Raw genomic sequence first — 57,671 nt, 5'->3', positions numbered from 1 at the left:
AAAATTCATTGCGATCGAAGATATGTGCTGGAATTTCAAAATTGTCAGCGCGCTGAATAACGTAAGCATCAGGATTGTTGGATAGGATCAGTGCAACCTCAGCTTCATCTGAGTACTTGAAATGTTCCATTATTTTTTGAGCATTGGATCCTGAACCTGAAGCAAAAATGGCAATTCGTTTTTTCACGATTAATGAGTGTTAATAGATTTGATCGATTTAAAAATTAGTCCAAACTTACGCATTTTTTGTAAAAAAACTAAAATATTGACGAATAGAACCGCATTTTTAAGTATAATTGGTTAAAATTAATTGAATATTCATTGTCAGTTTAAAATTCTTTAACATGAAGTTACTTTGTTCGCTATTTCTTGCCTTTGGATTTTTCCTTTTTCAACCTTTGTTTGCCCAGGCGCCAAAAACGATACCCACATTTACATTCGATGAAGTGTATCAATCCGGTAAGTTCAGTTCGGACAAGTTACCTAAGACAGGCTATATTGTCCTTGATTTTTATGATCCTGGCTGTGGCCATTGTCAAAAAATGGGGGCGGGTATCGCACAGAATATACAGAAGCTCAAAAACGTTACTTTTTACTTTATCTCGATGAACGATAAAGCCTATGTGGATGGATTTATTAATATGCATGCTAAAGCACTGAAAGGGGCCGCTAACGTGAAGTTTTTGTTTGATAGTGGAACACAGTTTATTGAAAAATTTAACCCGAGTAATTATCCGTCCCTTTATATTTATGATGCAAAAACCCGAACATTGGTACAGCATCTTGATGGTGAAGACGATGTGAAAAAATTGCTGAAAGCAGTAGGGGTTTCGAATTAAACGATTATTGTTCCCAAAAGTAAAAGCCCCGTTCATGAGCGGGGCTTTTACTTTTGGGGAACACCAGGTGTTAATCTTCCTGTTTATTGATAAAGACAAATTTTCCGTCGAAGACATCCAGTCGTATGATGGAATCGCGGCTGACTTTGCCGGATAAGATTTCTTTGGAAAGTTCATTCAGGATACGTTTCTGAATGACGCGTTTCAACGGTCTGGCGCCATAGATCGGATCGTAACCGAGTTGTGCCAACCAGTCCATGGCTTCGTCTGAGGCCGTGATAAAGATATTCTGTTCGGCCAGTTGTTTTTGAACATGCGCAAATTGAAGTCTCACAATATCAGCGATTTCATCTCTGCTCAATGGTGTGAACATAATCACCTCGTCAATACGGTTCAGAAACTCTGGACGGATCGACTGTTTAAGCAGCTCAAATACCTCGGTACGTGTTTTTGCAATGATCTCCTCTTTATTGTCATCATCTAAATGACTAAAATTCTCCTGGATGATGTGTGAACCAGTATTCGAGGTCATGATAATGATCGTGTTCTTAAAGTTGACCGTACGGCCTTTATTGTCCGTCAGATGACCATCATCCAGTACCTGCAATAGGATATTAAATACATCTGGATGTGCTTTTTCGATTTCATCCAGCAATACCACCGAATAAGGATGTCTTCGTACAGCCTCTGTGAGCTGACCGCCTTCATCATAACCGACATATCCTGGAGGCGCACCGATCAAACGGGATACAGCATGTCTTTCCTGGTATTCGGACATGTCGATACGCACCATGGACTGTTCGTCATCGAAGAGGAATTCGGCCAGCGCTTTAGCGAGTTCGGTTTTTCCGACTCCGGTTGTGCCGAGGAAAATGAATGAACCAATCGGACGTTTTGCATCATTCAGTCCAGCTCTAGAACGACGAATAGCATCAGAAATCGCCTCAATGGCTTCGTCTTGACCAGCAACCCGTTTGTGAAGCTCTTCTTCCAGATTCAGGAGTTTTTCACGTTCAGACTGAATCATTTTGCTGACAGGGATGCCAGTCCATTTGGCAACGACATCAGCAATATCCTCCGAAGTAACTTCTTCCTTGAGCATGCGTTTGCTTTCCTGTTTCTCAGCCAGTTCAGCTTTCAATTTTTCCACTTTTTCCTGTGCCTCTTTAATCCGTCCGTAACGTAATTCTGCTACTTTGCCGTAATCACCCGAACGTTCAGCCTGTTCGGCTTCAAGCTTATAGTTTTCAATGTTTTCAATTTCCTGGTTTACATTGTCAACTAAGCTTTTCTCCTCTTGCCAAGAAGCCCGTAGGGTATCGCGTTCAGCGGATAGGTTGGCAATGCTTTCTGAAAGTTCCTGTACCTTCTTGTCGTCATTTTCACGTTTCAATGCTTCGCGTTCAATCTCCAGTTGCATGATACGACGCTCCAGTTCATCGACCGCTTCGGGTACGGAGTCCATCTCTAGACGTAATTTAGAAGCTGCTTCGTCAATCAAATCAATAGCTTTGTCTGGTAAAAAGCGATCTGCAATATAACGTTGTGACAGTTCTACTGCGGCAATGATAGATTCATCGAGGATACGTACCTTATGGTGTGTTTCATAACGTTCTTTCAATCCCCGAAGAATGGATATTGCATCCTGGGTGTCCGGTTCTTCCACCATGACTTTTTGGAATCTACGTTCCAAAGCTTTATCTTTTTCGAAGTATTTTTGATATTCATTGAGTGTAGTAGCACCGATGGCACGTAGCTCACCTCTGGCCAGGGCAGGTTTTAAGATGTTTGCGGCATCCATTGCACCTTCACCGCCACCAGCACCGACCAAGGTATGGATTTCATCTATGAATAGAATGATCTCCCCATTGGAATCGGTTACTTCTTTGACAACCGCTTTTAGACGTTCCTCAAATTCACCTTTGTATTTGGCTCCGGCCACGAGGGCACCCATATCCAAAGAAAAAACAATTTTGGATTTGAGGTTCTCCGGTGCATCGCCTTTGATAATCCGGTAGGCAATTCCTTCAGCAATAGCTGTTTTACCGACCCCGGGTTCACCAACGAGGATAGGGTTGTTTTTGGTGCGTCGTGAAAGGATTTGCATGACACGTCTAATTTCCTCGTCCCGACCGATGACCGGATCAAGCTTGCCGGACTCAGCATATTCGTTTAGATTACGGGCGTATTTGCCCAATGCATTATAGGTCGCCTCCGCATTTTGATCGGTCACCCGGCTGTTGCCACGTAGTTCTTTAATAGCAGTCTTTAAATCTTTCTCGGTCACCCCCTGCGACTTTAATAGGGTGGATGTTTTGTCCGAAGTGGCCAATATACCCAATAGCAAGTGCTCAACAGATACAAATTCATCGTTGAATTCTTTGAGGTAACCTTGCGCTTTTTGTAGCGCATTGTTGGCATCACTGCTCAGATAGATATTGCTGCCGCTTACTTTTGGGAAGCGCTCGATTTGCTTATCCAGCTCAGTGCCAAGGTAAGTGACATTGACGTTCAATTTTTTTAAGAGGTGGCTGACAACATTTTCATCCACAGTCAGTAATGCTTTTAATATATGTGCTGTCTCGATGGCCTGTTGTTGATTACCAGCGGCAATCTCTGAAGCTTTTTGTATAGCCTCTTGGGCTTTGATCGTGTAATTGTTAAAGTTCATATTGTATCGCTTAATTAAAGTTTTGTTGCTGTGCTTCATCTATAACAATTGAAATGCCATTCGGGTTTTATGCGCTGTTTCGGAAAAAATGACATTAATATTTATTGAATCATGACAAATTTTCATGATGTAAAAATAATGCGGTTGATTTCTAATTATTTGGCGTGCCGAGGGCAAAAATTATAACGGCGGACTTGCATTTTTGATTTAGGCTTTCGATATTTGCAGCATCTTAAAACAGACAATCGTTTTAAAATTGAAAAGAAGTTAACGCCTCTTTAGCTCAGCTGGTAGAGCAACTGACTTGTAATCAGTAGGTCATTGGTTCGATCCCGATAAGAGGCTCTTCGAGTACTACTCATCAAACTTCTTTAAAAAGCCTCTTTAGCTCAGCTGGTAGAGCAACTGACTTGTAATCAGTAGGTCATTGGTTCGATCCCGATAAGAGGCTCTTTGAGCGACACTCATTAAAATTCATTTAAAAGGCCTCTTTAGCTCAGCTGGTAGAGCAACTGACTTGTAATCAGTAGGTCATTGGTTCGATCCCGATAAGAGGCTCAAAAAATCCCCAAGAATTATCTTGGGGATTTTTTGTTTTTAATCCAGACTTAGTTTGGCAGCTATTGCTATTTTTTTCGGTATATCGGTATTGTCCATTTTTTGATTAAACTGTTCAGCGCCCACGCCAATGGCGTAGACGGGCGCATAGGCTGCCGAATGGTTGTTGGAAGCCCAGGCAATTGAGCCCATGCGGTTTAGTATGGCAATACTTAAAGCGGCGATTTTGTCATCATTTGCATACAAACTTTTGGCGGTTTCATTTTGATGCTCCACAAAGCTTCGTTGAAAGGCTTCTTTCAACTTTTTGTCGTCATCTGCGTTCACTTTTACCTGATTATACAGACCTGTATGTGTCGAAAGTAAGTTTTTCAAATCATCCCAAGAAGCATTTGCGTTGCCTTTGCGCAGATTACCGATTTCATTTGACAGTTCGGCATGTGATAGTTTTTGGTTGGCCAGCAATTTCGTTTTTAATGTCGAGCTACCGTTGCCGATTCCCAATCCGCCTGTTTCGTGGTCTGCTGTCACGACAATAAGCGTTTCATTGGGATGTTGCTTATAGAATTCAAAGACTAGTTCCGCAGCGGAATTAAAGTCTAGCACCTCCTGGATGGTGGTAGCTGCATCATTGGCGTGGCAGGCCCAGTCTATTTTTCCACCTTCAACCATTAAAAAGAACCCATTTTTATTGTTCAGTTCCAGGGACTGTATAGCCGCGGCAGTAATGTCGGCGAGCTTTAGGTCGTTGGGCTTTTGATCTATGGCATATTTTAAGGCATCAGTCGCTGTTCCATCTGTGTTCATGAGGATAATTTTATCGGATTTGCGCGGGTATTGCATATAGGCATCTTTTCCCTTCAAAATCCGATATCCTGCTTTTTCGAATAGTGGAAAAAGGGAAGGTGCCGGCTTTTTGTCAAAGCTTGTTTCAGGTTTTAGGAAATTGGATCCGCCAAAGAAGTCAAAATTGGAACTGATAATTTCTTTTCCAATTTCGTAGTACATATCGCGGTCAGGCTGATGGGCATAAAACGAAGCCGGCGTAGCATGGTCTATACTCACACTTGTGATGATACCGACTTTCTTTCCTTTTTCCTTGGCTGCATAAGCGATACTTTTGTACGCTACTGTTCCGGTGCTGTCCATACCGATAACACCATTTTTAGTCTTTTTGCCTACGGCAAGTGCGGTACCGCCGGCTCCGGAATCGGTAACGCCATTGGACAGGGAATGCGTGGAAGCAAAGCCCACATGGGGGAATCGGGTAAACACGAGCGGTATGGTACTGTTTTTTTGCTGGATTTCGGCACGGTGTATTTCCGTCAGGTTGACTTGATTGAGGCCCATTCCATCTCCGATCAGGTAAAAGATATATTTCGCTTCTTGGCTAAAAGCCGGAAATACCTGGATAAATGCAAAGAGGAGGAGGAATAAAAAGTGTTTTTTCATTAGCGTGATAAATAATAATAAATGTCCGCAAATTAACAAGTAAGCATTAGCTAATTGTTAATTCATTATTATCTATGCTCTTTATACAACCTTTGATGCGTTGCTGTTACTCTGCTATTTTCGATAATTGTTTGATGTCTTTTACAGAGATGATGTTGACGGGATCTTGACAGCTGCGGATAGCCTGCAGCATCGCCATAGCTACGCGGGCAACAGGAAGTGCTTCATACGTCTTGAATAGGCCAATACGGTTAAATGCCTTTAATGCATTTATGCCAATCTTTTCACCTAAACGGTCCGTGTTTGGACGGATCAAACCGCCGGGTTGCACAATAATAAGCTTGCCAAAATCAAGAGCCTTAACATGTTGTTCTAGACTTCCTTTCATTCGATTGTAGAAAATTTTCGATCCAGCATCAGCATTAACTGCCGACAGCAATACAAAACAGGGGATTTCATTTTTCTTGGCAAGAGCTGCAAATTGCAGATTGAGGTCATGATCCACTTTCCATTGGGCATCTTTGCTACCCGCATCTTTGGCTGTTGTGCCCAGACAGGAAATAGCGACATCACCCCGAATATGCTGTTCAAATTCCTGTAGCTTATTGAAGTCCACAATGATCTGCTGTAATTTGGGCTGCTCTTCAAATGTCTTGCGACGTAGGAGGACGATAACTTCAGTGAATTCCGCTGAGTTCAATAAATCTTGCACAAGTATTCTTCCGGTTGCACCGGAACCGCCGATTAAGACTGCTCTCATGTTGTTTGTTTTTTTGTGTTCCACACCAAATGATTTACAGGTCAATCCTGTTGATCATCATTACTTTATTGCTATTGTTAAGCCTGGGGCTTATACCTTAAACTTAATCTTTATAGTTTGGCTTTCCGGGAGTGAAGCGTACAATGGATTGATCCAGTCGCAGGGTATCGGCCACAGTGATCAGGTCTTCCTCAACAATAAAGTTTTGATCAATAGATGTTTTTATTGTTGTAAAATCTTCTTGATCGGCGTCTTGAAAATAGAGGAGGGATTGAATGGTTGATACCGCTACGAGTTCGAGCAATTCATCTTCACCTTCATAGCCAACATAGAAAAAATCTGCCATAATTATGCAATTTGCTTTCATACGAATATACCTTATTTAATCTTAAATCAGCTATTTTAGATCGAAAAACTTAGTGACGGAGTTCATATTTTAATAATTGCCGAATTTTAATTTTCTTGATGAGGAGGTTTATTTCCCTCGTAAAAATGCCTTATATTTGAGGTAAGCGTTTGGTATAAATGTTAACAATAAGATTATATAAAGATGGATAAAGAGCAGATACAAAATTGGTTGGATAATGGATACGATATACTGCATCATGGGAGACCGGTTAAAGTTGAGGGCGATTTGTGGGATTATATAGATGGATTGGGAAGTTATGAAAACGTGTACGTGTTGCGGGAATTGATTTATTGGACGGAAGATGAGCTGGCAAATATCGGAAAGTAACAGCGGGGTCCTGAATCCATCGTTGTTGCCATAGATTCAAGACCAGGTGCGCAAGCTTTTGTTAAAGGATAATATTGCGTTTAAAAGCGCAACCCAATTCGATGAGTGAATCCGTTTTTGCGATGCCGGGAATATTGTCAATTTTTTCATACAGCAACTGGCGCATATGCTCATGGTTTTTGGCGATAATCTTAATGTATAAGGTGTAGTTTCCTGTGATGTAATAACATTCTGTTACCTCAGGAATCTTTTTCAATTCAGCGATAATACGGCTTGAATCATGATCTTTTTCGAGACTTAAGCCCGTAAAAGCCCCCCAATCATAGCCTAATTTTTTTTCATTCAATACAGGTTTTATGCCTGTTAATATGCCCTGTTCCATGAGGCGATTGATACGTTGGTGGATCATGGTGTTGGATACGCCCAATGCAGTAGCGATTGCGGAATAGGCCATCCGTCCATCTGCATCTAGGTATTTTAAAATCTGAAGGTCAAATTCATCTATGCCATTCATTGTTATGTAGGTTTAAAAGTTAATTTTAATATTTTGAAGCTAATTTAGTGTTAAATTTTATTATTTTATCGTAAAAATAGTAAAAATTGTATATTTGTTATTATTTGAAATAAAATCCAAATTATGAGTATGGTATCTACAAGAGGAAATGGCGCGGCATTTATTGCTAAGGAAGAAAAATATGGAGCGCACAACTATCACCCTTTACCGGTTGTGTTGGAGCGTGCAGCAGGTGTTATGGTTCAAGATGTTGACGGTAAGTCTTACTTTGATTTTCTGTCGGCTTATTCTGCAGTCAATCAGGGACATTGCCATCCGCGGATCATTGCTGCATTGACGGACCAAGCCCAAAAGTTGACCTTGACCTCACGTGCTTTCTATAACAATAAATTAGGGGATTTTGAGGAAATGATCTGCAAGCTATTCGGATTCGATAAAGCGTTGGTCATGAACTCTGGTGTGGAGGCGGTTGAGACAGCCATGAAGCTCTGCCGTAAGTGGGCCTACCAGGTGAAGGGTATTGCACAGAATCAGGCTAAAATAGTTTTTGCCAAAGATAATTTTCATGGGCGTACCATTTCAGTGATATCTGCTTCAAATGATACGACCGCGACCAATGATTTTGGTCCTTTTGTGGAAGGGGTTGCTTTGGTGCCTTATAATAATATTGAGGCGCTGGAAGAATTGTTCAGACAGGATAAAAATATTGCCGGATTTATTGTGGAGCCCATTCAGGGTGAAGCAGGTATTGTGGTTCCCGATGCAGATTATTTGGAACGTGTACGTCAATTGTGTACGACCTATAATGTACTCTTTATTGCGGATGAAATCCAGACAGGTATCGCAAGAACCGGAAGTATGTTGGCTTCTTATGCCATTGACGATGCGGACAGTGCTAGTAAGCCGGATGTATTGATATTGGGTAAGGCCCTATCTGGAGGCGTATTGCCGGTGTCAGCGGTGTTGGCTGACGATGCTATTATGTTATGCATCAAGCCGGGGGAGCATGGTTCTACCTATGGCGGCAATCCTTTGGCCTGCGCAGTCGCTATGGAGGCATTACAGGTTGTGCTGGATGAAGGTCTGATCAGGAATGCACGTCAAATGGGCGATCTATTTTTGGAAGGATTACGGAAGATTGCAGCTAAATTGGACATCATCACCGAGATTAGGGGTAAAGGACTGTTGACCGCCATTGTAATCAATGCCAGTGAAGAAAGTGACTTGGCCTGGAAAATCTGTCTTGAGTTTAAGGAGAATGGCTTGCTGGCAAAACCTACCCATGGCAACAAGATTCGTTTGGCCCCACCACTGGTTATTACCGAAAGCCAGATTAACAGCTGTCTGGAGATAATCGAGCGATCGTTGACTAATGTGACTGCACGATGAAGAAAATGATTGAATTGATCAAAAATAGGTCGGATATCGGTGCGGGGACCAGAGGTTCTGATTTAGGAATTGATGCTATTGAGATTGCGGCGATCAATAAAGGTAGTCAGTATTTTATCAATTATCCTTTTGTGGATGTGCCTACCCGAAATAGTTCCATTTATCAAAATGATAATCATCCTTTCGGTAAGCATATTCAGCAGATTTACGAGCAATGCAAACAAGTAGCTTCCACTGTGGAGGACAGTCTGTCTGCTGGTAATTTCCCGGTGGTATTTTCGGGCGACCATTCTTCGGCAATGGGCACAATCAGTGGGATCAAGTCGGCTTATCCAGATAAAAAATTAGGGGTGATCTGGATTGACGCCCATGCAGATATTCATTCACCATATACAACCCCTTCTGGTAATATGCATGGTATGCCCCTTGCTGCGATGCTGAATGAAGATAATTTGTCCTGTAAAATCAATGAAATTGATCAATCAACGCAGGAATTCTGGAATAAGCTGAAACGTATTGCCGGACCGGCCGAGAAGATACAGCGTTCGAATTTAATCTATTTTGGCGTTCGAGATACCGAGGAGCCTGAGGATCTGCTGATTGAGCTTTTAGGTATAAAAAATTACCGCGTCGAAGAAATTCGTCAACGGGGCATTGAAGACTGTGTGGCTGAGGCATTAGCCAATTTGAAGGACTGCGATATGATTTATATCTCTTTTGATGTGGACAGTATGGATAGTGAATTGATTTCGGACGGTACAGGGACACCTGTTCCCAAGGGTTTTATGCCAAAGGAAATCGTGTTGATATTGGAAGAAATCATCCGTTCGGAAAAAGTAACCTGTCTGGAGATTGTCGAAGTAAATCCGCTGCTGGACAATAAAGGAAATAAGATGGCTGAGGTCGCTTTTGATATTTTAGAACGGATAACGCCTTTGATTGAGCTTAAATCTGGGTATTGATCGGTAGCACGACTTTGTTGCGATTGATCTTGGCTTAGGTTAGCCGCTATGCCAGCTGTATTTTAACTGCAATTAAACAAAATGTTCTGTAGTGTACCTGTATTAATATTTAATAAATCAACAGGTGCCAAGGGGTGTTCGATGCTAAGATCGAACACCCCTTATTTTTTTTCTGTTTTCAGGGTTAGCTTCCTGACAGTAGCTATGGAAAAGTTCTATTCTCAGGCAATTCGCTTCCACATGGTCAGGCCATTTCCTGTTTATGGAAGGGACTTCGTTGCTAGTAACCTACGTCCAACATGGCCCATTAAAAGTTATTTCCTTACTGTTTCTTTGGTATTATACCAAAGAAACAGTAAGGAAATAGCAAAGATTATGCAAGCCTGTTCCCTAGGAAGTCCGAAGAAATGGCCTAGAAACGGTAAAGAATAAGCAGAGAAATACCAACGAAAAAGTATGCTTTTTCTCCTGTTGAGCTTGTGATGTAGATTGTCCTTTGCGGCATATTAAGTTTAATCGGATTTAATATTTTCTTAACATGTTTCCGCTTAAATTTGCCTAGCGATTATTTACTGCAAAAATGAGGATCTCTTATAACATTATATTTTCGGTTGTCATTCTGATACAACTTTTTTTCTCACAGCTGACTACGGCGCAAGTTGATTCATTTAAGGAGATTCGGGTAATAAGTCAAAACTATCCGGATTCAGCGATTACCTTAGTCAAAAAACGTTATGCGAAAGCCGTCAATGACCGTGATCTACTACTGCAGGGAAATTGCTTACAGGCGATCGGTTGGTTGTGTGTCAATCAGGGACATTATGCTCAGGCCCAAGATTATTATTTTCAGGCAGACCGTATCTATACGCAGCTCCATGCGAAACAGGCGCTGGGATCCAACTGGACTGATATTGGCGAGCTCAATATTTTTAATAAGCAACATCATGTCGCGAAAGAATACTTTAACAAGGCTTTGTACGCATTTAAAAGTGAAAATGACCGAAATGGCGAAGCTTCAGTCTTGGGAAATATCGGCCATCTTTTTGAAAAAGAGGGAAATTATGATTCAGCCTTTGTCTATCAAAAGCAGGCTTTGACGATTTACCGTGAACAGGCGAACCGCAACGGTGAAGCCAAGATTCATGAAAACCTGGGCAGTATCTACGAGGATCTGGGCAAATATGACAGCGCCTATGCACATTTTGAAAAGGCGAGTAATTTGTATCAGGAAACGCAGGACAATTATGGAAACATTGTGGTCATGAATAACATGGGGGATATCTTTCGAAAAACAAATAAATATTCCGAAAGTATTCGGCTAACCCAGCTCGCTTTCCGCTTGGCTGAAAACCTTGGAGATGTCTATCAGATGGCATCAACGACAAAAGATCTCAGTAAAACATACGCCTTAAGCGGGCAGATAGATAGTGCCTATTTCTATGCAGAGCGGAGCAGAAAACTCGTGTTGGAACTTTATAGTGTGGATGGGGCCCGTCATACCGCTTTCTTTCAGGCACTGTATGACATGAACCAAAAGGCGGAGGAAATAGAAAAACTACAGACCAACAAACGGATGAATTCCATCTTGCTGCTGGGCACAATCCTCGTACTGATCTTATTGAGCATACTTTCTTATGTGCTCTATAGCCGGCAAAAAATAAAGATCAAAACACAGATCGCAGAATCACGCAAACAGGAAGCGGAGCGCGAATTGGCTGAAATAGCGCTCAAAAACCAGCTGCTAGAAGACAAGCAACTCAAACAGGAACTGACCCTGAAAGAAAAAGAACTTACATCGCATACGCTTAACCTTATCCGTAGCAATCAATTTCTGGAAGAACTACGGGAAGAACTGAAGACCTTGGTCAAGGATGAACGAAGGGATCAGAAGAAACCGATGCAGCGCTTAGTGCAGCAGATCGGTGAACATATTACACAAGGTATCCATTGGAAAGAATTCATGGGCACCTTCGAGCGTGTGCATCATAGTTTTTTTGAAAAGCTTATCAAGCTGTTTCCCGATCTTACCGCCGCCGATATGCGCCTGATCGCGTTGCTAAAAATTAATCTCAACAATACCGATATCGCAATTCTTTTGGGGATCTCCCAGGACAGCCTTCGGGTAGCCAGACACCGGTTAAGGAAAAAACTAAAATTGGAACAGGGTGAGGATCTCGCAGGATATCTTCTCCGCATTTCATGATTTCTTAACATAAGGGTAATCGAACTTTAATGGCGTTTATTGTAGGTGTAAGTGGCTTTATTTCAATTATTTATTTTTTATTGTTTCCCTGTTGTCTAGTCTTGTTTTTGGTTTGTTTCTTTCTTGTAACGCCAAAGATTTTGTGAATCTGTTGCAGGCATTCATATTTGCAGCAACAATCAAAGATTCATAATAATCTATTAAAAATGAAAAACGTTTTAACGGTATTGCTTGCCTCCAGTATTTCGATCAGCGCCGCTTATGCGACGAAGATCAAGGGGAAAGTTCTGGATGGACAAACAGGGGAAGCCATTGTCGGTGCTACCGTGTTCCTCGAACAAAGTGGTTTGTCAACCAAGACGCAACTGGATGGTTCATTTGAATTCAAAGGTCTATCCGCAGGTATAGATAAAGTACATATCCGACATGTGGCCTATGCGGAACTCGTCAGGGAGATTGAGATAAAAAAAGAAGATACCCCTCATTTTAAGTTTCAGCTTACCTCAAGTGAGCAGACGTTAATGGAGGTAACGATCAAGGGACAGCGCAACGGTGGTGATGACGATCCGAGTGCCCGCCGACTGGAAAAAAATGCTTCACAGGTCATGAATGTGGTATCGGCCAGGGCAATTGAAATCTCTCCAGATATTACGGTGGCAAACGTTGTGCAGCGTGTTTCGGGCGTTTCAATCGAACGCAATTCAAATGGCGAGGGCCAGTATGCGATTTTAAGGGGAATGGACAAACGTTATAATACGACTTTGGTCAATGGTGTGAAAGTACCCAGTCCGGACAATAAATACCGCTATGTACCGCTGGACTTATTCCCGTCCGATATGTTGGAACGATTAGAAGTCTATAAATCGCTGACACCAAATATGGAAGCAGATGCCATCGGCGGTGTCGTGAATATGGTGATGAAATCCGCACCGAGCAAACTCTTCTTTCAGGCGAATCTGGCTACAGGTTATAGTCAACGGTATTTTAATCAGGATTTTGGTGGTTTCTCCAGTAGCGCTGTGTCGTCAAAGTCGCCTTATGAGCTACATGGAAAAAATTACAATGCCACTGCCGCTGATTTTGATCGGGGCACATTGAACTATACGTTTAAGAAACCTACACCAGATCTTATTGGTAATTTGACGGTTGGGAGCCGTTACTTGAATGATAGGTTGGGTGTAATATTGGGGTTGAGCTACCAAAATCTTTACCGTGGCAGTCATTCCATTTTTTACAAATCTTCGGTCAATAACACCAATCCGAATGCGATCATCTCCGAAAAGGATGATCGGCAATATGATGAGCAGCAACAGCGCCTGGGGGTGCATAACAAGATAGACTACCGATTGAATGCCAATCATCGGCTGAGTTTTTACCAGATGTTTGTGAATCTGAATAATCTACAATTGCGCGATGCGGTCAATACAATTTATAATGGACAGTATGATCCGAGTATCGGCAATTCTGAACTGACGTATGTGACCCGGACCAGAAAGACCGAACAGCAGATTTACAATGGTAATCTACAGGGTGATCATCATTTTCTGGATAACCGCTTGAACTTCCGCTGGTCCGGTGTGCTGTCATCCGCCCGCAATGAATTGCCGCAGAATACGACAATTAGTTTGGATGGTATCGAAGAGAATTTTCAACGCAGACGGACTTCCTTGGTCAATAGGTCTCCGGTGACTTATCGCTGGGAGCGGAATACGGATGATGACCGTGCCGGATATTGGGATCTTGCGTATAGGGTGCCGTTGGCGGCGAATAAACTGGAGCTGTCGACCGGTGGGTTGTATCGTGACAAACAGCGGAGCAGTTTCTATAACAATTACAATCTATCTCCAATTGCCAGTGAAGCGAAGTACCAATATGGCGTGGATTTTCAGGACTATACGGATTTGAATCTCACGGTAAGCAATCCGACGGGTGCCGTACGGAATCCGCTGACCTACGATGCCAGCGAGAAAACCACCGCTGCCTATGGGATGTTCAACTATGAGAATGACAAAATTCAAATGATCGGTGGTATACGGATGGAGTACTCTAAGCAAGGTTATAAATTGTTGTTTCCGGATGGTGAAGAAAGACCGGAGGGCTCCCGGACCTATACCGAATGGTTGCCTAGTTTGACCATGAAATATCACCTGGATAGTAAGCAGCAGTTTCATGGGGCATATTATCGAGCATTAAACCGCCCGGGTTTCTATGAGGTTGTGCCATCGCGGGTATTAAATGAAGAATTCTGGGAACGCGGAAATGCGGATTTGAAACATGCACTTGCGGATAATTTTGACTTACGTTATGAGTTATTTCCGGAGCCTTCATCGCAATTTCTTGCCGGGCTATTCTATAAGAGGATTAAAAATCCGATCGAATATACCTTTCAGCCTGATGAAATTCGGGGGCAGGATGTGTACTATATGCCGGGTAATTTTGGAACGGCCAACAATTTCGGTGTAGAGTTGGATTTTATTAAATACATTCAAAAATTCGGTGTTAAAGCCAATTATACCTATACTCATTCACGGATCACCACACCGAAAAAATCTCGTATCATCAATGAGGTCACACAGGATCTGGATCCAATCCTCGTGGATCAGACCCGGCCTCTTCATGGGCAGGCAGCCCATATTGCCAATCTATCTTTGCTGTATAAGGATGCAAACAAGGGGTGGGAGGGACAGTTGGCTGGATCTTATACGGGTTCACGGATCAATTCGGTATCGGAATTTTTAAATGCCGATTTATGGCAGAAAGGATTTATCCAGCTGGATGCTTCCATAGAAAAGAAATTCAACGCGGGCTGGGCGGTTTTTGCCAAAGCAAATAACCTGTTGAACACGCCCATGGAACTTTATGTAAAGGGGAAAAATCCAGAAAATGATAAGATCGCCGAGAAAATAGTGGAAGGTGGCAACACGCTTATCCGTAAGGATCTATACGGTCAGAACTATATCCTTGGTTTACGTTATTCTTTTAAGAAATAAGCGTCTGCACGAACTGTTTGCCAAAAATAATTCCATTGAATTTAAACAAAGAACGCCCATCTGAACGATGGTGGAAAAATATTTACAGATGAAAAATAACTTTATTATTCTGCTCATTTCCCTTGCGATGGTAGGGATGACGGCTTGTGAGAAAGCAAATAGCGATGTGGACACCTCCGATGCCAATGGTAGTGCGATAGGTGAGGTAACAGGCATATGGAGCAAAGGTACCGTACAGCGTATCACGGGGGATATCATTATTCCCGAAGGAAAGTCCCTTACTATTGAGGAAGGTGTAACGGTGCTGATGGATCCGGACAATAAGCCTGAGATAGTTGTACTGGGCAACCTGTATGTGCTGGGTACAACCGAGAGCCCCGTGAAATTTACGGTGGAGGATTCTTATAAAACCAAAGAAAATGAATTTGGAAAACTTTGGGGCGGTATTTTGGCTGCGCCAAGCTGTAAGGAACTGGTTTTGGATAATGCGTATTTAGAATATGGTGGTGCGGTTACCTCGGATGCATCGACTTCGGTGAAGATGAGGCTTTACAAACAGAAGGCGGGAGAAGCGCTACCTGCTTTGTGGTTTTCCAATGTGGAAGGGAAATTGATTGTTCAAAATAGCACGATCAGTCATTTTTATGAAGACTGTACTTATATTGAAGGGGGTAAAATTATCTTCGCTAACAACCGTTTCTTTTCGAATGGTGTAACGGGTGGCGAGGCGATGAATTTTAAATCGGGCTGTCTGGCTGATGTGGCTTACAATTTGGTCTACAGTGTCAACACCAATGCGCTGAAGCTTTCCAACTCCGGCGACCGCACACCGCAAGCGCATATCATTGTTTATAACAACACCATGCTCAATACGGGTTGGCGTAGACCGACTGCTAAGGGGGGCTCTATTTGGCTGGAAGCTTCGGTAAAAGCAGAGATCTACAATAATCTTTTTGCCAATACACGGTTTGGTGTTAAACGTGATGCCAAAAATCCGGAAGATAGCCGCTCGGTTTCGAGCAACAACTGGTATTATGGCTATGATCAATTGACGGTGGACCAATTTCAGGTCGGAAAGAATGATATTGTAGGCGGTACCAATGATGTCAGAGGTAAAACCGCTGGCGATAACAATCCTAAATTCACCGCATACCCATTGGAAACTGCGGTTAGTAACTATGTGTTTGATTTAGCCTGGGATTTCCATCTACAGGGAAATTCGCCAGCACTAAAAGCCGGCACATCCGCTTTTAAGCCACATTTTATGGATGGCTTACTGCTGTCCAATGGTTTATCCTATATCTCGCCAAAGCCCGCGACCTATGTCGGTGCTTTTGGTGCCAAATTTTAATTAACGCAATAGCATGACAACTTTAAAAACAACACTATTTTTTTGTCTGGCAGCCTCAACATTGCTGCAGACCGCCTGCAACAACTCTCAGTCCGGTACTTCCGCAACGGATACGATCAAACCGGTCATTGTTACTGATGCAGTACGATATGACTCCGACGATCCTGCGATCTGGATCAATAAGACCGATCCCGGCAAGAGCCTGGTCATTGCTACGGACAAAGATGCGGACGGTGCTTTATTTGTGTATGATTTACAGGGGAAAATTGTTTCGGATAAAGTGGTTTCTAATCTGAGGCGCCCCAATAATGTGGATATCGCTTATGGATTGCTGTTGGGCGGCAAAACTGTCGATATCGCTGTTACGACCGAACGTATGACCCATAAGTTACGTATATTCTCGTTGCCCGATATGAAACCAATTGACGGAGGGGGATTGGATATGTTTGTAGGCGAGACGGAGCCAGAATTCAGGGATCTGATGGGTATTGCACTTTACACATCGTCGAAAGGTGAAATCTATGCGATTGTGGGACGCAAAAACGGTCCTAAGGAGGGTTATTTAGGTCAGTATTTACTGGAAGATAACGGTGCTGGCGTCGTGAAAGCAACCTTAGTCCGTAAGTTTGGCTCATTTAGTGGAAAAAAAGAAATTGAAGCCATCGCCGTGGACAATGAACTGGGCTATATCTACTATTCAGACGAGCAGGTAGGGGTAAAGCAGTATTATGCAGATCCGGCGAAGGGAAATCAGCAGTTGGCCATTTTTGCGACCGAAGGCTTTAAAGAAGATCATGAGGGTATTTCCATTTATAAGCTGACAGATAGCACAGGTTATATCCTGGTCTCCGATCAGGGAGCCAACCGCTTTCAGATTTTTAGCCGTGAGGGAACAAAGGCCAACCCATTTGAACATACCTATTTGAAGACAGTGCCTGTTATGGCCACGCAAAGTGACGGTTCGGAGGTCGTGTCTTCCCGTCTAAACGACAGCTTTCAACATGGTTTATTTGTAGCCATGAGCGATGATAAAACTTTTCATTATTATCATTGGGAAGATATTGCTGGAAAGGACCTGAAAATGAAATAATCTTTTGGAAGAATTGATAATGCATAAAGAACAACAGCTGTAAAAGGAATGTACAGCTGTTGTTTTTGTTCTAGATAATCTGTTATTATCACAGCAATTTCCTTTACGATCTACATTCTCCATATGCTGACCGAAAACAACGATGTTAGTCGCCGAATACTGTTTCCACTCCGGGCAAAGTTTTCAATTCTGTTTAGCTGTGTCTTGTGTGCTGGTTACAGGCACTGTCTGGGAATGGATAGGAATTCTAAACCAGAAGGTTGATCCTTCACCCAGAATACTGTCCACGCCAATTTTACCTTGATGTTTTTGGATAATTTCCCGGCAGATAAAGAGTCCGATCCCGAATCCGGAAGCGTAACTATCCGTTGAATCATTCACCCGATAAAACTTATTGAAAATTTGTTGTTGGTGCTTATCACTGATACCCCGGCCTTGATCGCTGACCTTAATACTGAAATACGCATTATCCACAGCAATATCCATAATAATTGTAGAATTGGTCGGAGAGTATTTTATGGCATTGTCCATAAAATTAATAATGACCTGCTCGATCTTATCCCGGTCAGCCACGATTTCAACATTTGAATCGGTCGCTCCGGTATAACGAATGAGATGCTTGACAGGTTTTAGCGAATAGATATTTTGAATGTAATCTATTAACGTACAGATCCGAAATGTGTTTTTGTGAAGCAATAACTTGCCCTCATTAAGCTGAGATACATTCAGAAAACCATCGATGAGCCCGCGCATACGTATGGCTTGCTCGTTTGACTGGTGAAGATATTGTAGCCGTCTTTCCGAACTGAGCGTTTGCTCTTTTGCCAGCAGTAATTGGATATATGCAATCAGAGAAGTCAGTGGCGTTTTGAGTTCATGGCTTGCGATACTGATGAAATCCAGTTTTTTTCGTTCCTCTTCTTTATCATTTGTTTTATCGAATATGGCACCATAGACAATCTGTCGGTCAGATTCTGCTGTTAATTGTCCACCGCCAACAGAGCGGAGCCATTTTACTTTCCCTGTTTTTTTATCTTCTATTTCACATTGACAGTCAAAAGGTGATTGTTTGGAAACTACCTCCTGAAAGATATGGCGTACTTTATCCCGATACTGTGGTAAGATCTGCGCGAAAAAATCAACTTCCTGTATTTCCCGCTGAGCATCGAAGCCAAAGAGTTCACGACATTGATCATTAAGCTCCATTTTCCGCGATTCTAGATCGATGGAGAAGATACCAATCCCAGCTGCTTCGACGATCATTCTAAACTCCTGGTCTTTTTTTGTAATTAAGGTATTTATGGCCTCCAATTTTTCGCGCTCTGCGTGCTGCTTTGTGATATCCAGGGTAGTTCCGGCAAACCATTCCGGTTGCTGGTTGGAATCAAAATACATTTTTCCTTTGCAATGGAGCCAGCGCAATTTTTGATCTTCGGCTCCAATGGTGCGGAACTGTACATCGTATACCCCTTTATTCCGGTAACTTAATGATTTTTTGACCTCTTGATCTATCCTGTTCCTGTCATCAGGATGTATATAGCGTAACACCTCCGTGTAAGGGACGGTTTCACCATTGGCAAAACCAAATAGTTCACGAGTACGCTCATCCCAATGCACGATGTAATTCTTGCAATTTAAGTTCCAAGTGCCCATTTCGGCAGATTGCAACGCGAAATGATAATGTTCTTCGCTTTCGATGATCTTTTTCAGGGCGTCTATCAGCTTTAGATTTAAGTTTTTAGGCCCCCTGTCCGGTAATGGATATTTGCTTAAACTTGTTACAGCTTGCACATCGCCGCCAAGGCTATATTTTGGTGTCAATAAGTCTTCTAGGAGCTGCTGTTCAATATTATTTTTCTCCGTGACCTGTTGCGCCGCAGGAACAGGATCGGACAGTAGCGTTATTGCGTGATATAGTCCATAGATTTCTCCATCGGCAGTGATCAATGGACTATATTCCATTTTACAATTGTATGAGCCGGACTGTCCTGCGATATCAAGTTTAATAGCCACCTGTTCTTCTACCGGACTTTTTGGGTTGAACCAGACCTGTTTTAATTTGGAGACACATTCAAGTAACTCCTGTTGCTGAAGGGAGTCTTCCAGGCGTTGTCCAACGGCACTTTCATCACACTTCCACAGCTGCAGCATTTTCATACTAGCATAGGATATATGGAGATCCGGGCTATCGTAGATTGCACAGGCTCCCAATGAGGACTTGAGTACGGCTAAAATATCTTTGTCGGAACGGATCATAAAGTGTCAAAAAAATTAAATACTGTTTAGTTTAAAACAAATATTGTTCCCTTTCCGTATTCTTTCTATACTTTCTTTGAATTTTAAGCCAAATGTAGTCTTTTTTTTATATCAGGACTCTAATAGAATATGCGTATGAAGTCCTTTAAATGGATAGAATTTTGTATCTTTATTCGGTTTGTACCAGTTTGCAAAGAAGACAGGAGGGGAGCTGGGGTACAAGTTGTTTCCTGATCTTTCCAAGGTAAAAAATGCAGCTGAACTCCATGGTGGCATACTGTTCGGATAAAGAAGAAAAAAATATATTTTTATTAAATACTGTAAATGATGAGTAAGGTTAAGATACTGTTGGTTGAAGATCACATGGTCGTGCGTAATGGTATTAAATTGTTATTGGAGTCTCAGGAGGGGTTTGTTGTCGTGGGTGAGGCATCGAATGGTGATGAAGCGCTGCAACTTCTTAACACGGAATTGTTGCCGGATATTATCTTAACGGATATCAGCATGGATCACATGGATGGTATGGAACTGCTACGGATCATCAAATCAACGTATCCGTCCATTAAGGTTGTCATTCTCTCGATGTTAAACCAGATTCATTATGTTATTGAAGGATTTGGACTTGGCCTTTCGGGGTATCTGCTTAAAAATGTGGATTATAACGAACTTCTTTTTGGCCTGAACCATGTGGCCAATGGGGGTAAATATGTCAGTGAAGAAATTAGTATGGCACTGCTGGATCAAGTAATTTCCGGTGAGAATTATACGGATATACCAAATCGATCGTTATCGGACTTTGATATCAGTGAGCGTGAACTGGAGGTGCTGAAATTAATTGCTGACGGCTTCACAAATGTTGAGATTGCCGACAAAATCTTTTTGAGCAAACGCACAATAGAAGGACACCGACAAAGTCTTATCGAAAAAATGAATGTAAAAAATACTGCGGAGCTCGTTAAAGTCGCATTCCAGTCAGGTATCTTAAAATAACACCGTTCATGCCTGCTTGTCTCCAGGTTTACTTTTGTTTTGCGATAGTTGCTTTGATTTTCGCTGACTGTTGATCACAAGTAGGGCCGATCCGATGAGAACAAATGGAATACTGAGGAGCTGCCCCATGTTTATGAACAATGAACTCTCAAAATCTTCCTGATTGATTTTGAGGAATTCATCCATAAACCGAAAAGAAAATAATAGGATCAACAAGAGTGCAAAGCAGTTTCCGATGTTGTTTTTTAGGATAGGTTTTGTCCGGAGGTAGTTCAACAAAAGGAATAGCAATAGACAAAATAAAGCTTCGTACAGCTGTGCGGGATGCCGTGGGATTGGGTCAATAGCCCTGAAGACAAAAGCCCAGGGGAGCTTTGTAGGGGTACCGATGATTTCCGAATTCATTAGATTCCCCAGACGGATACAGGCGCCAGCAACAGGAACAACCAGTGCAATTCGGTCGGCTACCCATAGGAAAGAAAGCTGCTTTTTCTTTGCAAAAAAGAAAATAGCAGCCAAAATACCAATTCCACCACCGTGACTTGCCAAACCACCTTCCCATATTGCAAAGATCTTTAAGGGATTACTGAAATAATACGATGGGTCATAAAATAAGATATGGCCCAGGCGTGCCCCTATTATCGTCCCCAGGACAATGTATATACTCAACTGATCCAGAAACTCAACCGGCCTCCCTTCTTTTTTAAATAGGTTGCATAGTACCCTGTAAGATAAAACTATTCCCAGTAGCCAGAATAATCCGTACCAACGTACACGGTGATTGATGATCGGTATGATGAAGATATCACTGCTGACATCCCAAGTGATGAAATTTAATACGATATTGCTTGTCATTAAGGGCTAATGTTTTTGAGTTTATACAATGAGTATGCGCTGGCGTCTTTTTGTTACAGAAAATTATTGAAATAAATCCCGCAACTAGGCTATTTATTCAGAAAACGGGCCTTTTATGACGAATATTGATACGGAGGATACACTTATTAATTCGCTTGATTTACCACTGTTCGATCCAGTATATTTGTTCGTAAATAAGAGCTATACTTAAATATCAGGAAAGTTAAATATTTTTGAATTCAGATATATTGTTTTGTTGGGAATATTCCGATATTCGGTTACTTGTTGGCGGAGCCATCATGAAAAGAATGCTGGTATCTATTTAAAACCAAACGAAGGCCTTATGATGGCCATTCAGAAAGAACAAAAGTAAATTAATAAAAATGTTGATGAAGAATTATAGAACGGGAGCATTTCACTGTCTTATGGCACTTTTACTGCTCGTTCAGCTATTTTCCTGCCATCAAAATAAAAGTCCTGATCCGCATAAGAATACCGTAGTCACCAACGACTCACTTGAGCTAAGTTATGAAAATGTACTATTGGCCTATCTTTCGACACAGGATTTCAAAAGTGCCGCTGTCGTAAAAAAGAAGAGCACTGAACTGCTTAAAGACGGTTATTTTGAGCATTCTCCTTACCGCTCTATTCTGTTGGCCTACGAGTATTTATTGGATGACACTATAGATTCTGTTGAAATTGCCTTAAAAAATCTGGAAGGACACAAGTTGTCTCCGGATTTGGCCGTTTTAAAGGACTATTTGAGGATTCGTGCCAATTTCAGTTTTCATGATGTGACGAGCGGAACGATGGTGGCACAGATTATTGATGCAAAGGAGTATGCTCTGGCACATGAAAGTGTATTTACTTTTCTGTTCTATAATCTATTGGCCAATGCTGAATATCGACAGGCAGACTACCGGCAGGCATTGAAAGATGTCGAATCCTGGTATCATTATCATCCCAATAAAACGAACCCGCATGTCTCTCAGGCCTATCAGGAGATGAAATTTATGCAATATATGGCCTTACATGATTTTGAGAAACTAAAAGGGACGTTGGACAGTTGCCGGCATTATGCCAATGCAACAAAGGATTCGGCCATTATCATGCGCATGTACGATCTACAAGCGCAGTATTATTTTAGTATCAATAACAATCCGAAAGCGGTAGAAGCATCCCGAACATATTTCAACTATCTACAAGCCTCCAATACACTCAATGCTTATGTATATGCCAATTTGGGCAAGAATTTTCTGAACAATAATCAGGTGGATTCGGCTATATTTTATTTTAATGCCGGTCTCCGATTTATCAAAAAGCATAAAGTGAAGCATAATAAGATGTTTTATTATAAAAATCTGCAAGTAGCATATGCATTAAAAGGAGATTATGAACGGGCATATTTTGCACTGGATTCAACATTTCAAGATTATAAACAAAGTACGCAACGGATTGAAGCCGAGAAAATCAACGATATCAATACAAAGTACCAGACGGAGAAAAAAGATCAGGCGATTACGTTGCTACGAACCACTAATGCCTTCAACCATAAGATCCTGATGCAGCAACGCTGGATATTTGTGATTCTATTGGCCCTGGTATTCAGTATCGCATTTTTTATCTATTTCAGAAACAAGCAGAAATTACTGCAAAATATCAACCAACGGATTCTTGCTGAGAATAGGCAGCTTATTTTGGAACAAAAAACTAGGCAGAATCAACTTAATCCACATTTTATATACAATGCCATTGCCAATCTACAGGGCTTGATCAGCAGCGAGCAGAAAGCTAAAGCCAACCAATACCTGCTCTTATTGTCCCGTCAGATTCGGGATATCCTTGAATTGAACAGGGAAGAATACATTTCGTTGGATCAGGAGATTAAATCATTAAATAATTACATACTTTTACAACAGATGCGTTATCAGGATGTATTTGACTTTCAGATCAAGACAGATGATCTGGACCTGGATGATGTCATGATTCCGCCAATGATCATACAGCCATTTGTGGAAAATGCCATTGAACATGCGTTTAAGAACTTGCCCTATAGGGGACAATTGACGATTTCTTTTCATGCACATGAAAATCAATTGCATGTCAGCATCTGTGACAATGGCTGGGGGATGCAGGTCCATAAAGAACAGGTTTCCCACAAGACATCGTTATCGCAGATCATTACGAAAGAACGACTGGAGCTGTTGTTTGCGGACGCAGAACCGAAAGCACGAATTGAAATAACGCCAAATTATACCGATGATCAGCGTGGTTATAAAGTCGAAATTTATATTCCACTTGTTTTATATTTTAACTAAAAAATCAATATTATGAAAGTTTATATTCTTGAAGATGAGTATAATATATACTTGTATATAAAGTCACTCCTGGATAGCATTCCTTATGTTCAGATCGTGGGCTATAGCCCTTCCATTGCACAGGCTGAGCGAGAATTGCTGGCTTCTAATCCCGATTTGATTTTGGCGGATATTCAATTAAAAGATGGCTCGAGCCTGTCTTTTCTGTCCGAGCTTAAGTTGGATATCAATACGATTTTTATTACAGCATTCAATCAATATGCCATTGAAGCATTAAATATTGGTGCCATCGCCTATTTATTGAAACCTTTGGTGCCTGAGCAATTTATAGAAGCCATTGAAAAATGCTATAAGAAGAATACAGAATACAGATTCAATAGCATGCAGTTGAATATGGCCGAGAGTTATTTAAAGGCACCAAATAAGCCCAAAAGAATCGCTCTGCGTACTTTTGAATATACACAGATTGTGAATATCGACGATATTTTATACTGCCATGGCGACAAAGGCTATACCACATTTTATATCAAGGACAACAAGCCTATGATGGTTTCTAAAGTACTCAAACACTTCGAAACCATGCTGCCCGAAACAGAATTTATCCGCTGCCATCAATCCTACCTGATCAATGCAAACTATATCAAAAAATATTTTAAGGATGGTCAATTGGAAATGGCAGATGGCAAAATGATTCCGGTAGCGACAAGGAAGAAGGATGTTATCCAGCAGTTTCTGAATGATTTCTAATGAAAATACCCGTTTCTTTGGGAATGAAACGTTTACTTATCCTACTTTTTAATATTTAAAAACTAAAAAATATAGCAACTTCGTTTTAATACTAAATATATTAGTATTAAATTTGCTTAAACTTAAGACGGAGGTGGCTATGCAAATAAAAGAAAAACAAGCTTTAATCGGCCAATTGAAAAAAGACCTGCTGGTATGGCAGGGAATAAAGCAAAAATCAGCTGATGTGCTTCCAATGGGGCTTGGCCCATTGGAGGAGGCTTTTCCCAACGGGATTTTTCCTAGTGGAGTGATTCATGAATTTGTTAGTTTTGATCGGATAGGAGGTGCCGTTTCTTGTGGTTTTATAGCCGGCTTGTTGGGCAAACTGATGCGAAACGGTGGCATTTGCGTTTGGATAAGCGGCTTTCAAACGTTATTTCCTACGGCCATTAAATCTTTTGGTGTTGATCCTGAAAAGGTCATTTTTGTCCGTATGGGCAGGGAAAAGGACCTGTTATGGGCAATGGAAGAGGCGCTGAAATGTGAGGGAATCACAGCTGTACTGGCGGAGATACATCAATTGGACTTTGTACAGTCGCGGCGTTTGCAGCTGGCTGTGGAGAAAAGTGGTGTGACAGGGTTTATCCTGCAGCACAATCCGAAGCTATTGGGGGCAACAGCCTGTGCCGCACGCTGGAAAATTAGTTCGCGGCCTAGTCAACTGGAAGATGGGCTACCGGGAATTGGTTATCCAAGCTGGGATATTGAGTTACTTAAAGTGCGGAATGGAAATCCGGGGCGATGGCAGATGACATGGACTGCGAGCGGTTTTGAACCTGTTGCTAAAACAAGATCGCGTACGGAAGAATGGGAACAATCTTATGTTAATCAGGGATTGGCATGAAAAAACGATTTGCCTCTTTATGGTTTCGCCATCTAAAAACAGATTGGATGACTGTTGGACAACCTCAACTCAAGGAAATTCCCTTTGTATTGGCAGTTTCTACGCATGGCAAGCTGATCGCCAATGCCTGTAATGCCTTAGCTGAGCAGGAAGGTGTGTATCCCGGTTTGGCCATTGCGGATGCAAAGGCTTTTTTACCTGCCTTAAAAGTGGTCAATGAACGTCCCGGATTAACCGAAAAGTTGCTTCGCAATATTGCACATTGGTGTATCCGGTATACACCGCTTGTGGCGATAGATCTGCCCGAAGGAATTATTTTGGATATCAGTGGTTGTGCCCATCTTTGGGGGGGAGAAGAATCTTATTTACAGCATATCGTCTCCCGGTTTAGACATTACGGTTATGACGTACGTGTAAGTATTGCGGATACGATCGGCGCCGCCTGGGCAATTGCCCGTTTTGGAAATGGAAATGCCATTGTTGAGGCGGATAAACAGTTTGATGCTATAGTGGATTTGCCCACACAGGCACTCCGGCTGGAGGCAACCGTGCTGCAACGTTTACAAAGTCTTGGATTAAAAACAATCGGAAGTTTCGCGCGCATGCCACGCACAGCTCTGCGCAGACGCTTTGGAAAAGATTTAGTCCTCCGACTGGATCAGGCTGTCGGAGATGAGGATGAATTTATTGTTTCTATAAAACCTATTTTTCCTTACGAAGAACGTTTGCCTTGTCTGGAACCCATTCGCACAGCTAATGGCATCGAACTTGCCCTACAGCAGCTGCTAAACAATATCTGTAAACGTTTAACCGGGGAAGGTAAGGGTATTCGGGAAGCAGTACTACAATGCCATCGGGTGGACGGGAAAATAGAGCAGATCAGTATCGGAACCAATCGGGCGACAGCACATCAACAGCATATATTTCAGTTATTTGCCCTGAAAATCGCACAGATAGAACCAGCACTAGGTATTGAGCTGTTTATATTGGAAATTCCCAAAGTTGAAGAGGCAGACCCTGTTCAGGAAAATTTATGGAGCCATCGTATCGGACTGGACAATCCCCTGCTAACCGAATTATTGGACCGTCTCAAAAGCAGGGACCCCGCCTGTGAAATTTCACGCTATTTGCCTGCGGCACATTATTGGCCTGAGCGGTCCATGAAAATGGCCAGTTCAGCACAGGAAGTACCTACTGTTGATTGGCAAATTGACAGACCTCGCCCCACCCGCTTACTACATATTCCCGAACCGATTATGGTCACAGCACCTATTCCGGATTATCCGCCCCTGTTATTTCGTTACAAGGGGGAAGTCCATACGGTTAAGAAGGCAGATGGACCCGAGCGTATTGAGCGGGAATGGTGGATAGATAAGGGGGAGCACCGTGATTACTATGCTGTTGAGGATGATAAAGGCCGACGATTTTGGCTCTACCGCTCAGGGCATTACGATGACCGTACACCCAATCAATGGTTTTTACATGGTTTTTTTGCATAATGACGGGCTATTGTGAATTACAGGTGACCAGCAATTTTAGCTTTCTGGAAGGAGCTTCTCATCCTGAGGAACTGATGGAACGTGCGGCGGCATTGGGGTATCACAAAATTGCGGTGACAGACCGGAATAGTTTTGCCGGTATTGTTCGGGCTCATACCGCCGCTAAAAAACAGGGGATTACTCTTATCCCGGGCTGTCGTCTGGACCTGCAGGATGGCCCAAGTCTATTGGCATATCCAACCGATAAGGAAGCCTATGGACGTTTATCATCCTTATTGACCGTTGGTAATCTGCGTGCCGAGAAAGGCAAATGCTCGCTCTATAGATCTGATGTTTATCAGTATAAAGAAGGAATCAAATTTATCATTTGTCCCCCCGACAGATTAACGGCCAGATTTGAGCTTGAAGGGGAATTTATCGCATTTGCGACGGAATACAGGCAGCAATTGGGGACGACTTTGTATTTAGGTGTCAAACGGCTCTACCGTGGTGATGATGCAAAGCTCTTGTTTCGTATGCAGCAACTGGGTGAAAATCTTGCTATCCCTCTTGTTGCTTTAGGTGATGTACATTATCATATTCCCGAACGGCGGGAATTACAGGATGTTTTGACCTGTATCCGGGAGAAATGTACGATTCGGACAGCCGGATTTAAATTATACCCCAATGCTGAGCGTTATCTGAAACCTATTGCGGAGATGGAGCGCCTGTTTAGGCCATACCCCGAGGCCATCGCCAGGACGATGGAAATAGCAGCAGCATGCTGTTTCTCGCTGGACGATTTAAAATATGTTTATCCGGATGAATTATCATCCAATGGACGTACTGCACAGGAAGAACTGGCTTATTTGACCTGGAAGGGGGCAAAGAGTAGATTTGATGACCAGATCCCCGATGCCATTCGTGATACCATCCAAATGGAACTTGATTTTATCGAACGAAAAAATTATGCTTCTTATTTTCTGACCGTCTATGATTATGTACGTTTTGCAAAAGAGAGGGGTATTTTGTGCCAGGGACGCGGTTCGGCTGCCAATTCTACCATTTGTTATTGTCTGGGCATTACCTCGGTCAACCCTGCTGAGTTTAGGCTGCTCTTTGCCCGGTTTATGTCTGATGCCCGGGATGAACCACCGGATATAGATGTTGATTTTGAACATGAACGCCGTGAAGAGGTGATCCAGTATATCTATGAAAAATACGGCCGCAACCGTGCGGCTATTGTGGCCACAGTGACGCAGGTACGGGCTAAAGGGGCAGTTCGGGATGTTGGAAAAGCGATGGGGCTATCCATGGATACCGTTGGCCGTTTGGCGGGTGTGGTAAGCAGTCATTGGGATGAGGATATTGATCTGGAACGTTTAATGGAGCAGGGATTTAATCCCGAAGATCCGCACTTACGTAAAGTGCTCGAACTGACCCATCAGTATATTGGGTTTCCAAGGCAATTGGGGCAGCATACAGGCGGTTTTGTCATTACCCAGGGCAATCTCCATGAACTCTGTCCGCTTGTGAATGCGCGTATGGATAACCGGACCAACCTGGAGTGGAACAAAGATGATCTAGAGGCGCTGGGTTTCCTGAAAGTGGATGTATTGGCATTGGGCATGCTGACCTGTATCCGGAAGGCCTTTGATCTTACCAAAAGACATTATGGACTGGATCTGACTTTGGCAGGCATTGGCGCTGACCATGACCCGAAGGTGTATGATATGATCTGTCACGCCGATACATTGGGCGTATTTCAGATTGAGAGCCGGGCGCAGATGTCCATGCTACCGCGGTTAAAGCCGCGGGAGTTTTATGATCTGGTTATCGAGGTGGCCATCGTACGTCCGGGACCGATACAGGGGGATATGGTACATCCTTATTTGCGTCGGCGTAACAAAGAAGAGGGCGTGGACTATCCCAAAGAGGAAATTAGAGCAATTCTGGAAAAAACCTTAGGGGTTCCGCTTTTTCAGGAACAGGCCATGGAGATTGCAATTGTTGCAGCTGGATTCACACCCGCCGAAGCGGATGAACTGCGACGCAGTATGGCAACTTTTAAAGCAAAAGGACAGGTGTCGTTTTTCAGGCAGAAGATGATCGATGGCATGGTGAAGAAAGGGTATACGGAAGAGTTTGCCGTGCGCGTCTTTCGCCAGCTGGAAGGATTCGGAAGTTATGGATTTCCGGAAAGCCATGCGGCCTCTTTTGCACTGCTGGTCTATGTCTCTTCATGGATAAAATGCCATTATCCCGATATTTTTGCGGCTTCCCTGCTCAATAGCCAGCCTATGGGATTCTATCAACCGGCACAGATCGTTATTGATGCCGAGCGGCATGGGGTGAACGTTCTCCCAATAGATATCAACCATTCCCTTTGGGATAACACCCTAGAAGGTGATATGGGCAAACAACATGCCCTGCGCTTAGGCCTTCGTCAGATTAAAGGCTTTTCGGAAGAAGAGGCACAGGTGTTGACCAAAGGGCGTAAACAGGGGTATTCGACGATCACGGCGATGATGGAAGCCGGAGTATCCCTGTCGGGACTGGAACGTTTAGCCGAGGCAGATGCCTTTCGTTCGCTTGGCATCGACCGTAGGCGAGCACTGTGGGAAATCACAGCTTTGGGTGATCGCCCCATTGGTATATTCGAAGGAAAACCTTCATCATCAACTGCTGAAGGGCAGATTGAATTACCTTTGTTGCGCCCCAGCCAACATGTCGTAGCGGATTATGCAAGAACGGGGCTGTCTATCAAAGCACATCCGGTGAGTTTCCTACGTGACAAATTAGACTTGCTCCATGTTGTTCCAACTGAAAAATTAGGGCTGATAAAAAATAATATGCCTGTTAAAGTCTGTGGATTGATTACCGTACGGCAGCGTCCGGGGACTTCCAGGGGCGTGTTATTTGTTACTATTGAAGATGATACAGGCTTTGCAAATGTGGTCATCTGGAGTAAAGTATTTGAAAAATACCGAAAAGAAATCCTCCGGGCTAAATTATTTATGGTCGCTGGTAAAGTACAGGTTGAAGGTGAAGTGATCCATATTATTGCCGAACGCTGCTTTGATATGTCTGGTTTATTGAAAAATCTGGCCGAAGAAGATGAGCAGGTAACACAGGTTTTTTATAAAGGACGAAATTTTCATTGATCTTCCATTTATTAATCTCATTTTTGAAATGCGTAAAGTAGGTACGACAACTGGAATCACCTGAAAAGAACATAAAATTAGATGAACAAAAATATTCTCGTTAATAAAATTGAAATCGAAAAAGAAATCATCATCGATTTGATCAAACAAGATGATCGCGACGGTGCCATTGACCTGATCGCCAACCGTGCAAATGTAAAATTTAAAACGGCCCGTGATATTGTTCAACTATTTGACGAAGGTGATATAGATCTTTTTGATGGCAAAGACCTGTTCTTAGTTGATTACGACGAAATGTCCAATAGCGAAACTTCAGCCAGGGGAGAGCCTGAACCGTCTTCTTTTTTGGAAGTAGAACGGGACAAAAGCAAGAGGGCGGGGAGTAAGAAAGGCTTAATAATAGGCTTTGCTGTGCTTGCCTTAGGTTTTGTTTTTTTACGCTATGTTGTTGGTTTTAACCATATCGGACATCATCTGTCAGATCTTGCTCAAGTGTTTGATAAAAATGATGGAGGAGCAGCGGCTTTGGATGCTGATACTGCAGACCGAAAAGTCTCTTTGGAACCCGGTGTCACCAGGGTAGCTGATGCAGAGGACTTCCGGCCTATCGATACCAATCTTCTTCCTCCCGAATTCAAATCGGCAGAAATGGAGAGGATTAAAAATGCTCAATTCGATAAACTGATCCCCGCAAAGAAGACTCCAACAGATGAAGATGCGCAATTAGCTTTAATTTACCTTACAAATAGACGATTGACAGACGTGATCATTCAGCAAAAGTTGAATATTAAAATTGGACAATGCTATGAAAACCCCAATAAAGAGGGCAACAAACACTGTGTAAGCTGCATGATATTACTCTATAATCGGGAAAAGAAACATTGGCAGGAAGCTCCTGATGGGGAGAATTTCTTGGACAATGCCTATGATTTTTATCTTCCCGATGGAGGCGATACATGGGAAGCCAAATCTTTAAGTATGCACATCCCTTATGACTACGCCCTGTTTAAAAAATACGAACCAAAAGACTAATGTAGTCTTCTTTACTCCTATACTTCATGGTATTATTAGACTTCACAGTCATGCTTTTGCTGAGCGGTAATAACGTTACGCTTCTTTTTCCCAGTTGCGGGTAAGAAGATAATACAACAGGCAACCAATAGCAATAATAAAACAGATACTGTGGTAGCAGAGCCGTAAGCTACAATAATATTGTTCAGCCGGAAAAAGGAATTCCCATTTTCATGTAAGAACAGGCCGACAACAAATGTAATACCGAGGCAGATGGACAGTTGCTGTACGGTAAGGTAAATCGCGGATCCCACGCCGATCAATCCCTTGCTGAGATCTTTTAAGGCTAGGGTCATCAGGGATGGTAGGACACTACCACAGCCAAGCCCATAAAAGAAAAAGAGCAGATGAAGCTGATCGCTTGCGACATTTACCTTATTGAGAACAAGTAAATGAAGAAATAGGCCCATAACCATTATTCCCAGTCCGATGAGTACAACGGCTTTGCCATGGCGTTGAATAAACCTGCTGACCATGATGCTGGCAACAACATAGCCTATACCCTGATAGACGAATGCGATGCCTGTCATTGTTGCTGTATAGCTTTTGTGATGCTGTAGATAATTAGAGTTAATAATGAAATAAGCATCTTGAACCATGTAATACGCTAATGCCGCAATCAGTCCCAGATTGAAAACCTTGTTGCGGAAAAGGGAGAAGTTAAAAAGCGACTGTTGTCCCGTTTTGTATAGTTTCTTCTGCTTTTTTAGGAATAATAGTGTAAAGATAAGTGCAGCTGCCAGCAATAGGATAGACCAGATCGGCCAATGCAGCTCAGGGCCCATGACCAACGGAGATATTATGCCCATCAAGAGTATAAATAAACTCAGCATCGGTATAAACGAAATTGTGGATCTGGGGTTTGGCTGGTCCCGGGGGACATAGCAGTAAGCAGCGATACAGGCGAGGATACCTATTGGAATATTAATTAAGAAAATAAGGCGCCAGCTTTCATGAATCCAGGACTGATCGGGAAGTAACCCCCCGAGCAGCTGTCCGATCACCGAGGCAATACCTGCGATGCTACCATATATCCCCAAGGCCATAGATCGCTTTGAGGCGTCTTCAAAAAGCACAGTGATCAGAGCGATACCCTGTGGTACCATCATACCTGAACTAATCCCTTGCAGTAATCTCCCCAGTAGCAGAAGGTAGATATTGGTTGACAGCCCACATAAAATTGATGCAAAGGTAAAACCGGCCATACCCATGACATATAATTTTTTTTTGCCAAAATAGTCTCCGGCATTGCCTGCATTGATCAGTAGGCTGGCATAACCAATAATGTATAAGATGATGATCCACTGGGTTGCACTATTGCTCAGATCCAGGGCTTGTTGTATGGTCGGTAGGGAAACATTGATAATGAATAGATCGATGACAAACAAAAAGATGCCAATGGATAGGATAAAAATGTGAAGCAAATCTTTAATTCGGAAGCGCATATAGCCAAAGTTTTTGATAATTTTATAGTCAAAAGTAGTTTGGATATTTTTTATAGTCAAGTAGTTATAAATGATGTACTTAGTATGGTTTTATGAACTAATGGTCAGTATGAGGTGATTATGGATGAAAAAAAAAGTGAATTTTTTGGAAGTTGTTGTGATGTCAATGGTATTTTCAAGATCATTGGTGGAAAATGGAAGGTTTTACTTATCAAAGCCATTGCAAAAAAATGCCCTAAACGGTTCGGGGAATTGCGAAGGGAGATGGCTGATATGGCGCAGACCACATTGACCGTACAATTGCGTGAACTGGAGCGCGATGGTATCCTTTGCCGACAGATTTATGCAGAATCACCACCGCGTGTAGAATATAAGCTGAGCGAAATGGGCAAGACTTTGCTGCCGATTATTGAGCAGCTGGATGAATGGTGGCTGCACTATAAAAAGAGTTAAGATGAATCGCGCCTGTAACACGATAGACATGAGCCATACAACAATGTATTTTTGAGCTACACAACAAAACTTGACCGGTTGATTTTTGTGAACTTTGGATAAAAATAGAAGATCATGAAAAAGATAAATCGGTTTTTAATTAATGGCGAAATTGTACTACCTCATGGCACGGAGAGCTTCGATTTGATCAATCCGACCAATGGCCAGCACATAGGTTCTGTTGTACTTGGTGATGAATACGATGTGTATTTGGCCGTTGAGGCGGCAAAACAGGCCTTAAAAGGATTTTCTCAATACGGCATTTCTGAACGAATAGCACTGCTTCGGCGTTTAAAAGACGCTGTAGCGGGCAAAAAGCAGGAACTAATCGACGTGATGGTGCTGGAGTATGCAATATCGACCCCTTAGCGTCTTTCGGCGGCTTTAAGCAGTCGGGAGTAGGGAGGGAGTTTGGTGTTTTTGGACTTGAAGAATACCTTGAATCAAAAACTATTTTAGTGTAATTAGTGGTTGCATTTCTTTTAGGATCTTGCTATAGGTTAAGTGCGCAAGATCCTAAAAGAAATTTATCCCGATCTTGGTTTTGAAGATCTTTCTCATTTCTCTTTTGCTTTAAAAGGGGAGTCTGGTAAAGCGCTATCTTGGCCTATAATAGATCAATAGCCAAATAATCTGATGCCGTTGATCTATGCCTGTAAGGCTTCCTTCATTTTTTCGATGACCCGAGCTGAAAGATCAAGATCTTGCATAAAAACAACTTGTCCCGTTGATTTTTCCAGGATTGTTAAGTCTGAATAATTTTTTCTGAATGTAGAAAAAATTGGCCTTTGGGCAAATGGTAACTGTTTATCAATAATGGATACCTTATAGCTGCTAAAAGGGTAATCTTTTTTTCCGATGCTTATGTGGTCGTTGTGTATAATACAACGATTCTGCCGATAGGTAGAGAAAAGTAAGGCCGGCAGTAGCACAAAGCCAAAAAGCGAAAAGGCACCAAATGAAATAATTGTACTGGTACCGGCAATAAGCCCCATAAGATTATAGAATGATCCATACATAATGAAGGGAGCTAAAATGCTGTAGAAAATAAGTGTACTCCGTGATAAGTTGACTTTCATAACTTGATTTTAATCTGATCTGTGTATACGCAAAATTACCAAAAAGTGCAGATTTCTAATTCATTAACCGATTATCGATGGACTTCCCTCTATATTCGGGTACGCTGACAGCATAATTGCGGCATTACGTCTTTTTCACACTAGCTTTAAAACTGTTTTAACGCTGTTCAGGATTATGTATCCTTTTACCAGCATTCAGAATTCATTGTTTATATAACCTGTGAGGATTGCTTTTTTGTGTCCTTTGCGGTTCCGAGTAAAACAATAGTTAATATTATACATGCGGTACCCATCCAGTCTGTAAAGGCAAATGGGGTGTTAAGCCATAGTACCGCCAGCAATGCCGCAGATAAGGGTTCAGCGGAGGCAAGGAGGCTGGTCTTTTGTCCACCGATTAATTTCACGGCTGTGAGATAGGCATAAAAGGGAATTAGCGTTCCAAAAATAACAATAAACGCTGTATAGGCATAAGTCTGCATATCCCAGACACCGGCTACCTCCCAGGGAACTCTGACAAAACAAAATGCAGCTCCGCCGATAAGCATGCCCCAGCCGATGACAATGGTTGACTTATACTTACTTAGGAGATAAACAGGTTGTAAGGTATAAAAGGCAAGTGTTACCGCAGACACCAGCCCAAAGAATAGGGCGATTCCAGAGATCGAAAGCGTGCCCATTTTACCATGGGTGACCAGTAGAAATGTACCTAACACGGCCAGTATAATTGCCAGGCATGTTTTGCCGTTTGGAAATTTTCGCTCTTTTAATGCAATATAAATGGCGATCATCACTGGGCCGGTATATTGCATGACCGTTGCTGTAGCAGCATTGGAATAGTTGATCGCCGCAAAATATGAATATTGAACGGCAAGCACGCCAACAATACTGAATAAGAGCAGATCAATAACATCTCTGCCGTTGCGCCAGATAGTCCATAGGTCGCTGTGGTTGCTTGCTCCTGCAAGGATTAAAAGGACGGCACCAGTGATCAACATTCTAATGGTAATAAGCCATTCAACATTTATGCCTCGTTGCTGAAAAAGAAATTGGCCAAAAGTTCCGGAAACACCCCAAAGTATAGCTGCACTAACAGCCAATAAAAAGCCTTTCAAAACTTTATTGCTATCTGTATTATTCATCTTAAGTTAATGATCTCTTCGGGTGCAGTGCTATAATATGACCTCATTGTCTGTCGTTCCGGTGGCCAGGATATCAGCAATACTCTTTAATGTACGTTGAGAAATTTGGGTGAGTGCTTCCGTTGTGAAAAAAGCCTGATGTGCCGTTACTAAAACATTTGGAAAACTCATCAATAACTGGATGGTGTCATCTTCTATAATAGCTGTGGAGAGATCTTTGAAAAATAGTTTCTCTTCCTGTTCATACACATCTATTCCTAATAATCCTATTTTACGCTCTTTCAATGCACGAATGGCATCATTTGTATGAATAAGATTACCACGGCTTGTATTGATGATGGTAACCCCGTCCTTCATTTTTGCCAGTGATTCTTTATTGATGAGGTAATGGTTATCTGGTGTAAGTGGACAATGCAATGAGATGATATCGGAGTCCATAAATAACTGGTCGAGACTTTTGTATTGAACACCGGCTACGATCAGATCCTGATCAGGATACAGATCATAGGCAATGATATCTGCACCGAATCCAAGGGCAATCCGGATAAATGCTTTTCCAATTTTACCTGTTCCGATAACTCCAATCTTCTTCTGATGGATATTGAAGCCCAACAAGCCATTTAAGGCAAAGTTTTGCTCACGGACACGATTATAAGCTTTGTGGGTTTTCCGGTTGAGTGTCAATAGCATCGCCATCGTATGTTCTGCAACAGCTTCAGGAGAATAAGCTGGGACACGACAGACCGGGATACCGAATTCTTTCGCGGCCGCCAGATCGACATTATTGAAACCTGCACATCGCAGGGCAATCAACTTTATACCTTTCTGTGCAAGGACTTCGATTACCTGCCGATTCAACTTATCATTGACAAAAACACAGACAACCTCTTCGTTTTCAATTGCATTGACAATATGAGGGCCAAGATGGGTTTCATAAAAATTGAATTGAAAACCGTAGGTCTCGTTTTCCCGTTCAAAAAAGACTTTATCGTAAGGTTTGGTTGAAAAGAAAGCTATTTTCATAAAATTGTATTTCTATGTAAATATACGGTATTAATTTTTTATTCGGTTTAAATTTTGTCGAATAAATAGAGCTAATTTTTGCGAAATGCCCAATAAAAGCGCTAAATTAGTTTAAAATCACCATAAAGTTATCCGATTAACTTTTGGACATAAAAATCACATCATCATGAACTGGTCTACTCAAATTACAGCGTTATTAGGCACAGCATATCCGATTGTACAGGCACCTATGTTTGGTGTAACGACACCGAAGATGGTTGCAGCAGCTGCTGCAACCGGCGCGCTGGGCACATTGGCACTAGGAGATGTACCCTACGAAAAATGCATCGCTGCCATTGCGGCAACAAAAAGGTTGACAGCACTGCCATTTGCCGTTAATATCTTTGTTAATAGCATGCCCAAGGTATCCGAAAAACTAAGATCTCACTATAGTAAAGTTAGTTCATTTATAGCGACACTGGCTCATCAGCACGGGTTGGAGGTGGAGCTGCCAAAGTTTGAGGAAATTCATCTGACCGATTATCGGGAACAGGTTGCGGCCATTATCGCAAGCGAGTGCAAAATCGTTAGTTTTACTTTCGGCAATCTAGATGAACCGAGCATAGCTTTATTAAAGGAAAATAATACACTTCTTATCGGCACTTGTACCTCGGTTGCTGAAGCGCAGATCCTGGAGGAATCAGGTATCGATATTATTTGCGTACAGGGACTGGAAGCTGGGGGACACCGTGGAAGTTTCCATGCGACTGCCATTCCGCAGATTGGCGGACTTTCTTTGTTGTCGCAAGTACATGATCATATTGACAAGCCATTGATTTATGCTGGGGGTATATACAATGCCCGAACATTGCTTGCCGCAAAGCAATTGGGAGCTGCAGGTTTTCAGGTGGGCAGTTTATTGCTTAAGTCTAGGGAAAGTGCGTTACTGGATTTTGAGAAACAACGTTTAAGCAGGGTACAAGAGTCGGATATCATTTTGACGCGGAGTTTTTCGGGTAGATTTACGCGGGCAATCATAAACACTTTTATTGAAACGTTGGATGGAACGGACTATATTTTACCTTATCCCTATCAAAATAAATTAACGAATGCCTTAAGGAAGGCAGCAAAGGCAAAAGGAAATACAGATTTCGTCGGTATTTGGGTTGGACAATCCATTCATCCTTATCGGGACGGTTCGACCGGGGATATCCTTCAGGAGCTAATTCGGGAAGTTGAAGGGGTACAGTTAAATAATGCGATAAGTCACTAGACGATGTAACTAAAAATACAATAATGTCACAATTTCCTAAGGGTGTAGATATTGTTCTACAATAATTTATTCCTTATTCTTCTTTTATATAGAAAATGATTAAATTAGAGTTAACTAAGTTATAAACAGATTCATATGGAAATTAAAACATCTTCAAAGTTTGTTGCCGAACTAATTGGAACATTTGGTTTGGTACTATTTGGTTGTGGCGCAGCTGCTATTGCTGGCGCCAATACCATGGGGGGACTTTCGGGGTTAGGCCTCCTGGGCATTGCGGTGGCATTTGGTCTATCGGTTGTGGTCTTTGCCTATGCCATTGGTGGAATTTCAGGCTGTCATATCAATCCGGCGGTGACAGTTGGGGTACTATTGGCAGGAAGAATGTCTGCTAAGGATGCAATCGTATACATCATTGCCCAATTTATCGGTGCGCTTTTGGGGGCATTTGTTTTGCAACAGATTTTAAGCGGTCAATTAGCAGGTTTTACAGCTGGCGAATGGGCGTATGGGTCTAATGGATGGGGGAAAGGTTATCAGAATGAATATGGTAATGCTTCGGCCTTTCTGATTGAAGCCGTTTTAACTTTTCTCTTTCTTTTTGTCATACTGGCAACAACATCAAAGGTAGGAAACGGTACGATGGCGGGCTTAGCCATTGGATTTACATTGCTTTTAATCCATTTGGTAGCCATACCCGTTACCGGTACTTCGGTTAATCCTGCCCGTTCATTCGGCCCGGCAGTGCTTGCAGGTGGCAAAGCATTATCACAATTGTGGTTATTTATTGTTGCACCGCTAGTGGGGGCCGCGCTTGCTGCGGTCGTATGGAGAGCCCTGGAACCTAAAGATTAATTATTATAAAGAGCACAAAAAAGCGCGCAAGTAAAAATAGGACTTGCGCGCTTTTTTGTGTCTTGAACTCCTGTTTCGAACCAATGGTCGTCCCGTAGTTATACCTGCTGTAAACCTATGCCTCTTTTAAATCGCTGATAAAGGCTGCGACTTTTTCCTCATCGGTGGCCCAGGAGGTGATGAGTCGAATGGCGTCATAATCCGCATCGACATTTTTCCAAACATAGAATTGATAATCCGTGCTCAAGTGTTCTATAACTTTTTTTGGTAGGATCGGAAACAGCTGATTTGTGGTGGACTGCGTTAGGAAGGTATAGCCTTTTTCTCGGACCGCCGTCGCAATACGCATCGCTAGTGTATTTGCTTTCCGTGCCAGATCGAAATACAGATCATCTTTGAAGAGTTCTAAAAACTGAATGGATAGAATACGTCCTTTGGCTAACATGGCACCTTTTTGCTTGATCGCATAATCAAAATCGGTCGCCAATTCGGGTTTATTAAAGATAATGGCTTCACCTAAAAGCGCACCATTTTTTGTGCCGCCAATATAAAAGACATCAGTATACTGGCTGATGGTTGCAAGCGTTAAGTCGTTATTTTCTGCGGTAAGAGCGTGCCCTAACCGAGCCCCGTCCATATAAAGTAACAGCTGGTGGGACTGACAAAATTGATAAAGAGCTTTGATTTCGTCACTGCTGTAAATCGTGCCTATTTCTGTCGAATTAGAAATATAAACAATGCGTGGCTTGACCACATGGGGAGCAAGTGCATATGCAGCTAAAACTTCGGCGATATCCCCGGGTCTTAATTTTCCATCTACTGTTTCAGCTGTAATCACTTTGTGTCCCGTGGCTTCGATGGCACCCGTTTCATTTGCAGCAATATGTCCTGTTTTTGCACTTATTACGGCCTCATGGACACGAAGGAGGAATGAGATAACCAACAAATTCGTTTGGGTACCTCCTGATACGAAATGGATTATTGTGGCTGGATTATTTAATTTTTCTCTTAAAACTGCTTTTGCCTCTTGTGCATACTCGTCCTCTCCATATCCAAGTTGTTGTACCAAATTGGTTTCAATGAGTTTATCCAAAATGCGGGGATGGGCTCCTTCCGAATAGTCGTTTTTAAAGTTGTACATAGTAAGTGTTTTCGCTCTGGGATCCTTTTTAATATTTACTAACAGCTTTCGCTCTTTTTCCTGATCCTTGTTTCAAAAAATAGATGCCAGAAAAGCTGATCGCCGTTTGTGCATTCAAAAGTATAAATAGCTTCTTACTTTTTTCTGCTTTTGAACAAAAAAAATATTATAAAGGAAATCATCACCAAAGCTTGCGGCGGAATCGGAAAAGCGGCGTTCATCAATGTCCAAACCGCCTGTCAAGGTGATCTGACAAGCGGTTTTGGTTTTTAAAAGAGAACGAACAAATGAAATTTTATTCTAATAAATTATAGACACGGACATAATCAATTTCAAATATTGCCGGAAATATTGTGTCGTCGACACCTTCCTTACTACCCCAGTTGCCACCGACAGCCAAATTGATTAACCAATGGAAATTCTGGTCAAAGGGCCATTCCTTGAAACTCTTATTTTCATTGTCCACGTGGAAAATTTCCTGCTCATCAACAAAGCCTTTGATATAGGTTGGCGTCCAGTCGATACGATAGTTGTGAAACCTGTCGGAAACGCCGGATACCTTTTTTTTACTTGTTTTCTGTGTGTTTATGCCATGATTGTACGCTTGGGTATGTGTAGAAATATGAACCACATCCTGATCGTATCCAACATGTTCAAGTATATCTATTTCCCCCGAATTGGGCCAGTCACCATATTTCCAATCGGTAGGAAGCAGCCAGATAGCGGGCCAGGTGCCAAGGCCTCGCGGTAGTTTTGCCCGAGCCTCAAATCTGCCGTAAGTGAAATCCCCCTTATTCTTGCTGGTCAGCCGCGCGGAGGTATAGGATTTACCGCCTTTATTTTCTTTTTTCGCTGTAATCTTCAGGACGCCATCCTGGACCAGGGAATTTGATCGTGAAGCTTCCATATAATATTGTAATTCATTGTTTCCCCAGCCGTCATAGAGAGAACCGATATCGTAGGACCATTTGCTTTTATCCGGTAAGCCCGAGTAATTAAATTCATCAGACCATATCGGCACTGGCGAAAAGTGATAGACTTTGCCGCTGGTCTTATTTGAAGTTGATTTCACATAAAAAGGAATATTTGCCGTCGCAACGTTGTTATTTCCATCGTTTGCATATACAAATAGCCGATAGGCACCTTCTTCGGAAGGAGCAGTTAATGTACCCTTTTCGTCGGAGCTATTTTTAAGAAAGCCGGCTAGCGCCTGTGGTCGTTCTTCACGGTCACCACCTTCTTTAAGGTCAGTGCTCTCATGGAGAAGTTCCCAGCGTATCCTTAATTTATCCCCGTCGGGATCGTGTACAAAAACTTCCACGGGATAGGTCTTACCGGATTCAAGATAGATAAAATCTTTTGCCTGCCTGTTGTCCAATAAAAGGGAGTCCAGTTGCGGAGCTCGATTGTCGGGCCAGTTGCCCGACCAAAGGTATTGCATCACATCGACAACCTCATTTTCTTCCCCTGCTTCGGTAAACAATCCATACCAGGTTGGCGTACGTTCTTGTTTCTGTCCCCATAGGAAGACATAAGAGCCCAGACAGTTCTTATCCTGACCGATAGAGGCTTCGTATCGGCTTTTATAAACGGTTGCTTTCTCGTGGCTGGTCTCTTCAATCGATGCACCCCAAGGTGTTTGTAGGCCTTCCCAATGGCCCGTGGGACCCCATTCTGTCACGATATAGGGTTTGTGCCAGCCTGTTTTTTGCAATTGCTCAGGTACGGAGGCAAGTCCGCCATACACCTGCACGGCAATAAGGTCCAATGCCGGACATTTGCTTTTGATATAATCAATTTCCTTTTGATTTATACCGGCGAGCATCGTGGTGACCAGGTGATTGGGATCTAATTCATGGATCATCTTGGCAATGGCATTGACAGCATCCCAGACCTTGGGATTACTGTAATGCAGGTTGAGTTCATTGCCGATTCCCCAGGCTAATAGGGCCGGATGATCTTTGTATTTCAGGATCACTGTGCGTAGGTATTCTTTTTGTTTTGCAACAGCTAATGGATCGTTGTAATCGAAGCCATGCCGTTCTGTTTTCACGTCAAGACCCAGGGTTACCGTAAGTCCCAATTGTTGTGCCTTATTCAGGATTTCATCCGCTTGGTAAGGGCTCCATGTGCGTATGGAGTTCCCTCCATACGCTTTTAATTGTTCCATATTGCTTGTTCCGCCCGCACCTTTGATGAAGTAGGGCTGCCCGTTGCGCATGATCGTAAAGCCGCCGCCGACCTTAGTAATTGTTGTTTTAACAGGTTTCCCTTGCTGTCCCCATCCGATGGGGAGGAAGAGAAGGTTGAGCAATAGAAATGTGAGTAGTTTTCCTGCTGTCATCATTTATCGAAAGTTAGGATTTGCATCTATTTGAGTTTGTGGTATAGGGATGAACTCACTTACGCCGGGAGTGAATTTTGCACCGAATACTTCTTTTGCCTTTCCTGTACGGACCAAGTCATTGAAACGCTCGCCCCACCATTCACAGGCAAATTCGGCGCGGCGTTCGTCTAAAATCTGATTTAAAGTGACATTGTTAATTGCTGTTAGTTTGGCACGTTCACGGATCAGACGAAAAGGTTCATCACCATTTTGTCCCTTCCTGACTTTGGCCTCCGCATTTAATAAAAGTACATCCGCATAACGTAATATCCGCACATTATTGTTCGCTCCATATTCCAGTCGACCTGCCGTCATCTGTGATTTTGGGAGATAAGCCTTGCCGTTGAAATATTTGACACCGAAGGGATTTCCATAGACAACATCGCCACTTGGTGTTGTTGCCGTGGTTGCCGGGTTGCCGTTAATGCCACAATATAAAATTGTCGTTTTTAGGCGTTCGGTTTCGCCTCTATTGGTTAAGAAATCGACGATATTTTGTGAAGGCGGCACCCAGCCGGCACCAGAAATAGGGCTGCCTTTTTGATCACCTGAGGGACCTTGCCACTTGAAAAACGTTCCCCAATCAACACCGGGACGAACAATATCCCCGGTTCCCAATCCAAAATCTGAGTATTGCAGTTCAAAGATAGATTCGTTTGACAGTTTTCCCGGAATTTTAAAAAGTTCGTAGTAGTTGGGGTATAGCGAAAATTTGCCACTTGCAATAATCTTGTTTGTAGCATCGAGGACCTCATTCCAATGGGGACTCCCATTATCGTTTCCGGCCAAATCTGCTGCGGCTTTAGCTTTTAAAAGAAGTGCGGAATATCGTGTTACCGCACCAACATGCTTGGATTGATTAGGACGAGCATCTTCAAGATCCTCCGAACAGGCATTCATTTCATCAATGATAAACTGGCGGACCTCTGCGGCTGTACTTTTATTGATTGTGGCCAGGCGACCGATATTATCGCTGTCAATTAAAATAGGTACATTTCCAAACAGACGTGATGCCATAAGATGGGCATAGGCCCTTAGGAACCTGACTTCGGCCTTGTATTGTTTATTGAGTTTAATGTCGGCTGTATTTGATGCGGGGATTTTTGCAGCGAAATTATCCAGCTCGATCAATGCGTTGTTTGCTGCAATAACGAGACTGTAATAACTGATCCAAGATTGATTTAACCCCCAATACGATTGAATTGTGACATCATTTTGAAAATTTTTGATCCCCATTAATTCGGGATTATCATTTGGATTCGGTGCAGCCTGTTGGTAGTCGTCATCGCGCATACAACGAATTGAAAGATCAATCCAATGTACTAGATTATCATCTGAAGCCGAACGATATACACCGGAAACAGGACCATACATCAAAGCAGTATTGCTGTAATCGATCTCCTCAGAACGCTGTTGGTTTTCTAAGGGTTTGTCCAAAAATTTACTACAGCTCGATAGGCCAAAAGAGACGCCTAAGCAGCTTGCAATCAGGATATATTTAAAAGTTTTCATGCAGTTTAAATTAAAGGGTTGATAGTTAGAACGATACTTTGACACCTAGACTATAAGTAGAAGCGATCGGATACACATTGGCATCGAATCCCATTCCGGATATTTCTGGCGTAAATCCATTGTATTTGGTAAAAATAAAAGGCCGGTCAGCTGTTGCGAAAACACGTATTGGTATTTTGTTCAGATCAAAGTTATAGCCCAATTGTATGTTCTGTATTCGTAGGTAAGCTCCACTTTCAACAAAAAAGGAACTGGCTTGAAGATTCCAGGGGGCAACGGAACCTTTTGCGGAGGGATGTGTATTACTGCTTCCTTCTTCGGTCCATAGGTTTTCGATAAATGCGGCATCTGCGTTCATCTGATTATATTTTCGGCGCATTGCACGATTAAGATTATGAATCTTGTTGCCGGCTACACCTTGAAAAGCAACACTTAAATCAAATTTTTTATAATCAAATGCTAAGTTAAATCCATAAGTAATAGTGGGAAGGTAGTTGCCCAGGTTGATGCGATCTTTCTCATCGAGTTCGCCATTGTTGTTTTGATCTTTGTATTGAAGATATCCCGGTAAAATCGGTGTATTTGGATTTTGTTGGTTGTATATTTTTGCGATAGGATCTGCATCAATCTGAGCCTGGTTTTGGTAGACCCCTGCGACTTCATAGCCATAATAGAAGTTAATGGGCTGATTAAGTTCTATCCGTGCCGGAAATTCCGCTGACCATTCCGGATAACCATTCATGATATTTTCCAGTCCACCAAGATTCTTTACCCGATTTTTTAGGGTGGTTAGGTTTCCGCCTATTGCATATCCGAAGTCACCGACCTTGTCTTTCCATTGCAAACCGATCTCCCAGCCACTGTTTGTGACACTGCCCCAGTTGCCATAAACACGATCCCAAGAAAAGGGGATAGGCCGGCTAAATGCAAGATCATTTGTCGTGCGGTGGTAATAATCTACTGACCCTGTCAAACGATTGTTCAACAAAGCAAAATCTAGACCGCCATCCCACTCTTCAACAACTTCCCAGCGGACTTGAGTGAAAAAACGGCCGACGCGGTATCCGGGTACTCGGATACCGTTTGTTGCTCCCTCGCTGCCAAATATACCTGAGTAGTTGTTGCCAGAATAGATCGTCGCATAACCTGCATTGGGCTGGATGCCATCGTTCCCCAATTTACCCCAGCTTCCACGGAGCTTTAACTGATTGAAAAGCTTTTGGTTTTCCATAAACTTTTCGCGTGTCAATACCCAGCCCAGACCTACCGATGGGAAATAGCCCCATTTCGTTTGGTATTTTGAACTTCCGTCCGCGCGGAATGTCGCGGTCAACAGATACTTGTTGTCATAATCATAAGTGCCTCTGGTAAAGTATGATATTCCTGCATTTCGAGATCCTCTTTCACCATAACCGGTGGCTGAACCGGTACCTTGGGCATCTACACCAACATACCAAAACTCTTCTGATGCAGGTACATCATTGGCTTGTACCCAGGTTTCTCGCCAGCGTTCCTCACGTGAGGACTGGCCTAATAATAGGGACCAGTGATGCTTGCCAGCCTGATCTTTATACGTTAAGAGGTTATCTAAAATATAATTGGTATTGCGGGCTTGTGCTGACCGTAAAAAGGAGCGGTCATTGCGCTGATCATTATCAATATAATAGACAGGATTATAATTTATATTGTGTGTGGACTGATACCGTTGGCTAAGCTGTGAACGAAAAGTGATTTTATCCTTCCACAATGTTGCTTCCAGATAAATGGTAGGCAGAATCTGGAAACCCTTTGTTTGGTTTGTATTGTAAAAGGCCGTTGCAATGGGATTGTTGTACCAAAAGCCGGATTGCATGCCGATCGCTGTACTCGAGCCAAATTTCTCCGGTTTGGCAAGTTCCAGGGAAGGATCATAGACCGGATAGAGCGGAGAGGCGAAATAAGCTTGTCTAAAAGCAGCATTATTCGGTGAGTAGGTTTTGAAGTTATTGAAATGTGCACTAAAACCCGCCTTTAACCAGTCTGTTACTTTGGCATCCGCCTGCATGCGGATATTGTATTTTTGGTTCATATTGCTGGCATCCATAATTCCATCCTGTTTGACATAATTAAGTCCCAAGGAATAGGTGATTTTATCGGACCCGCCCATGATGTCGAGGTTATGGTTGGTGATCAGGGCTTTGGAACGCAGGAGTTCGTTGAACCAATCGGTGTCCATCGCCGGATTGGTCTCGGTACCGCCAAATTTTTGCACCGAACTTTTTACAAAGGCTTCATTACCAATGGCTGTCGCATAGGCTGCATATTGCTGTGCATTGGCCATTTTGAGGACATTTGTAGGTGTTTGGAAACCAGCGAAACCATTATATGTAATTTTTGATTTCATATTGAGGCTTCCTTTTTTTGTGGTTACCAGAATGACACCATTTGCGGCTCGTACCCCATAAATTGCGGCACCAGAAGCATCCTTTAAAACGGAGATGTCAGCGATATCATTTGGATTCAGGAAGTCAATATTATCCATGAACATTCCATCCACAACATACAGCGGACTTTCATTATTGAAGGAACCCACCCCACGGACACGAACGGAGGGTGATGAGCCCGGTGCTCCCGAACTTACGATTTGCACACCTGCAACTGTACCTTGTAGCGCATCCATTGGATTGGAAACGGTACGTTTGACCATTTCTTCCATATTTACTGTGCCAATAGGGGCAGTTAGGTCGCTCTTGCGTTGGGTACCATAACCCACGACAACGACTTCATCGAGATTGAAATCTCCTTTTTGTTTGAGTTGAATAGTTAAAGTGGTTCCGTTTAAGGGGACTGTTTTTGTTTCATATCCCAGTGATGAGATGATGACATAATTGAAGTTGGAGGGAATGGCGAGTGTGAAGTCCCCGTTTTCATTGCTGCTTGTGCCTATTTTGGAGTTTCCCTGTACAACAATACTGGCGACAACAGGATTACCCTGTTCGTTTGTAATCCGCCCACTGATTGTTCTGCTCTGTGCACTGACCATATTCGTTAGGCAGGAGAACAGCACAGTACTGGCAATAATACTGATATTATTTTTCATGTGTAATGAATTGAAATTTAGGAATTGTTTATAATTATCAAGAACCAAAATTAGCCTTAGAAATGTGATTAATGAATTTTAAGGGTACTACAACATTACTTCATGTTGGGTTTTTCGGCTATAATTCAATATATTTGGGGTACGTCAAGTTTACGTCAGCCAATTGAAGGGAATTATTATGAAGTGTTTTGCCATCCTGTTTTTTATGCTATTTTCTGCTTTTTCAAATGCACTATCTGCACAGGATTTGCTTGGCTTGCCTTTGGTCTACAATTATAGTAAATCCGTATACCAGGGTGGGAGCCGCACCTGGGATATCAAACAGGACAGTCATGGCATCATGTACTTTGGTAACAGTGAAGGGCTGCTGACTTTTGACGGACGATATTGGAAAACATTTTCCTTGCCTAATCACACCAATATCCGTTCGATCTGGATTGATGCTGATGATCGAATTTATGTTGGTGGACAAGGTGACTTTGGATATTTTGAGCGTTCACCGCAATGGGGTTTAGTCTATCGGTCATTGCAGGATTTGGTTCCCGAAAAATATAGGAACTTTGCAGACATCTGGAATACCGTTGGCGTAGGGCAATCGGTCTTTTTTCGGGGTACCAATGTGATATTTGAATTAAAGGGGCAAAAGATTCAAGTACACCCAGCGGCTGTGGAATGGTATTATATGGGACAATCAGGGGGGATGCTTTATGCTCAGGATAAGAAGAATGGCTTGCTGGAGTTTCGTGATAATAAATGGAATCCCTATCTAAAAGACTTGCCTTTTAATGATGTGAAAATCGCTTCATTGATGCCTTTTGGCAAAGATCGTATGTTGTTGTCGACCTTAAATAACGAAACTTATTCGTTATTAAATATGAAATTGACACGATTGAACGCACAAGATGGCGACGGTAGCTACACACCGTCCTTAGCAAAAATTGATGATTCAACCTTTGTTGTCGGCAATGCTAAAGAAGGGTGCCACATACGCAACTTAGCTGGAAATACAATACAACGGATCGGTGTCCGCGAAGGTCTGCAAAATAAGAATGTCACCACCGTCTTTGTGGATCGGCAAAAGAATATTTGGATCGGTACGGATAACGTGATTTCTGTGATAAGTTATGGAAGCGCCATTCGGTATCTAAGACCCAATATGGAGAATGATGTGACCGGATATTCCGCCCTGATCTTTAATCATACACTCTATCTCTCTTCCTCCAATGGTGTATATTATGCAGGTATAAAAAGCGATCTAATAGATCAGAGCCGTTCACCATCCGTATTCTCCCTTCTTCAGGGGAGCGATGGCGGAGAAGCATGGCGGCTTGAACAGCTCAATGGGCAATTGCTTCTTGGACACAATAAAGGGTTATTTCAGATCCTGGGGCATTCCATCAGACCATTAAGCCGGGGGATAGGAACATGGAAATTGCTTCCGCTAAATATGGTGTATCCGATTGAAGAGAGCTTGGTCGGTACCTATCAGGGATTGGAGCTACTGCATTTTCATAATGGCGTTTTCTCTTCCAGTGGCGCGCTTAATGGGCCGTCCGATTCTTTTCGGTTTCTTGAACAGGATGAACATGGAGCAATGTGGGCTTCTCATCCTTACAGGGGGATCTATCGCCTAACACTTTCACAGGATAAAAAGTCATATCAGGCTCAACTCTACACGCAAAAGCATGGACTCCCCGCGGATTATCAGAATTATGTGTTTAAAATAAAAAATCAGGTGGTCTTTGCGACCGAAAAAGGGCTTTACAATTATGACTATGCTAGGAAGCGATTTGTGCCAAGCAAGCAATTTGCTGCCTTTAAAGATCTGACCATACGCTATCTAAGGGATGACCAAGATGGAAATGTCTGGTTTTGCACAAAGAAAACAGTCGGTTTGGGGCAATTTGATCCAAAACAGGAAACTTATCATTTGGTTAATTTCCCAGAAATAGAAGGTATGAATACCTCAGGCTTCGAACATATTTATAGTTTTGATCGAAATAATATCTATGTAGGAGCAGAAAAAGGAGCGCTTCATATCAATTATGATAAATATTTGAAACAAAGTGCAAAACCTATCGCTATACTATCGCGAATTGTCGCAACAGGGAAGGGAGATAGCCTTATTTTTGGCGGTTTTTTTTCAAATGCTTCAAAACGGGAACAGGCGTCTGCAAAGGATAGCGTTCTACAGTTACCCGCTGTTTTCAATTCTTTCCGATTTAGCTTCTCCTCACCAAGTTATGGCATACATCAACACCTCGAGTTTAGTTATAAACTTTCGGGATATGACGAGAATTGGTCGTCTTGGGCCCAGCATTCAGAGAAATCATACACTAATTTGCAGGATGGCAAATATACTTTCTTAGTGAAAGTACGGAACAACCTCAACCAAGAATCTAGTGTGGAGGAATACAGCTTTATCGTCTTGCCGCCTTGGTATAAGACTCTATGGGCAAAAGTAGGTTATTTTCTGCTTGCTATCCTTGCTGTATTGGCATTGATTCGTGTGCGAAAAATTGAACAGGATAAGCAACAATTGAAACATGAAAAGCAATTGGCTCAACTGCGCTATATTCATCAACTGGAAATTGAAAAAAATGAAAAGGAGATCGTGAAGTTGAATAATGAGAAACTGGCCAATGAAGTCATGACCAAAACAAAAGAACTGGCAAGTACAAGTATGCAGTTACTTGAAAACTCGGGCGCATTGATTAAAGTGAGAGATGAACTGGCTAAGTTGGATACGGGTGAAGATGAAACCTCCAATCTAAAACGTATCAATAATCTATTAAAAGACATCGAAAAGAACAGTGCCAACTGGAACCAGTTTGCCAGTCATTTTGATGAGCTCAATGATGGTTTTTTAAACAAGCTAAAGCTAAGACATCCGGGATTATCTCGTAATGATCTTAAAGTATGTGCCTATCTGAAACTTCATTTTACATCCAAACAGATTGCGCAGTTACAGAATATTACCGTTAGGGGAGTTGAAATCCACCGGTATAGATTGCGTAAGAAATTGCAGGTTGAAACGGAGCTGTCATTAAATGACTATCTAAATGCGATTTAAGAAAATTAAACTGATAAAATAAAATAGGATAGCCTATTTTTATAAAGCGTAATCATTACATTAGACCATTAGATCTGGATAACAAGTGATCAAAATATGAAAAGATTCTTTTTTATTGTCAGCATATTATCAGCGTTTTGCATGGGCTATGCTTTTAACGCGGTGAAGAACGGGGGGATAGAACCTCCAGTAAAAAGAGTAACAGGTATTGGCGGAATCTTTTTTAAGTGTAAAGACCCAAAAAAAATGCGCGTATGGTATGCCACTCATTTGGGACTGAATACGAATGAATATGGTGCAGTATTTGAATGGTACCAGGGCGCTGACAGCACCAAAAAAGGATTTTCCCAATGGAGCCCTTTTAAAGAGAATACGAACTATTTTCGACCCTCCGAAAAGGATTTTATGATCAACTATCGTGTCGAAAACCTTGAATACCTAGTTGCTGAATTGAAAAAAGAAGGAGTAGATGTTCTGGATGAAATCGAGACATTTGATTATGGGAAATTTGTCCATATTATGGATATCGAAGGGAATAAAATCGAACTATGGCAACCCAATGATGTCGCTTATGAAAATCTTGGAAAAAGCGTGGGCGCCAAAACCACGAAGTAATTTTCACAGCCGCATAGTGAGCTGTTTTTGCTTTTTTGCGTATGAATGGATTGATCGGTCCAATAGAAGAGCAAAAAAAGCGCCGGCGATATAAGCGAGCAAATCAGACCAAAGAAAACCCTGGCCAAATAGTAACCGCAGGAGCGGATGCATGCGGACACTGATCAATAATGGATGTTGTACCAGTTGTAAAAACTCTATTGTGAAACAAAAGACAAGAGTACTGACAAAACAAAAGTTGAACGATCGGTGGAAAAAAATAAACCTGCATAACCAGTAGACCATAAATGCATACAGACTATCGCCGACAAAAAGGGGGATAAACACCACTTTTCGCGATAACAATCCTAACACTATTGTTATGCACATTAAAATCAGGTAGTGAGTTCTTTTGAATTCCATCGGCACAATTTTTTTAGACTGTTGTTTGTAACTTCGTTCTGAATAAACTCCGCTAATCCTTTGTTTATTGCTATAATGTTCTCCAGCGAGGTGTTCCATCATCAATAATTGAGCTGGTAGTCTAAAAAATACGTTTTCCTAGTGTTCCCTTATTGAAAAACCTTTTGTTCATATTACGCTAGGATAATGGCCAAATATAAAAAGAAATTATTGTACGGAATAAAAAACGTACTTCAAAAATGCAGTGAGATCGGACCGGATAGATTTTGATGGAAGGAATCTGTATAAGATTTTATTTTAACGATTTTTGACATTTTATTATAATGACTATTTTATATTTTAGGGTGATCAATTGACTTATGCCAAAAATATTATTTCTGTTAAGCCTTTTTTTTAGTTGCAACATATTATTTGCTCAAATCCGCATCATTGATAGTCTGACTGGTGAGCCTGTGCCCTTAGTGAATATCTACGCAGAAGATGGTACATTACTGGGCGTAGCAAACACGAAAGGGGAGGTCGCACCAGATTCACTTCTGAAAAGTGCAAATTCAGTACTCATATTACAGCATATCTCCTATAATAATTATCAGGAAACAATTGGCTCGTTACGAAAAGAGAAAGTGGTTAAATTAATCCCTCGAAGGATTAAAATAGACGAGATCACTATTGCGGATAAAAGCAAATATGACTATCTGATTCTGAGGGGTTATTTTAGAAATACAACTTTTTTTAACAAGCGAACACGTTATTTTTACGATGGTATTATTGAATATTATATTCCATTGAAAGACAAAAAAGGGAAGGTCTACCATCGAATTTTGGATTATCGCATTTTCGAGGACTCTCTCGCTGCCAAAAATTTTAAAGAAGTAATGGGCAATTTTTTGAGTTGGAATCCACATGTGATGCGGATGAAGGCACAATCTGTTATCAATAATCTTCCGCCCAAATTTGTGCTGGTTCAGGACAAGGAACGGAAATTAATCAAAACGGGTAATCTGAATACAGGATATATCCAAAAGACAACACGTGGTGATGTGCAGGTCTATTTTGATGTCATTCCGCCTAATAGCCAAAAGGAAGTCAGTTTCTTCAAAATTAAAGGCCAGCAATACACGGGAGTGACGATGGAAAATTATACAGGGACAAATCTCGAACAGCCCGAGCCAAGTAAATTGGTCAGTAAGGTGGTGATGAATGTAGGGGCTATTAAAAGAGGTAGTAAATCAGAATTTGTCCCTTTCGATTTTTTGAGTGAATTTTATACACAGGAGCGCAAATTCATTACTAAAGAGGAATTTAAGGCAGTAAAGAAAGAGCTGACTTCAGGTCTCTGGCTAGAGTTGAAAAGCAGGTATGCCAGCAAATTTTGGCTGGACAATCCTAAATTTGGCATCCCACAGTTGAATCCGTTTATTGAGAAAAAGTTTGGTAAGGAGTTGCTCGAACTAAAGTAAGTCAACAGTCCGGGTATTGCTCGATTTGGATCACCTATTTCTAACGATGATGGTGTCGTTATTATAACATAAATGTCCCAACAGATCCATCGTTGCCAAACTGGCCGATAAGTCCTTTTGGATCTTTTTGTAATGACCTTTTGTAATATCCAATTCAAGCGCAATAGAAAGTATTTTCATGCGATTTCCATATTTATCCAATGGATAGATGAAAAAATAATTTGACCTACCTGCATATTTTATTGAAAATATCTGTCGCTTATAGGTATCATAGGCCGGGCCTATGACAAAATCATGATCTATATAATGAAGTGATTGAGATCGTTGAAAGTTTCGGCGGAGTTCTAATCGATCGCCATAGATCGTTAATTTGGTGGCAAATCTGGCGTAAAGGCAATAGCAAAAAAAGAGGAAAGAAAATAAAGCTAAACCTATCAATATCCAGGAGAAATTCTGCTTCACCGATAGGAGATAGCAAAGTCCCACCAAGACGATCAAGGGGGGAATCATATAAAATGTCCATTGATTATTGGGATAGTATACTTTCATGCGCTATTCTGGTTTGCTAAATCCTGGTTTTTACTTGAAATCGACTCTATACCAGTTGGAGCTATTCCCTTGTGTAGGATACGGTTTCAACCGAATTTCCAAAAATCTTCTTCTGTCCCTTTTGCTGTAAGAAGATTTCATGCTGTGCTATTTCAGCGGCGATCTTATAGATGACCTGTGTGTCATACTGAGGATGGATCGTTGCAAGCAGCTGTGCTTGCTGGCCAAAAATCTGAAGCTGATTTACCAATGAATAGTTAATTTTCATTTCATAAATATCCTTTAAATGGATGTCCAGATCTGTTTTTTTCTGTTGTTTGATGACCAGATGATGGCGATCGATAAGTACTTCTATTTTTGGATTGATAATCTGCAATAGCACAACAAATGGACCTATCACAATGATCGCAACCAAAAAGCCAATCCCTTTGGCTGATCCGAAATTATTGACGGCGTCGGCCATTCCATTGATTCCGCCATAGATAATACTGAAAATAATAAAAACAATAAACAGATAGGCGAATCCAAAGATTAAGCCTTTCTTAACGTTGTGTGATTTAAACTGGAAAGTCTTCATAAGGCGAAATTTGATATGTTATCTTCCTATTCAATATTCATTAATTGGATAAAGATATTTATATTTATCCAATTAATGATATAGACTTGGATAAGAATGTATACTTTCTTGTTAACGTACCGAAACTTGAAAAATAGTATTCAAATTGAACGAAAGAATCTAGGTAAAAAGGGGACCTATGCCACGGCAATTATGTTCGGCCTTATTTCCCTGTTGGGTTTTTTTTCAGTTTTTTGGGATTGGAAGTCGAGTATAGCACCCGTGGTTTGTGTGATTGTAACCTATTTTCTGAACCGTAGGATAATGATCTTAGAACATTTGAAATGGTTTTTCTTTGGATTGATTCTCGTGGGTCTACTTTTATCTTGGGGGATTCAGCTGTCCTTCTGGGTGTTCATCTTACAATTTCTGGCATTAACTTGTTTTCTGGGTGTGATAAGTTCTGTAAACACTATCCGGGATGATCGTCGCGATATTATTTTTTCAATGAATGCGGACCACTTTTCTTGCCTCTGTCCCGGGAATAATGATTACAAGGGCTATGCACTCAACCCTATGGGGTATAAAAAATACTTTATGACAAAAGATATTGATTCCATTCAGCAGGACAGGAGCGGGTTGCTCATTGTTGTAAAAGGAGAGATTTTGCGGCCAAGGGAATTAAGGGCATCTGAAATAGCACAAATTTTAGCCTATTTCAATGCCAAGGACATTGAATTAATAGCGGCTATTCCTTCTCCGCATATTTACCGAGAAGAACGGGAGCTTGCATGGGTTAAGATTTTGGTTTTTGGTATCCCATGTGCATTAGGTGGCCTTTCCATTTATTTCTTGGGCAATAACGGACGAAATATAGTCGTCAGCGCAATCAGTATTTTGCTGACCATCTTATTGGTACTTTTGCTATTGAAACTTGTCAATATATGGAAAAGGGGCTCACTAAATAAGTAATGTTTATTTTAAGAAATTAGCATACCAATGCCCTGATGATTTTATGGTGCGTTGTTGGTTTTGAAAATCGACATACACCAAACCGAATCTTGGGCGATATCCTTCGGCCCATTCAAAGTTGTCTAAAAAGGTCCAGACAAAATAGCCCTTCACATTTACGCCTTCTTCTTTTGCCTTATGGACATTTTGTATGGCTTTTTGCAGATAATCCATCCTTTTGGGATCATGTACCTGTCCGTGTTCAATTCGATCTTGAAAGGCGGCACCATTTTCAGTGACAATGAGGGGTGGCATATTAGGGTAGCTGCTGAATTTCTTTAACATATGGTAGATGGACCCGGGGTATACTTCCCAGTTCATTTCGGTCATTTCCACTTTACGTTCCTTGGCTGTTACGATCTTGGCTTGGAGGTAGGGAACAAACATGGCGTAACGGATCATCTCACGGGTATAATTTTGAATACCGATAAAGTCCATGTCAAATTTTAACTCTTTCTCGTCGTCCGGTTTCATGTATTTTTCAATTCGGTTGAGAATTTTGATTTCCTGCGTGGGATAGCCCATACCCAGAAGTGGTTCGATGAACAACCTGTTGAGTAATACATCGGCTTTCTTTGCCGCAATAACGTCTTTTTCTCTTGAAGTGAATGGCTCTACATGGGAACACGAAAAAGTAGTTCCTACCCGACTATCTGGTTGTAAGTACTTTATGATTCTGGCGCCATGAGCCTGTGCTAATGCGGCATGATGGGCAGCAGCAAGAAAATTGCCCAAGCCTTTTCTTGCCGGAGCGTGCACACCAAAGAAGTAACCTGCAGCCGTAAATACGGTGGGCTCATTGAGTACCATCCAGTTTTTGACGCGATCTCCATAACGGGCAACACAGGTGCCGACAAATTCACCGAACCATTCCTTGACATCACGGTTTACCCAACCTCCTTTTTTTTCCAGGGCATGTGGGAGATCCCAGTGATATAAAGTAACCCAAGGAATGATACCCAATTCCAATGAAAGATCGATCAGCCGATCATAGAAATCCATGCCCGATGGATTGGACCGTCCGATGCCATCCGGCAAGATGCGGCTCCAGGATAGGGAAAATCGATAGTTAGGGATATGCATTTGCTGCATTAAAGCAAGGTCCTGTATGTAGCGATTGTAGAAATCACAGGCCTGATCACCATGCTGATTCTGAAATATACGGTTTCTCTTCTTTACAAAGATATCCCAGATGGAGGGACCTTTGCCCTGATGATCATGTGCCCCTTCGATTTGATAGGCAGCCGTAGACACTCCCCATATAAAATCTTTGCCAAAGGCATCTTTGGTTAAATGCATTTATTGAAATATAGTTGCCAGTGACGTCGACTGACCTGAATATGAATTAATTTTTATGGAATCTTAGTGGTGAGTAAAATGAACTGAACCGACCTAAAAAGATTCGAAATATAATCCTTTGGAAAAAATAGTTGATCGTTTTCATAATTGATACATTAAAGTGTTAACTCCAATAATTATCCCACTATAAAGGAACGAAACTGATATTAACTGGATATGAATTATTTATTAAATATATGAAAAAATATCGACTAATCATTAGTCATACCTAGCAATCAAACTGTACAGTACCAACAAATGGATACGCAGCCGTAGATAAAATGACTATGGTTCTTGATTCTTCATAATCACGGGGGCTGGAGATGACAAAGTCCAGTTTGCCGTCTCGATCCAGGTCGCCAATAAATTCAAGTTCAGTCGCTGTGTCATGATAGGCAGATTGATCTATCAACGTACGCGTGTATTGACCATTAATAAAAAGCTTCAATGTATATTTTGCGTTTGGTTTCCGGTCCTCATCTTTATAGAATTCAATCCCCGAAGCGCGCAATTGATAACGGTCATTTTTATAGGTAAACTCGAATGATTTATTGGATGGGATAATCTTATTTGGGAAAGAGATGCTGTCTACAGCGCCATGTTGTATGTTAGCTATATTGAAAAACACCAAAACATCATTCTCCGAGTCTATGGTTTCTGTGGGCAATCCTGAACAGGGTTCCTCCTTTTCGTAAGTAATCTTATATTTTGCCTTTCCTACATAATATTTCCCGTTTTTACGATATAGTTCCAACCAGTTGTCATTAATTACTTTGGATACATTATTATTCTCCCAGACCCGATAGGCAAAGGGAAGCAGGAGATGCCCTTTTACCATTGAATCCGTTGGACTGCCAATTGCTGCAGGGAGAGCTTTCTTAGAAGAGATTTGCTGGAAAGATATCGTTGTATCCGTTGAAATTGGTGATTTTTTTTGCGTCAAATTCGTTGTCTTATTTTGACATGCCGATAATATAATGACCGAAAGAATGAAGAGGCCTGTAAATTTCAAATAATTCATGTATCGTATTTTACAGTAAAGATAAATAAAATATACCCCAGAATGCTGTATCGGTCAGAGGTGAAGTATTTTTTTAAACAGTTATGGAATATGCTAATTTATCGCATCCTTTCGAAAAAAAACAGGATATTTAGTAAATATTTAGCGTCATATTTTATGAAAAAATACATTTGGTTATTGTTGATATGTATCCCGGTCTTGGGATTTTCGCAGGAGCATGGTCCAGACAAGCAGTTGACAAAGTGGAACGAGGTCGAACGGCTTATTTCCCTAAAAAACTATGAGCAGATCTTACCCTTATTAGCCGATATTAAAGCCGAAGCTCGACGCTCCAAAGATCATGCTGAATGGATGCGGGCATTTTTGGCCGAGAGCAAAGTCTTGGAGGTAAACCAATCCGAGGATTCTTCTTTTTTGCGTATTCAGAAACATTTTGAAGACAATATCCGGAAAGCTGAAAAGATAGAAAAAGCGGTCCTTCAAAATTTTTATGCAAGCTATCTATTTTCCAATATTAATCGGTATGCAAGTAAAAGCCAGAACAAATTTGTGGCAATAGACGCAAAAGGTAAAATACAGATGATTGATTCTATTTTTCGCCTGTCAATTTCGGATGTAAACGGATTAAGTGCTCAACCCATAACACGCTGGAAAGGTCTGTTTGTCGAAAGCCGGAACCTTAGTCTGAATCCTACACTCTACCATTTTCTAAGCTACCAGTACCTGGATTTTTTGAATACATTTAAGGATGTCAGCACGGCGAATAAGGATAAACTTAAAGCGAGATTGCTAACTATCAGTACCGAAAATAATTATCCGGATGCGCGTAGCTATATCATGTCCAATGATTGGAAATGGAATCATATCGAAGAAAGCGTGGACGAGTACCTGAAAAATATAGCGGGCAATAAAAGTGACTATAACGCTTTTTTATTGTATCAGATAGCGGTGGCTTTCAATGATATT

At 41.8% G+C, this 57,671-nt stretch carries 46 protein-coding genes and 3 tRNA genes (2 of these 49 running past the window's edge); 28 read left to right on the top strand and 21 right to left on the bottom strand.

Annotation, left to right across the window (positions count from 1 at the left end; genetic code table 11):
• Positions 1 to 187, bottom strand: partial view of a phosphoribosylglycinamide formyltransferase gene (purN, locus tag HMAT_RS07270; RefSeq protein ID WP_104382084.1) — the 5' portion only. The gene continues 386 nt to the left of window position 1, outside the view; the window shows 187 of its 573 coding nt (coding positions 1–187); its start codon is at positions 185 to 187; its stop codon lies beyond the left edge, outside the window.
• A gap of 157 nt (positions 188 to 344) precedes the next feature.
• Here purN and HMAT_RS07265 point away from each other — a divergent pair, with 157 nt between their 5' ends.
• Positions 345 to 839, top strand: a complete 495-nt coding sequence (locus HMAT_RS07265; RefSeq protein WP_104382083.1) for a thioredoxin domain-containing protein — start codon at positions 345 to 347, stop codon at positions 837 to 839.
• Between the two features lie 70 nt (positions 840 to 909).
• Here the strand turns inward: HMAT_RS07265 and clpB are convergent, their stop codons facing one another.
• Entirely contained in the window at positions 910 to 3,510 is a 2,601-nt protein-coding gene (clpB, locus tag HMAT_RS07260) for an ATP-dependent chaperone ClpB (RefSeq protein ID WP_104383338.1), read from the bottom strand.
• A 272-nt stretch (positions 3,511 to 3,782) separates the two neighbouring features.
• Here clpB and HMAT_RS07255 point away from each other — a divergent pair.
• From HMAT_RS07255 to HMAT_RS07245, 3 genes are all read left to right on the top strand, one after another.
• Positions 3,783 to 3,855, top strand: a tRNA-Thr gene (locus HMAT_RS07255).
• 33 nt (positions 3,856 to 3,888) lie between these two features.
• Positions 3,889 to 3,961: transfer RNA gene (locus tag HMAT_RS07250), tRNA-Thr, on the top strand.
• Between the two features lie 34 nt (positions 3,962 to 3,995).
• Positions 3,996 to 4,068 (top strand) — tRNA-Thr (locus tag HMAT_RS07245).
• Between the two features lie 39 nt (positions 4,069 to 4,107).
• On the opposite strand, the gene HMAT_RS07240 is transcribed toward HMAT_RS07245, so the two are convergent.
• From HMAT_RS07240 to HMAT_RS07230, 3 genes are all read right to left on the bottom strand, one after another.
• Complete coding sequence (locus HMAT_RS07240; protein ID WP_104382082.1) at positions 4,108 to 5,520, bottom strand: alkaline phosphatase; 1,413 nt, start codon at positions 5,518 to 5,520, stop codon at positions 4,108 to 4,110.
• Between the two features lie 106 nt (positions 5,521 to 5,626).
• On the bottom strand, positions 5,627 to 6,280 hold the full coding sequence (locus HMAT_RS07235; protein ID WP_104382081.1) for an NAD(P)H-binding protein: 654 nt from the start codon (positions 6,278 to 6,280) through the stop codon (positions 5,627 to 5,629).
• 103 nt (positions 6,281 to 6,383) lie between these two features.
• On the bottom strand, positions 6,384 to 6,626 hold the full coding sequence (locus tag HMAT_RS07230) for a hypothetical protein (protein WP_104382080.1): 243 nt from the start codon (positions 6,624 to 6,626) through the stop codon (positions 6,384 to 6,386).
• A gap of 204 nt (positions 6,627 to 6,830) precedes the next feature.
• Here HMAT_RS07230 and HMAT_RS07225 point away from each other — a divergent pair, with 204 nt between their 5' ends.
• Complete coding sequence (locus HMAT_RS07225) at positions 6,831 to 7,016, top strand: hypothetical protein (protein ID WP_104382079.1); 186 nt, start codon at positions 6,831 to 6,833, stop codon at positions 7,014 to 7,016.
• 61 nt (positions 7,017 to 7,077) lie between these two features.
• On the opposite strand, the gene HMAT_RS07220 is transcribed toward HMAT_RS07225, so the two are convergent.
• Positions 7,078 to 7,530, bottom strand: a complete 453-nt coding sequence (locus HMAT_RS07220; RefSeq protein ID WP_104382078.1) for an Lrp/AsnC family transcriptional regulator — start codon at positions 7,528 to 7,530, stop codon at positions 7,078 to 7,080.
• Between the two features lie 123 nt (positions 7,531 to 7,653).
• On the opposite strand from HMAT_RS07220, the gene rocD reads away from it, so the two are divergent.
• The 6 genes from rocD (at position 7,654) to HMAT_RS07185 (ending at position 17,515) form a co-directional block, all read left to right on the top strand.
• Positions 7,654 to 8,919 carry an ornithine--oxo-acid transaminase gene (gene rocD, locus HMAT_RS07215; protein WP_305852140.1) on the top strand — a complete coding sequence of 422 codons (1,266 nt, stop codon included), beginning with the start codon at positions 7,654 to 7,656 and terminating at the stop codon, positions 8,917 to 8,919.
• Positions 8,916 to 9,881, top strand: a complete 966-nt coding sequence (locus HMAT_RS07210; RefSeq protein WP_104382077.1) for an arginase — start codon at positions 8,916 to 8,918, stop codon at positions 9,879 to 9,881. The genes rocD and HMAT_RS07210 overlap by 4 nt, the downstream gene beginning before the upstream one ends.
• Positions 9,882 to 10,461: 580 nt before the next feature.
• Complete coding sequence (locus HMAT_RS07200) at positions 10,462 to 12,084, top strand: tetratricopeptide repeat protein (RefSeq protein WP_104382075.1); 1,623 nt, start codon at positions 10,462 to 10,464, stop codon at positions 12,082 to 12,084.
• 206 nt (positions 12,085 to 12,290) lie between these two features.
• Entirely contained in the window at positions 12,291 to 15,074 is a 2,784-nt protein-coding gene (locus HMAT_RS07195) for a TonB-dependent receptor (RefSeq protein WP_104382074.1), read from the top strand.
• Positions 15,075 to 15,162: 88 nt separating this feature from the next.
• A complete protein-coding gene (locus HMAT_RS07190) occupies positions 15,163 to 16,425 on the top strand; it encodes a hypothetical protein (RefSeq protein ID WP_104383336.1) in 1,263 nt (420 codons plus the stop codon).
• Positions 16,426 to 16,438: 13 nt separating this feature from the next.
• Entirely contained in the window at positions 16,439 to 17,515 is a 1,077-nt protein-coding gene (locus HMAT_RS07185) for a phytase (RefSeq protein ID WP_104382073.1), read from the top strand.
• A 183-nt stretch (positions 17,516 to 17,698) separates the two neighbouring features.
• Here the strand turns inward: HMAT_RS07185 and HMAT_RS07180 are convergent, their stop codons facing one another.
• Entirely contained in the window at positions 17,699 to 19,771 is a 2,073-nt protein-coding gene (locus HMAT_RS07180) for an ATP-binding protein (RefSeq protein WP_104382072.1), read from the bottom strand.
• Between the two features lie 324 nt (positions 19,772 to 20,095).
• On the opposite strand from HMAT_RS07180, the gene HMAT_RS07175 reads away from it, so the two are divergent.
• On the top strand, positions 20,096 to 20,761 hold the full coding sequence (locus tag HMAT_RS07175; protein WP_233789135.1) for a response regulator transcription factor: 666 nt from the start codon (positions 20,096 to 20,098) through the stop codon (positions 20,759 to 20,761).
• 6 nt (positions 20,762 to 20,767) lie between these two features.
• On the opposite strand, the gene lgt is transcribed toward HMAT_RS07175, so the two are convergent.
• The gene (gene lgt / locus HMAT_RS07170; protein ID WP_104382070.1) at positions 20,768 to 21,616 is read right to left on the bottom strand and encodes a prolipoprotein diacylglyceryl transferase; all 849 of its coding nucleotides are present in this window, start codon (positions 21,614 to 21,616) and stop codon (positions 20,768 to 20,770) included.
• 389 nt (positions 21,617 to 22,005) lie between these two features.
• On the opposite strand from lgt, the gene HMAT_RS07165 reads away from it, so the two are divergent.
• The 6 genes from HMAT_RS07165 to HMAT_RS07140 all read left to right on the top strand — a co-directional run bounded on the left by HMAT_RS07165 (position 22,006) and on the right by HMAT_RS07140 (position 31,241).
• Positions 22,006 to 23,934 carry a histidine kinase gene (locus HMAT_RS07165; protein ID WP_158655656.1) on the top strand — a complete coding sequence of 643 codons (1,929 nt, stop codon included), beginning with the start codon at positions 22,006 to 22,008 and terminating at the stop codon, positions 23,932 to 23,934.
• A gap of 12 nt (positions 23,935 to 23,946) precedes the next feature.
• Positions 23,947 to 24,681: a LytTR family DNA-binding domain-containing protein gene (locus HMAT_RS07160; protein WP_104382068.1), complete on the top strand. Its 735-nt coding sequence runs from the start codon at positions 23,947 to 23,949 to the stop codon at positions 24,679 to 24,681.
• Positions 24,682 to 24,820: 139 nt separating this feature from the next.
• Positions 24,821 to 25,567 (top strand): ImuA family protein, encoded by a 747-nt coding sequence (locus HMAT_RS07155; protein WP_104382067.1) that lies wholly within the window; start codon positions 24,821 to 24,823, stop codon positions 25,565 to 25,567.
• Positions 25,564 to 27,066 carry a DNA polymerase Y family protein gene (locus tag HMAT_RS07150; RefSeq protein WP_104382066.1) on the top strand — a complete coding sequence of 501 codons (1,503 nt, stop codon included), beginning with the start codon at positions 25,564 to 25,566 and terminating at the stop codon, positions 27,064 to 27,066. Before HMAT_RS07155 ends, HMAT_RS07150 begins: the two co-directional genes overlap by 4 nt.
• The gene (locus HMAT_RS07145; protein ID WP_104382065.1) at positions 27,066 to 30,209 is read left to right on the top strand and encodes an error-prone DNA polymerase; all 3,144 of its coding nucleotides are present in this window, start codon (positions 27,066 to 27,068) and stop codon (positions 30,207 to 30,209) included. Before HMAT_RS07150 ends, HMAT_RS07145 begins: the two co-directional genes overlap by 1 nt.
• Before the next feature lie 81 nt (positions 30,210 to 30,290).
• Positions 30,291 to 31,241: a hypothetical protein gene (locus tag HMAT_RS07140; RefSeq protein WP_104382064.1), complete on the top strand. Its 951-nt coding sequence runs from the start codon at positions 30,291 to 30,293 to the stop codon at positions 31,239 to 31,241.
• A gap of 35 nt (positions 31,242 to 31,276) precedes the next feature.
• Here HMAT_RS07140 and HMAT_RS07135 read toward each other — a convergent pair whose 3' ends face one another.
• Entirely contained in the window at positions 31,277 to 32,725 is a 1,449-nt protein-coding gene (locus tag HMAT_RS07135) for an MFS transporter (RefSeq protein WP_158655655.1), read from the bottom strand.
• 120 nt (positions 32,726 to 32,845) lie between these two features.
• Here HMAT_RS07135 and HMAT_RS07130 point away from each other — a divergent pair, with 120 nt between their 5' ends.
• The 3 genes from HMAT_RS07130 (at position 32,846) to HMAT_RS27710 (ending at position 33,681) form a co-directional block, all read left to right on the top strand.
• Complete coding sequence (locus tag HMAT_RS07130) at positions 32,846 to 33,178, top strand: helix-turn-helix domain-containing protein (RefSeq protein ID WP_104382062.1); 333 nt, start codon at positions 32,846 to 32,848, stop codon at positions 33,176 to 33,178.
• Positions 33,179 to 33,292: 114 nt separating this feature from the next.
• Complete coding sequence (locus tag HMAT_RS07125; RefSeq protein WP_104382061.1) at positions 33,293 to 33,586, top strand: aldehyde dehydrogenase family protein; 294 nt, start codon at positions 33,293 to 33,295, stop codon at positions 33,584 to 33,586.
• On the top strand, positions 33,574 to 33,681 hold the full coding sequence (locus HMAT_RS27710) for an aldehyde dehydrogenase family protein (RefSeq protein WP_158655834.1): 108 nt from the start codon (positions 33,574 to 33,576) through the stop codon (positions 33,679 to 33,681). The genes HMAT_RS07125 and HMAT_RS27710 overlap by 13 nt, the downstream gene beginning before the upstream one ends.
• A gap of 183 nt (positions 33,682 to 33,864) precedes the next feature.
• Here HMAT_RS27710 and HMAT_RS07120 read toward each other — a convergent pair whose 3' ends face one another.
• From HMAT_RS07120 to HMAT_RS07110, 3 genes are all read right to left on the bottom strand, one after another.
• On the bottom strand, positions 33,865 to 34,296 hold the full coding sequence (locus tag HMAT_RS07120; RefSeq protein WP_158655654.1) for a hypothetical protein: 432 nt from the start codon (positions 34,294 to 34,296) through the stop codon (positions 33,865 to 33,867).
• A gap of 209 nt (positions 34,297 to 34,505) precedes the next feature.
• Positions 34,506 to 35,435 (bottom strand): DMT family transporter, encoded by a 930-nt coding sequence (locus tag HMAT_RS07115; RefSeq protein WP_104382059.1) that lies wholly within the window; start codon positions 35,433 to 35,435, stop codon positions 34,506 to 34,508.
• Between the two features lie 30 nt (positions 35,436 to 35,465).
• Positions 35,466 to 36,458, bottom strand: coding sequence for a 2-hydroxyacid dehydrogenase (locus tag HMAT_RS07110; RefSeq protein ID WP_104382058.1), 993 nt, complete (start codon positions 36,456 to 36,458; stop codon positions 35,466 to 35,468).
• A gap of 166 nt (positions 36,459 to 36,624) precedes the next feature.
• Between HMAT_RS07110 and HMAT_RS07105 the strand changes: the two genes are divergently transcribed.
• Together HMAT_RS07105 and HMAT_RS07100 are read left to right on the top strand one after the other, a co-directional pair.
• Positions 36,625 to 37,710, top strand: a complete 1,086-nt coding sequence (locus HMAT_RS07105; RefSeq protein ID WP_104382057.1) for a nitronate monooxygenase family protein — start codon at positions 36,625 to 36,627, stop codon at positions 37,708 to 37,710.
• A 135-nt stretch (positions 37,711 to 37,845) separates the two neighbouring features.
• Positions 37,846 to 38,562, top strand: a complete 717-nt coding sequence (locus HMAT_RS07100; RefSeq protein WP_104382056.1) for an MIP family channel protein — start codon at positions 37,846 to 37,848, stop codon at positions 38,560 to 38,562.
• 115 nt (positions 38,563 to 38,677) lie between these two features.
• Here the strand turns inward: HMAT_RS07100 and HMAT_RS07095 are convergent, their stop codons facing one another.
• The 4 genes from HMAT_RS07095 to HMAT_RS07080 form a co-directional block, all read right to left on the bottom strand.
• Positions 38,678 to 39,703: a low specificity L-threonine aldolase gene (locus tag HMAT_RS07095; RefSeq protein WP_104382055.1), complete on the bottom strand. Its 1,026-nt coding sequence runs from the start codon at positions 39,701 to 39,703 to the stop codon at positions 38,678 to 38,680.
• A 295-nt stretch (positions 39,704 to 39,998) separates the two neighbouring features.
• Positions 39,999 to 42,050 carry a glycoside hydrolase family 16 protein gene (locus tag HMAT_RS26990; protein ID WP_158655653.1) on the bottom strand — a complete coding sequence of 684 codons (2,052 nt, stop codon included), beginning with the start codon at positions 42,048 to 42,050 and terminating at the stop codon, positions 39,999 to 40,001.
• Positions 42,051 to 43,601 (bottom strand): RagB/SusD family nutrient uptake outer membrane protein, encoded by a 1,551-nt coding sequence (locus HMAT_RS07085; RefSeq protein ID WP_104382054.1) that lies wholly within the window; start codon positions 43,599 to 43,601, stop codon positions 42,051 to 42,053.
• 25 nt (positions 43,602 to 43,626) lie between these two features.
• Complete coding sequence (locus tag HMAT_RS07080; protein WP_104382053.1) at positions 43,627 to 46,680, bottom strand: TonB-dependent receptor; 3,054 nt, start codon at positions 46,678 to 46,680, stop codon at positions 43,627 to 43,629.
• Between the two features lie 178 nt (positions 46,681 to 46,858).
• Between HMAT_RS07080 and HMAT_RS07075 the strand changes: the two genes are divergently transcribed.
• The gene (locus HMAT_RS07075) at positions 46,859 to 49,753 is read left to right on the top strand and encodes a two-component regulator propeller domain-containing protein (RefSeq protein WP_104382052.1); all 2,895 of its coding nucleotides are present in this window, start codon (positions 46,859 to 46,861) and stop codon (positions 49,751 to 49,753) included.
• Positions 49,754 to 49,849: 96 nt separating this feature from the next.
• On the top strand, positions 49,850 to 50,368 hold the full coding sequence (locus tag HMAT_RS07070; protein ID WP_199768566.1) for a VOC family protein: 519 nt from the start codon (positions 49,850 to 49,852) through the stop codon (positions 50,366 to 50,368).
• Positions 50,369 to 50,371: 3 nt separating this feature from the next.
• On the opposite strand, the gene HMAT_RS27705 is transcribed toward HMAT_RS07070, so the two are convergent.
• Positions 50,372 to 50,737 carry a DUF2809 domain-containing protein gene (locus HMAT_RS27705; RefSeq protein WP_371412040.1) on the bottom strand — a complete coding sequence of 122 codons (366 nt, stop codon included), beginning with the start codon at positions 50,735 to 50,737 and terminating at the stop codon, positions 50,372 to 50,374.
• 392 nt (positions 50,738 to 51,129) lie between these two features.
• On the opposite strand from HMAT_RS27705, the gene HMAT_RS07060 reads away from it, so the two are divergent.
• Entirely contained in the window at positions 51,130 to 52,230 is a 1,101-nt protein-coding gene (locus tag HMAT_RS07060; protein ID WP_104382049.1) for a hypothetical protein, read from the top strand.
• A 30-nt stretch (positions 52,231 to 52,260) separates the two neighbouring features.
• Here the strand turns inward: HMAT_RS07060 and HMAT_RS07055 are convergent, their stop codons facing one another.
• Positions 52,261 to 52,779: a hypothetical protein gene (locus HMAT_RS07055; protein ID WP_104382048.1), complete on the bottom strand. Its 519-nt coding sequence runs from the start codon at positions 52,777 to 52,779 to the stop codon at positions 52,261 to 52,263.
• Positions 52,780 to 52,840: 61 nt separating this feature from the next.
• Positions 52,841 to 53,356: a hypothetical protein gene (locus HMAT_RS07050; RefSeq protein WP_104382047.1), complete on the bottom strand. Its 516-nt coding sequence runs from the start codon at positions 53,354 to 53,356 to the stop codon at positions 52,841 to 52,843.
• 126 nt (positions 53,357 to 53,482) lie between these two features.
• Here HMAT_RS07050 and HMAT_RS07045 point away from each other — a divergent pair, with 126 nt between their 5' ends.
• Positions 53,483 to 54,307, top strand: coding sequence for a hypothetical protein (locus HMAT_RS07045; RefSeq protein WP_158655651.1), 825 nt, complete (start codon positions 53,483 to 53,485; stop codon positions 54,305 to 54,307).
• Between the two features lie 3 nt (positions 54,308 to 54,310).
• Here HMAT_RS07045 and HMAT_RS07040 read toward each other — a convergent pair whose 3' ends face one another.
• Both HMAT_RS07040 and HMAT_RS07035 read right to left on the bottom strand, forming a co-directional pair.
• Positions 54,311 to 55,645 (bottom strand): GH1 family beta-glucosidase, encoded by a 1,335-nt coding sequence (locus HMAT_RS07040; protein WP_104382045.1) that lies wholly within the window; start codon positions 55,643 to 55,645, stop codon positions 54,311 to 54,313.
• A 268-nt stretch (positions 55,646 to 55,913) separates the two neighbouring features.
• Complete coding sequence (locus HMAT_RS07035; RefSeq protein WP_104382044.1) at positions 55,914 to 56,705, bottom strand: hypothetical protein; 792 nt, start codon at positions 56,703 to 56,705, stop codon at positions 55,914 to 55,916.
• A 156-nt stretch (positions 56,706 to 56,861) separates the two neighbouring features.
• Between HMAT_RS07035 and HMAT_RS07030 the strand changes: the two genes are divergently transcribed.
• A protein-coding gene (locus HMAT_RS07030) for an MG2 domain-containing protein (RefSeq protein ID WP_158655650.1) crosses the window boundary here: on the top strand, positions 56,862 to 57,671 show its start. 4,989 nt of this gene lie beyond the right edge of the window; 810 of the gene's 5,799 nt are visible here — the first part of the coding sequence; it begins with the start codon at positions 56,862 to 56,864; the stop codon falls past the right edge of the window.

It is taken from the genome of Sphingobacterium sp. HMA12, from assembly GCF_002933815.1.
Classification (GTDB): domain Bacteria; phylum Bacteroidota; class Bacteroidia; order Sphingobacteriales; family Sphingobacteriaceae; genus Sphingobacterium.
Note: the sequence above shows the minus strand (reverse complement) of the source record. Positions and strands in the feature narration are given on the sequence as shown.

Excerpts from the sequence above, each read along its gene's own strand:
- HMAT_RS07265 (WP_104382083.1), top strand. The coding sequence starts at position 345 with ATGAAGTTACTTTGTTCGCTATTTCTTGCCTTTGGATTTTTCCTTTTT.
- clpB (WP_104383338.1), bottom strand. The coding sequence starts at position 3,510 with ATGAACTTTAACAATTACACGATCAAAGCCCAAGAGGCTATACAAAAA.
- HMAT_RS07240 (WP_104382082.1), bottom strand. The coding sequence starts at position 5,520 with ATGAAAAAACACTTTTTATTCCTCCTCCTCTTTGCATTTATCCAGGTA.
- HMAT_RS07235 (WP_104382081.1), bottom strand. The coding sequence starts at position 6,280 with ATGAGAGCAGTCTTAATCGGCGGTTCCGGTGCAACCGGAAGAATACTT.
- HMAT_RS07230 (WP_104382080.1), bottom strand. The coding sequence starts at position 6,626 with ATGGCAGATTTTTTCTATGTTGGCTATGAAGGTGAAGATGAATTGCTC.
- HMAT_RS07225 (WP_104382079.1), top strand. The coding sequence starts at position 6,831 with ATGGATAAAGAGCAGATACAAAATTGGTTGGATAATGGATACGATATA.
- HMAT_RS07220 (WP_104382078.1), bottom strand. The coding sequence starts at position 7,530 with ATGAATGGCATAGATGAATTTGACCTTCAGATTTTAAAATACCTAGAT.
- rocD (WP_305852140.1), top strand. The coding sequence starts at position 7,654 with ATGAGTATGGTATCTACAAGAGGAAATGGCGCGGCATTTATTGCTAAG.
- HMAT_RS07210 (WP_104382077.1), top strand. The coding sequence starts at position 8,916 with ATGAAGAAAATGATTGAATTGATCAAAAATAGGTCGGATATCGGTGCG.
- HMAT_RS07200 (WP_104382075.1), top strand. The coding sequence starts at position 10,462 with ATGAGGATCTCTTATAACATTATATTTTCGGTTGTCATTCTGATACAA.
- HMAT_RS07195 (WP_104382074.1), top strand. The coding sequence starts at position 12,291 with ATGAAAAACGTTTTAACGGTATTGCTTGCCTCCAGTATTTCGATCAGC.
- HMAT_RS07190 (WP_104383336.1), top strand. The coding sequence starts at position 15,163 with ATGAAAAATAACTTTATTATTCTGCTCATTTCCCTTGCGATGGTAGGG.
- HMAT_RS07185 (WP_104382073.1), top strand. The coding sequence starts at position 16,439 with ATGACAACTTTAAAAACAACACTATTTTTTTGTCTGGCAGCCTCAACA.
- HMAT_RS07180 (WP_104382072.1), bottom strand. The coding sequence starts at position 19,771 with ATGATCCGTTCCGACAAAGATATTTTAGCCGTACTCAAGTCCTCATTG.
- HMAT_RS07175 (WP_233789135.1), top strand. The coding sequence starts at position 20,096 with ATGATGAGTAAGGTTAAGATACTGTTGGTTGAAGATCACATGGTCGTG.
- lgt (WP_104382070.1), bottom strand. The coding sequence starts at position 21,616 with ATGACAAGCAATATCGTATTAAATTTCATCACTTGGGATGTCAGCAGT.
- HMAT_RS07165 (WP_158655656.1), top strand. The coding sequence starts at position 22,006 with ATGAAGAATTATAGAACGGGAGCATTTCACTGTCTTATGGCACTTTTA.
- HMAT_RS07160 (WP_104382068.1), top strand. The coding sequence starts at position 23,947 with ATGAAAGTTTATATTCTTGAAGATGAGTATAATATATACTTGTATATA.
- HMAT_RS07155 (WP_104382067.1), top strand. The coding sequence starts at position 24,821 with ATGCAAATAAAAGAAAAACAAGCTTTAATCGGCCAATTGAAAAAAGAC.
- HMAT_RS07150 (WP_104382066.1), top strand. The coding sequence starts at position 25,564 with ATGAAAAAACGATTTGCCTCTTTATGGTTTCGCCATCTAAAAACAGAT.
- HMAT_RS07145 (WP_104382065.1), top strand. The coding sequence starts at position 27,066 with ATGACGGGCTATTGTGAATTACAGGTGACCAGCAATTTTAGCTTTCTG.
- HMAT_RS07140 (WP_104382064.1), top strand. The coding sequence starts at position 30,291 with ATGAACAAAAATATTCTCGTTAATAAAATTGAAATCGAAAAAGAAATC.
- HMAT_RS07135 (WP_158655655.1), bottom strand. The coding sequence starts at position 32,725 with ATGCGCTTCCGAATTAAAGATTTGCTTCACATTTTTATCCTATCCATT.
- HMAT_RS07130 (WP_104382062.1), top strand. The coding sequence starts at position 32,846 with ATGGATGAAAAAAAAAGTGAATTTTTTGGAAGTTGTTGTGATGTCAAT.
- HMAT_RS07125 (WP_104382061.1), top strand. The coding sequence starts at position 33,293 with ATGAAAAAGATAAATCGGTTTTTAATTAATGGCGAAATTGTACTACCT.
- HMAT_RS07120 (WP_158655654.1), bottom strand. The coding sequence starts at position 34,296 with ATGAAAGTCAACTTATCACGGAGTACACTTATTTTCTACAGCATTTTA.
- HMAT_RS07115 (WP_104382059.1), bottom strand. The coding sequence starts at position 35,435 with ATGAATAATACAGATAGCAATAAAGTTTTGAAAGGCTTTTTATTGGCT.
- HMAT_RS07110 (WP_104382058.1), bottom strand. The coding sequence starts at position 36,458 with ATGAAAATAGCTTTCTTTTCAACCAAACCTTACGATAAAGTCTTTTTT.
- HMAT_RS07105 (WP_104382057.1), top strand. The coding sequence starts at position 36,625 with ATGAACTGGTCTACTCAAATTACAGCGTTATTAGGCACAGCATATCCG.
- HMAT_RS07100 (WP_104382056.1), top strand. The coding sequence starts at position 37,846 with ATGGAAATTAAAACATCTTCAAAGTTTGTTGCCGAACTAATTGGAACA.
- HMAT_RS07095 (WP_104382055.1), bottom strand. The coding sequence starts at position 39,703 with ATGTACAACTTTAAAAACGACTATTCGGAAGGAGCCCATCCCCGCATT.
- HMAT_RS26990 (WP_158655653.1), bottom strand. The coding sequence starts at position 42,050 with ATGATGACAGCAGGAAAACTACTCACATTTCTATTGCTCAACCTTCTC.
- HMAT_RS07085 (WP_104382054.1), bottom strand. The coding sequence starts at position 43,601 with ATGAAAACTTTTAAATATATCCTGATTGCAAGCTGCTTAGGCGTCTCT.
- HMAT_RS07080 (WP_104382053.1), bottom strand. The coding sequence starts at position 46,680 with ATGAAAAATAATATCAGTATTATTGCCAGTACTGTGCTGTTCTCCTGC.
- HMAT_RS07075 (WP_104382052.1), top strand. The coding sequence starts at position 46,859 with ATGAAGTGTTTTGCCATCCTGTTTTTTATGCTATTTTCTGCTTTTTCA.
- HMAT_RS07070 (WP_199768566.1), top strand. The coding sequence starts at position 49,850 with ATGAAAAGATTCTTTTTTATTGTCAGCATATTATCAGCGTTTTGCATG.
- HMAT_RS27705 (WP_371412040.1), bottom strand. The coding sequence starts at position 50,737 with ATGTGCATAACAATAGTGTTAGGATTGTTATCGCGAAAAGTGGTGTTT.
- HMAT_RS07060 (WP_104382049.1), top strand. The coding sequence starts at position 51,130 with ATGCCAAAAATATTATTTCTGTTAAGCCTTTTTTTTAGTTGCAACATA.
- HMAT_RS07055 (WP_104382048.1), bottom strand. The coding sequence starts at position 52,779 with ATGAAAGTATACTATCCCAATAATCAATGGACATTTTATATGATTCCC.
- HMAT_RS07050 (WP_104382047.1), bottom strand. The coding sequence starts at position 53,356 with ATGAAGACTTTCCAGTTTAAATCACACAACGTTAAGAAAGGCTTAATC.
- HMAT_RS07040 (WP_104382045.1), bottom strand. The coding sequence starts at position 55,645 with ATGCATTTAACCAAAGATGCCTTTGGCAAAGATTTTATATGGGGAGTG.
- HMAT_RS07035 (WP_104382044.1), bottom strand. The coding sequence starts at position 56,705 with ATGAATTATTTGAAATTTACAGGCCTCTTCATTCTTTCGGTCATTATA.